The organism is Pseudomonas sp. Eth.TT006 (assembly GCF_054456575.1).
Genome location: NZ_JBTJEN010000014.1, coordinates 113,414 through 167,067 on the forward strand (window position 1 = coordinate 113,414; position 53,654 = coordinate 167,067).

Genomic DNA, 53,654 nt, shown 5'->3' on the forward strand with positions numbered 1-53,654 from the left:
ACGAAATCGTTTTCAACTGAGTCCAGGCGCCAATGAAAACTGGAAGGCCCTACATCGTAGGGCCTTTTTTTTCGTTAGGCTGTTGAACTCAAAGGAAAAGGCTTGTAAAGTGCGCCCCGCAGTCAGTCACCGGCAGCGTTTCAACCCACCGGGTTGAAAACTGAAATAAGTTGCAAATCATTAACTTGAAAGCAATTTAGGGGGTTGACAGAGGTGTTCTAGGTTGTAGAATAGCGCGCCTCAGACACACGAACGCAGCGATGCGAAAGGGTGTCGAGAAGCTGCAAGTTTCACCGTTGTAAATTGAAATATGTAGTTCCGTGATAGCTCAGTCGGTAGAGCAAATGACTGTTAATCATTGGGTCCCAGGTTCGAGTCCTGGTCACGGAGCCAATTTCAAACCGGGGTATAGCGCAGTCCGGTAGCGCGCCTGCTTTGGGAGCAGGATGTCAGGAGTTCGAATCCCCTTACCCCGACCATTTTTGGGTCGTTAGCTCAGTTGGTAGAGCAGTTGGCTTTTAACCAATTGGTCGTAGGTTCGAATCCCACACGACCCACCATTTTTGAAACCAGGTAACACTGGGATCGAATCTTAAGATCAGAGGCCAAAAGCGCTGATCGAAGAAGGCGATCTTTTAAAGGTCGCCTTTTTTTTACCGGGGTATAGCGCAGTCCGGTAGCGCGCCTGCTTTGGGAGCAGGATGTCAGGAGTTCGAATCCCCTTACCCCGACCATATTGAAAATCCTCGTATCGAAAGATACGGGGATTTTTTTTGTCCTCGCGAAAGACAATTCCTTCAAGTCGTCGTACAACATGCCGATAGCCCGCTAACAAAGAGGGGGCTGCCGCTGTTCGCCCTCAATCCGGCCAATATAAGAATAAGGGCGTTCGTCATGGTGCTTCGTCAGTTGAATATTGCTCCACGAGCCGCACTGGGCTTTGCCCTGATCGCGGTATTGGTGGCGTTGCTTGGCGTATTTGCCTTGGGGCAGATGTCGAGCATCCGTGACAGTGAGGTGGCTGTAGAGAACCAGTGGCTGCCGAGCATTCGCGGTGGCGACGAGATTCGCGAGCTGATGCTGCGGATTCGCACGATCTCCCTGCGCATGGCCCTCGACCCGGATCCGAAGAACGTCGCGACCTATCGCAGCCAGATGGACACTCGCGATAAAGAGCTGAGCGAGAAAATCGCCACCTACGACAAACTGGTCATCACCGCCGAAGGGCAGCAGATCTATGACCAGTTCAAGAAAACCTTCGCTGCTTACCGAAGCGGTATCGCCCAATCCTTCGTGCTTGCCGAGCAAGGCAAGCGCGACGAGCTGACCAAACTGTTGCTGGTGGATATGAAAACCGTGGTCGACGGCTCCGGCAAGCAGCTTACCGATCTGGCGGACCTGTTCACCAAACTGGTGGCTGCCGAAAGCCAGAACTCTGCCGAGCATTACGCCACCTCGCGCACCATCGTCAGTCTGTTTATCGCGCTGGCGGCGCTGGCCACGGTGGCGCTGGCGATGTTGCTCACCCGCAGCATCGTCCGCCCGCTGAGTACCGCCGTCAGCGCTGCTGAAAGCGTCGCCAGCGGCGATCTGACCCGGCCCATCGAAACCCAGGGCAACGATGAAGTCAGCCGGCTGCTCAAGGCGCTGGCGGCGATGCAGCAGAACCTGCGGGAAACCCTGCAAGGCATCAGCGGCTCGGCCACGCAATTGGCGACTGCGGCCGATCAGCTCAACGCGGTGACACTCGACAGTACTCAAGGCCTGCAGCAGCAGAATAATGAAATCGAACAGGCCGCCACGGCGGTCAACGAGATGACCACGGCGGTTGAGGAAGTCGCGCGCAATGCCGTGTCGACCTCCGACGCCACCCGGCAATCCAGCGAGTCGGCGCAACTGGGGCAGGCACGGGTCAGTGACACCGCCTCGGCCATCAATGCGCTGGCCAGCGACGTGCAGCACACCGGTGAACTGGTGCAGTCACTGGCGAACCAGTCGCAGGACATTGGCAAGGTGCTCGACGTGATCCGCGCGATTGCCGAGCAGACCAACCTGCTGGCGCTCAATGCCGCCATTGAAGCGGCGCGCGCAGGGGAGAGCGGACGAGGTTTTGCGGTGGTCGCCGATGAAGTGCGGGCACTGGCCTATCGCACCCAGCAATCGACTCAGGAGATCGAGCAGATGGTGCAGGGCATGCGCAGTGGTTCAAGTCTGGCGCTGGAGTCGATGCAGGCGAGCGCTGCGCGGGCCACGACCACCCTGGCACTGGCCGAACGTGCCGGGGAGGCGCTGGAAACCATCACCGCTTCGGTGCATGAGATTCATGAGCGCAATCTGGTGATCGCCAGCGCCGCCGAAGAACAGGCGCAAGTGGCGCGGGAGGTGGATCGCAATCTGGTGAACATTCGCGACCTGTCGGTGCGTTCGGCAGCGGGGGCCGATCAGACCAGCGCCTCGAGCCACGAACTGTCGCAACTGGCCAACGCGCTGCAAGGCATGGTGCGACGCTTCCAGCTCTGAAACAGCAACCTGTTGTAGGAGTGAGCCTGCTCGCGATGGCGGTCCGTCCTTCACCTAATTAATGACTGAACCATCGCTATCGCGAGCAGGCTCACTCCTACATTGATTGCGTTCATCTGCACAAAACAATGTGGGAGCAAATCTGCTCCCACAGGTTTTGGTTTCAGTGCAGCTTCAGGCGTGGCTCGGTGCCGCGCCCGATCTTGCTGCCCAGCATCAGCATCGCCGTGCGAAACGGCCCGTACAGCGCCATCTGGTGCATGCGGTACAGCGACACATAGAACATCCGCGCCAGCCAGCCTTCCAGCATCACGCTGCCGGTCAGGTTGCCCATCAAGTTACCCACAGCCGAGAAACGCGACAGCGAAATCAGCGAGCCGTAATCGGTGTATTTGTATTCCGGCAGGGTCTTGCCTTCGATGCGCAGTTTCAGCGACTTGGCCAGCAGCGACGCCTGTTGATGCGCGGCCTGCGCGCGCGGCGGCACGTTACGATCCGAACCCGGTTGCGGGCATGCGGCGCAGTCGCCGAAGGCGAAGATGTTTTCGTCGCGGGTGGTTTGCAGCGTCGGTAGCACTTGCAGCTGGTTGATGCGGTTGGTTTCCAGGCCGTCGATGTCCTTGAGGAAGCCCGGCGCACGAATACCCGCCGCCCAGACCTTCAGGCTGGCCTTGATCACATTGCCATCGGCGGTGATCAGGCTGTCGGCCGTGACTTCGCTGACCGCCGCGTTGGTCATCACATTGACCCCGAGTTTTTCCAGAGTCTTGTGCACCGGGCCGCTGATGCGCTCGGGCAGGGCCGGCAGCACCCGTGGCCCGGCTTCGATCAGGGTGATGTGCATGTTTTCCGGTTTGATCCGGTCCAGGCCATACGCCGCCAGTTCATGCGCGGCATTGTGCAGTTCTGCCGCCAGTTCGACGCCGGTGGCGCCGGCACCGACGATGGCCACGCTGATCTGCTCGATCGCGTCAGTCTGCCCTGCATGGGCGCGCAGGTAGTGGTTGAGGAGTTGCTGATGGAAGCGCTCGGCCTGTTTACGGGTGTCGAGGAACAGGCAGTGCTGCGCTGCGCCCTGGGTGCCAAAGTCATTGGTGGTGCTGCCGACGCTGATCACCAGCGTGTCGTACGCCACCTCGCGGGCCGGGAGCAGTTCGACGCCGTTCTCGTCGTAGGTGGCCGCCAACTGGATTTTCTTCTGTGCGCGATCGAGCCCGCTCATGCGCCCCAGCTGGAACTCGAAGTGGTTCCATTTGGCCTGGGCAACATAGTTGAGTTCGTCTTCGGAAGAGTTCAGCGATCCGGCGGCCACTTCGTGCAGCAGCGGTTTCCAGATGTGCGTCAGGTTCGCGTCGACCAGCATCACACTGGCCGTGCCGCGCTTGCCCAGAGTCTTACCCAGACGGGTAGCCAGCTCCAGACCGCCGGCGCCGCCGCCGACAATAACAATACGATGGGACATAGGGATAACTCGCAAGGTTTTTAAAGGAAATCGGTGTGGTTACCCGAGCGAGCGCAAGGCAGCTCATAGCGTCAGGTAACTGATAAGTCGGCTCAGCAGGCCCAGACCAACGGTCACTGCAACCACCAGCACCAGGAGCATCCACGGCCGGAAAGGCCGGCGCTCGACTCGGTGTTGGGACAACTGCAGGTACTCTTCGACATGCTTCTGGTCTTCGGGTTTCAGGCGGCTGGTCATAAAGGCCTCGTCAGGTAGACGTTGCTGAAGGTGGAGACGCTACAGCGGTTTTTATCCCGGGTTGAATGCAGCATAGCCAGTGGCCGGAACCGGCTCGACCGAAACCCCGTCGTCGAGGCGGATGATCCCGCTTTGTAACACCCGCGCGGTGATTCCGCCATGCCCGCGCACCGCTTGAAAGGTGCCGAGGCCGAGGTTGTTCTGCAGGCGCGCACAGGGCTGACACCAGCCGGTGGTTTCGAATATCGCCTGACCAATGCGAAAGCGCCGCCCTTTGAGACTGAACAGGTTGATGCCGCTGATCACCAGATTGCGCCGCAGATCTTCGGGTCGTACCGGTTGATCGGCAGGCCGCCCCATCAATACACTGATGACCGCCAGATGTTCGAACTGAATCAGCGTGACCTGCCGCGCATTCCGCACGCCGGGGCGGGCATGATCGCCGGTCAGCCCGGCCTCAAGCCGTGCCTCGACCGCATCGAGTTCGAGCATCGGCCCACGGGACTCCGGGCGCACGCCGATCCAGCGCACCCGACCGGTTTGCGGGACGTCGGCGATCAACTGCTGCAGCGGCGTCACAAGCTGATCCCGACGTCGAAGACGATGCTGCGGCCCAGATTGCTGCGCAGAAAATCTGGCGCATCGGGGTGGGCGAACAGCACCCGGGCGAACGTCGGGCCGACCAGCGACAGCGAACGCCAACCCTGGCGCAGATATTCTGTGGGTGGCGGAAAGTGGCTGTTGAGGTCCAGTACTTCGCGCTTGAGGCTGGCGAAGGCGATGATGTCCAGTTCGCCCAGATCCATGCCGCGTTCCTTGTAGTTGTGCGCCTTCTTGCGCAGGGTCGGCGCCAGGCGCAGCAGGAATTCGTTGGCCGGAATCCGCCGTGGTTTGGCTTCACGGCGCACCAATTGGCTGAGAGAAAATGCGCTGCGCCGCCGCTGCAATTCATCGCGCCATTCGTCGTTGAGCCGGCGCCCTTCGTCGAGGACGAAGAACACTTCAAAATTGGCATCGCGAAACAACACGTCCGGCGGCTCACCGGCGGGGGCGAACTCGTCGGCGCGGTAGGGGATGTTCAAGCCTTGCAGCAGGCGCTGGCAGACCCAACGCTCACGCTCCCATTTGCGGGCATTGGACAGGAACGCGTTGGCTTGCTCGGCCGCAATGGTCAGCAGGCGTAAGTAATCTGAGTCATCCATAAGCCCAAGCTTAGCGTTCAAATGCGACAAGCTGAAAGCATTGAATCGGCGCAAGCTGCAATGCTCTTGTAGGAGCTGCCGAAGGCTGCGATCTTTTGATCTTGAAGATCGCAGCCTGCGGCAGCTCCTACAGGGGATGTGGGAGTTTTCTCGGAAAAGGTAAGGGACTGATGATCGGTGCAGAACTGCTGTCCTCGATGAGCCTGACACTCGGCTGGCTGATTTATCTGCCGGTGCTGGTTTGGGCGATCTGCCGTGCGTCGTGGGTCGAACTGTTCACTGACAGTCGCCGTCAGCATCTGCTGTTCGGCACCGTGTTCGCCCTGTTTCTGTTGTGGATGGTGCGCCGGGATTTCGATACCGGGGTCTCTTACCACTTTATCGGCATGACCGCCGTGACGCTGTTGCTCGATTGGCCGCTGGCGATTGTCGGCGGACTGTTGGCGCAGCTCGGTCTGGTGCTGCTCGGGCGGCAGGACCTGGCGGCGGTCGGGGTCAACGGTACGCTGCTGATCCTGTTGCCGGTGTTGATCACCGAGGGCGTGGCCATTGTTGTCGAGCGCGCCCAGCCGCGTAATCCGTTTGTGTATATCTTCTGTTCCGGATTCTTCGCCGCGGCGTTGTCGGCGTTGTTGTGTCTGCTGATGAGCCTTGCCCTGCTCTGGTACGACGGCCTCTTCGCCATGCCCGAATGGCTGGAGGACTTCATCGGCTACCTGTGGCTGCTGATCTTCCCCGAAGCGTTCATCAACGGCATGGTGATCAGCGCGCTGGTGGTGTTCAGCCCGGAGTGGCTGGAGACGTTCAACCGCACTCGCTACCTTTCGGCGCCGTGGAAGGACGACGATCCCAAGTCTTGATCCATATCAAATCCGTCCCGCACGGGGCATTTCATGCTCGGCCAAATCCCTTCAGGAGCAGCGACATGAGTGTGTACGAGTGGGCGAGGCAGGAAACGCGGCAGAGTCTGGAGATGGCGCAGGAGGTCGGCTTCGATCCGGGCCTGAGCCTGCGCGCCTTGCTCAGCGCGGTGGTGCAACAGAGCAAGACGGTGCGTAATGCCGAAGACCTGGCCGACGAGTTGCGCTTTCTGGCGGAAAACCTCGACGACAATCAGGACTACGGCTTCATGCGGCCCTGATAACGATCAGTGACGCGGGTCGAAATCGCCGGAGAACAGTTCGTCTTCGGCATCCGGCGCGACCGGAATCTTGTGCTCTTCCGACGCCCAGGCGCCGAGGTCGATCAGCTTGCAGCGATCGGAGCAGAACGGACGGAATTTATTCTCGGGCGTGAATTCGACGGGGGCGCCGCAAGTCGGGCAATCTACGGTTGGGGTCTGGCTCATGACTGGCCTCCGGATAAAGTCAGGTAAAAGTGGTGCAGGCGCTCGACTTCGCTGTGCAGACAGGCGAGGTCGCGGTCGTTGACGATTACATCGTCGGCGCGGCTCACGCGGTCTTCGCGGCTCGACTGAGCCTTGAGGATCGCCTGAACCTGCTGTTCGCTGATCTGGTCACGCTGCAAGGTGCGTTCGATCTGCAGTGGTTGCGGGACGTCGATCACCAGAATGCGCTGGGTCATGGTGTATTGCCCGGATTCGATCAGCAGCGGCGACACCAGAATCGCATAAGGCGATGTTGCCTGCGCCAGATGCTCGGCGATTTCTTCGGCGATCAGCGGATGCAACAGGGCTTCGAGCCAGCGGCGTTGCTCCGGCACTTCAAAGATCAGTTGGCGCAGGGCGGCGCGGTTCAGCGTACCGTCGGCCTGCAATACCTGCGGGCCGAAGTGTTCGGCAATCTTTGCCAGCGCCGGACGGCCAGGCTCGACCACCCAGCGCGCGGCGTGATCGGCGTCGACCACATGGATCCCGAGGTCGATGAAGTGCTGGGCTGCGGCGCTTTTGCCGCTGCCGATGCCGCCGGTCAGGCCGAGAATCCAGGGTTTTTCCACAGGGGTATTCATTTCAAACCGACAAACTGCCAATAGAAGTCGGTTATTTGACCACCCCAGAGCAAGGCAATCCAGCCGGCAATTGCCAGATACGGGCCAAAGGGGATCGGCGTCGAGGTTTTCTGCTCTCGCAGGCGCAGCAGAATGACTCCGAGCACTGCGCCGACCAGCGATGACAACAGGATCGTCAGCGGCAAAATCTGCCAGCCACCCCAGGCGCCGAGCAGCGCCAATAATTTGAAATCGCCATGGCCGATGCCGTCCTTGCCGGTCAGCAACTTGAACAGCCAGAACACCGACCACAACGCCATGTAACCGGCCACCGCGCCCCATAACGCCGCGTGCAGCGGGACGAACACTCCGAAGCTGTTGACGATCAACCCCAGCCATAACAACGGCAGCACCAGCACATCGGGCAGCAGTTGATGTTCGGTGTCGATAAGACTCATCGCCAGCAGTCCCCAGGTGAGGACGATCAACAGCGCAGCCGGCCAGCCAAACCCCAGATGCCAGGCGACGAATGCCGAGAGCAGGCCGCAGGCCAGTTCAGTCAGGGGATAGCGTTTGCTGATCGGCGCGGCACACGCAGAACAGCGCCCGCGCAGGAACAGATAGCTGAGCAGCGGAATGTTTTCCCACGCGCGAATCCGGTGGCCGCAGTGCGGACACTCGGAGTGCGGCAGCATCAGGTTGTAGGTCGGCAGTGGGGTGTCGCTCGGCAGGCCGAGAACATCCTGCGCCTGCTGGCGCCAATCGCGTTCGAGCATTTTCGGCAGACGCCAGACCAGCACGTTGAGAAAACTGCCGACCACCAGCCCCAGCAGCAGTGCGGTGCCCACAAAAGCCAGCGGATACAGCCTGAAAAGTTCGTCGATAGGCATGTCAGATCGCTGAGCCGAGTTGGAAGATCGGCAGGTACATGGCCACGACCAGGCCGCCGACGATGACCCCCAGCACCACCATGATGAACGGCTCCATCAGGCTGGTGAGGTTGTCGACCATGTTATCCACTTCGCCCTCATAAAAACCGGCGACCTTGTCGAGCATGTCATCCAGCGCACCGGACTCCTCGCCGATGGCCGTCATCTGCACCGCCATGTTGGGGAACACCCCGGTGCTGCGCATGGAAAAATTCAGCTGCATGCCGGTGGAAACGTCCTGACGAATGCGCAATACCGCACGCTTGAACACCACGTTACCGGTGGCCCCCGCCACTGAATCGAGGGCTTCGACCAGCGGCACGCCCGCGGCGAAAGTGGTCGACAGGGTACGAGCGAATCGCGCCACCGCCGACTTGTACATCAGGGTGCCCACCAGCGGCAGTTTCAGCAGCCAGGCGTCTTTGCGATCACGCAATGCCTGGGATGTCTTGAGTGCGTGACGGGTACCAAAAAACACCGCGATCAGTGCGCCGAGCACCGCCCACCACCATTGCTGAAGGAATTCGGAGAGGCTGATCACCATCAGCGTGAACGCCGGCAGCTCCGCGCCGAAGCCGGAAAACACCGCCTGAAACTGTGGCACCACCTTCACCAGCAAAATCCCGGTGACGACCATTGCCACCATTACCACCGCCGTCGGATAGGTCATGGCTTTCTTGATCTTGGCCTTGAGCGCTTCGCTTTTTTCCTTGTACGTCGCGACGCGCTCCAGCAACGTGTCGAGGGCGCCGGATTGCTCGCCGGCATCCACCAGATTGCAATACAACTCGTCGAAATACTGCGGCTTCTTGCGCAGGGCGGTGGCGAAACTGTTACCGGCGGCCACTTCCTGCTTCACCTCGTCAATCAGTTTGCGCATCGCCGGGTTGTCGAAGCCTTCGCCAATGATGTCGAACGACTGCAGCAGCGGTACGCCGGCTTTCATCATGGTCGCCATCTGCCGCGTGAACAGGGCGATATCCTGCGCCTTGATGCGTTTGCCGAAACTCAACAGCGAGGCGGATTTCTTGCGCACCTTGCCGGGATTGATTCCTTGCTTGCGCAGTTGGGCCTTGATCAGCGCGGGGTTCTGCCCGCTCAGTTCGCCAGTAACCTTGCTGCCTTTGCGGTCCGTGCCTTCCCAGGCGTAGATGCTGATTTTCGCTGCCTTGACCGCCATGTTCAGTCCTTGGTGACCCGGTTGATTTCTTCCAGGCTGGTGATGCCTTGCATAGCCTTGTGCAGGCCCGAGGTGCGCAGATCGTCGAAACCGTCGCGACGCATCTGGCTGTCGATTTCCAGCGAGTTGCCTTCGGCCATGATCAGCCGTTGCAGCTCGGCAGTGTTTTTCACCACTTCATAAATCCCCACGCGCCCCTTGTAGCCGCCGTTGCAGTGATCGCAACCGACCGGCTCATAGATCGTGAAACTGCCGATCTGTTCCGGGGGGAAACCTTCCTTGATCAAGGTTTCGCGAGGAATCTCGATTGCTCTCTTGCAGTGGCTGCATAGCTTGCGCGCCAGGCGCTGGGCGATGATCAGGCTGACGGACGTGGCGATGTTGAAACCGGGGATGCCCATGTTGTGCAGACGGGTCAGGGTTTCCGCGGCGCTGTTGGTGTGCAGCGTGGACAATACGAGGTGGCCGGTCTGCGCCGCCTTGATCGCGATCTCGGCAGTTTCCAGGTCGCGTATCTCGCCGACCATGATCACGTCCGGGTCCTGACGCAGAAACGAGCGCAGCGCCTGGGCAAAATCCAGCCCCTGGCGCGGATTGACGTTGACCTGATTGATGCCTTCCATGTTGATTTCCACCGGGTCTTCGGCGGTGGAAATGTTGATGTCGACGGTGTTGAGAATATTCAGCCCGGTGTACAGCGATACGGTTTTCCCCGAGCCGGTCGGGCCGGTCACCAGAATCATCCCTTGCGGTTGCTTGAGCGCGGCCATGTACAGCTCTTTCTGCGCCGGTTCGTAGCCCAGTGCATCAATGCCGATCTGCGCGCTGGACGGATCGAGGATCCGGATCACCACTTTTTCGCCCCACAGGGTCGGCAGGGTGTTGACCCGGAAGTCGATGGACTTGCTTTTCGACAGGCGCATCTTGATCCGCCCGTCCTGGGGTTTACGCCGTTCCGAGATGTCGAGGCTGGCCATGACCTTCAGTCGTGCAGCGATCCGTCCGGCCAACTGGATCGGCGGTTTGGCGACCTCACGCAGGATGCCGTCGGTGCGCACCCGCACCCGAAAGTTTTTTTCGTAGGGTTCGAAGTGCAGGTCGGATGAGCCACTCTTGATCGCATCCAGCAGCATCTTGTGGACGAAACGCACCACCGGCGCGTCATCGGCATCGAGTCCGCCGATGGCGTCCTGGCGGCTGTCGTCGACAGACTCGACATCCACACCGTCGAGGTCGACGTCGGCCATGTCTTCCAGACCGCTGGTGTGGGTGTCGAAGAACTTCTCGATGGCATCAGTGAGCTTGTCGTCTTCGACCAGGATGGCTTCGGTGTTCAAGCCGGTACTGAACTGAATGTCGTTGATTGCTTGATGATTGCTCGGGTCGGAAACCCCGACGAACAGCTTGTTGCCACGCCGCCACAAGGGCAGGGCGTGATGCTGGCGCACCAGTTTTTCGCTGACCAGGCCCTTGGGCTGGGTTTCCTTGTCGAGGCAGTTGAGGTCCATGAAGGCCATGCCGAAATGCTCGGAAGCGATCTCGGCGACCTGTGAACTCTTCACCAGTTTGTTCTGCACCAGGTAGGTCACCAGCGACAGTCGATTGCGCTGCGCCTGTTGCCAGGCCTGCTGGGCAGCTTTTTCCGTGAGCAGTTCGGCCTGGACCAGTTGCTTGGCCAGACCGCTCAGAGCGATGTCATTCATGGGGATTCCGCACGCTTGCTGTTCATGACTTATAGCCTAGTCAAGTGACAGCGCCAAACACGTCAGGTGCAGGTGACAAAAAGTGTCAGATAGTGCGGTTGTCGGTTGTAGGAAAGACCGTTGCATCGCGCACATCCCGAGTATTCGGGGCATGACACGGTTGGCATGGGCTATGCTGAGCCCATCTCAGATCATGAGATTCCGACTCATGCATGGAGCGTGTCTATGAAAAAACAACAAGGTTTCACTCTGATCGAGCTGCTGATCGTGGTGGCGATCATCGGGATCCTGGCGACCATTGCCTTGCCGCAATACACCAAGTACCAGGCAAGGGCGAAAGTGACTGCCGGGCTGGCGGAGATTACCGCCCTTAAACTGCCGTTCGAAGACACCATCAATCAAGGTACTGATCCGACGTTGCTGTTGGTGGCAGGCAGTGCCACGTATACCACCACCAACTGCGGCACCGTAGCAGCGTCCGGTACGGCGTCGACTGGCGCAGGAACCATCGTGTGCACCTTGGCCAACGCCCCGGCTCCGGTGCTGGGTAAAACCATCACTCTGACTCGTTCGTCCGGCACCGGCTCGGCTGCTGGTGTCTGGAGCTGCGCTTCAACGGTGAATGCCGATTACGCACCTAAGGGTTGCCCTGGCAGCGGTACCTGATTGAGCCTTTAAGCGTTACGAGATGCCCCGCCATGCGGGGCATTTTTTTTGCTTTCGACGCGCAAAAAAAGCTTCAATAATTTCAGCGTGTTAGGAACTTTGCAAAAAACTGCAACTTGCATGTCGTTTATGCGTGGGTCATGCAAATTGCATGATTTCGAAAATATGTAAAATTTACAACTTATTGATTTATAAAGATTTATTGTCTTTTAAAAAGTTGGCACAGCGTTCGCAATATCTCCAGTAACCCTGCTGAGAAGATAACCAGCAGATTTTCCCGAAAAACAGGAGTTACTCGTATGAAGAAGTTCGCTATCACTGCCGCTGCTGCTACCGCGCTGACCCTGACCATGGCTTCCGGTGCGTTTGCACAAACCACCCAGACCTCCCAGGCTCCAATGACTCTGGCTGCCGGTGAAGTCACCAAGGCTAAAGAAGCTACTTCCGATACCTGGATCACTACCAAAGTCAAAAGCGACCTGGTAACCGAAAAAGGCATTCCAGGTACCGATATCAAAGTTGAAACCAACAAAGGTGTTGTGTCCCTGTCTTCTGACGTTGCGATCACCGAAGCTCAGAAAACCACCGCTGTGAACATCACCAAGAAAATCAAAGGCGTCAAAGCGGTATCCGCTGACGGCCTGAAAGCCGAGTAAGGCATGACTTCTCGCCTGGACCGGGAGAAGACGCGACAGACGGGCCGAGTCATACGTCTGCCGCAACTTTAGAGTTCATGCGAACGGTCACACGGAAGTGACCATTACAGGCCCCGGCAGTTGTGTCGGGGCCTGTTCTATTTCAGGGACGAAAGAATCAACGCGCACCCCAAAACAATTGTGGGAGCGGGCTTGCTCGCGAAAGCGTCAGGTCAGTCAAATCCGTTGTGACTAGCCTACCGCTTTCGCGAGCAAGCCCGCTCCCACATGGGTAAGTGATTTGAGTCAGTTACCGCGTTTGCTGTTGATCTGCCGCAGGCGATTGCCTTCGAAACGCAGGTACTGGTACATGCCGTTGCTTGGGCCGTAGGTCCATTCCTCGACCTGAAACTCTTCGCGGCGGTTGGCGCTGCGCTTGTAGCCGAGGACATCGCGGCCAACCGGTTCGCCACACTTCTGCAGCACTTCGCTGGCGCGGTCGCCGAGGCTGACCAGTTGGCTGCCACAGCGCAGCGTGTCAGAGGCGAGGGCAGGGCTGGTAGCGAGTACCAGCGTCATTGCAAGCAGCCACGTGCTTCTCATCATTCGGCGTCCAGGTGCATTTGCGTCACGACCCGGCCATCGCTTTCGGCTTCACCAAGATTGGCATCGATGAAGTACACCCGGTCATCGGCCAGTTGGCCCTTGTCGACCAGATAGTCCTTGATGCTGCTGGCGCGCTCCTGACCCAACTGGCGCAGCAGCACATCGCTGGCACTCCAGAACTTGATGATCCCTTCACGCATTTTTGCCGTGCGCTCTTCCTTGCCCAGATCCTTCCATTCGGCTGGAGGCTGGGTTTTCAGGCGGGTACGGTAGATGCCTTCGAGCAGCGGAGCTTTCTCGCTTTCCGGCACCTGCAGCAGCGAGGCTTGCGCCGGCACCTTGTCGCCGCGGCGCTGCAGCATCTTGTAGTAGTTGTATTGGTATTCGCGCTCCAGACGTTGCTGGGCCAGCAACGGTCCGTCGCTGCTTTGCGCGGCAGTGCCTTCGATTTCCAGACGCAGGGCCGGACGCTCTTTCAGGGCTTTGGACAGTTTGTCGAGAGCTGACTCGGCCTCCTTGCTGAGGTCACTGGAGCCTGCTGCAAAAGACACGGTGCCGAGGTCTTCGGAGCCGCCACCACTGATCAATCCGCCAATCATCTTGAACGGTGCGGCGGCGGCTTTGACGATCAGGTTGCGCAGGGTCTGCCAGACAATCGGCATCACGCTGAACTGTGGATTGTTGAGGTCGCCGGTGACCGGCAGTTCGATGGAAATCTTGCCATCGACGTCTTTAAGCAGAGCAATCGCCAGTTTCAGCGGCAGGCTCACGGCGTCCGGGCTGTCGACTTTCTCACCGAGTTGCAGCTGTTCGACCACCACCTTGTTTTCAGCCTTCAACTGGCCTTTGGTGATCAGATAATGCAGGTCGAGATTGAGACGGCCCTTGCGGATGCGGTAACCGGCGAACTTGCCGGAGTACGGGGTCAGGGTGGTCAGTTCGACGCGTTTGAAACTGGTGGCGATGTCGAGGCTGGCCATCGGGTCGAACGGGTTGACCGCACCTTTGATGGTCACTGGTGCATAGCGATCGACCTTGCCTTTGATATCGACGCTGGCCGGTTTCGCCTGACGACTGTCGATGGTACCGATTTCGCCGTTGAGCTGTTGAATCGCCGTGGCGAAGTTTGGGGTCAGGCTGAAGTCGGCGAAGTTGGCCGAGCCATCGTTAATCGCAATCGCGCCGATGTGAATGCCCAGCGGCTTGTCCTTGCTCGCCGGTTTCGCTGCGGCCGGTTTCGCACTGTTGTCGGCGGGCTGCGGGATCAGCAGGTCGTCGATGTTGGTGGTGCGGTCATCGTTGATCATGAACCGCGCGTACGGCTGGAACAGGTTGACCTTGTCGATCGACAGACTGTCGCCGTGTTGATAATTCAAGCCTTCCACCACCACCTGCTGCCACTTGAGGAAGTCGCGGGTTTTCAGGGTGTCGAGGGTGTGCAACTGATCGACCTGCGCGCGCCCGGTGACGCTGAGCGCCAGTGGCTCGGTGCTCTTCAGATTGACCTTGAGGTCGCTGCCGAGCATGCCACTGCGCAGTTCCAGGCGAATGAACGGATTGATGTAGGACTGCGCGACACGCAGGTCGATGTCCTGAGTCTTCACGTTGAGCTGGGCGGTGACCGGGGCGAGGTTGACCACGCCGTCGGCGTTGATCTTGCCTTGTTTGCCCAGACCACCGTCGAGTTTGACCTTGAAGGGTGAACCGTTGAGGCTGTCGAAATCCTGCAGATCGATGTTCAGCGGCGTGACATCCAGGGCCACCGGCGGCTTCGCCGAGCGGTCAGCCAGATGCACCGTATAATTGCGTAACTGCACGTCTTTGAGCAGCACTTGCCATGGCTTGCTCGGCGCTGGCGGAGTTTTCGGCGAGTCGGCGGCGGCCGGCGTACTGGCAGGTTCTGCGGCTGCCTTGGCCGCTGGTTTGGAAGGTTGGCTGGCGAACAATTTCTGCCAGTCCAGTTGACCATCGGCTTCGAGCGCGGCCCAGGTTTCCAGTTTGTTGCTGCGGATCTTGCCGACCACTACTTGCTGTTTGGCCAGATCCAGCGTGGTTTCGCTGACGTCAAGGCGTTCAAGTTTTGCCAGCGGACGTCCGTCCGGCGCCTTGATCGCGAACGGCGCAACGCTCACCGCGACGTTGTTCAGCAACAGTTCGGTTTCTTTCGACAGATTGAGTTTGTATTCGGTGCTGAGGTTGACCACACCGTCTTCGAGCACCAGCGGCACGGCGTCACGCACGTAGGGCCAGAACGACTTCATCTTGCCGTCGGTGATTTTCAACGTGCCTTCGGAAATGAACGGAATCAGGCTGAAATTGCCTTTCCAGTCGATCTGCCCACCGGCCGGGCCGGCAGCCACCAGGGTCATATCGGCATTGTCTTCGGGCAGTGTGCTGAGGTTTTTCAGTTCGAAGTCGAGCTTGTCGTAAAGGAACTCGATCGGCTCGCTTGGCCGGGCATCCTCGAAATGCACATTGCCGCCGGCCAGCTGGATGCGGTCGATGCGCAGCGGGAACGGTTTGGCATTCGGGTCGGCCGGGGTCGGTTCGCTGGCGGGGAGTTTGAACAGACCGAGCAAATTGAGCTGACCGTCCTTGGCGAAGAGTATTTCGCTCTTCGGCTTGTCCAGTTCGACATCGGCCAGGTGCAGCGCCTTGGTCCACAGGCTGTCGATTTGCAGATTGGCGTATAGCCGCTCGAAGCCGACCTGTTCTTTGCCGGGCTCGCCGATGACCAACCCCCACAGGGTGACTTCAAGGCTGAACGGATTGAGTTCGATACGCTGGAGATGCGCAGGCACCGTGGCGTAGTTGGCCAGTTGCTGGTTGGCAATGCGCAGGGCAATCCCGGGCAAAATCAGAAACCCCAGCAGGCTGTACAGAGCCAGAGCAGTCAACAGGGCGCCAATCGCGCGAATCAATCCTTTGGGCATGTGCGGCTTCATCTGTCTGAATCGGAGTGCCTTGGAGTATGGCACGCCATTCTGGTTCCGAAGTACAACGTGGGCTGCAGGATTGTTCAGATTATTTTGCAGGATCGCAAAACTCTGTGGGAGCGGGCTTGCTCGCGAATGCGGCTTGTCAGTCAACCTCTTTGTTAACTGATGCACCGCATTCGCGAGCAAGCCCGCTCCCACATTGGACAGTTGTCAGCCGCAGAGCAGGGTTACAGCTGCAGAATTAAGGTTTTCAGCGGTGGCTGTTGATCTTGCGACGGGAAGTCGGCACCTGGGGTCATCACGCTCCACTCGCGCACCGGGCGCCCGGCTTTCTCGGCGCAGCGCAGGACCTGGCCGCGCCAGTCGTCCATGCTGACTTTCGCCAGGTTGTTGCAGCAGATCAGCACGCCATTTTCGGCGGTGGTCAGCAGGGCCGGTTTGAGCAGGCTCTGATAGTCGCGCAGCAGGTCGACAGTACCGAACGCGCTCTTGGCCCAGGCGGGCGGATCGAGCAGCACCAGATCGTATTGACGCTGTTCGAGGCGCTGATAGCTCGGCAGTTTCTGCCCGCGCCGTTGGCTGATCGGCAGGCCGGCCAGTTGGCGGATCGCCGGGAAATAATCCGACTGGATGAATTGCATCTCGGGCAGCTGCGGATTGAGCAAACCGTTTTCGCGGCCCACCGCCAGATTGCCTTCAGCGAAGTCGAGGTTGCACACCTCACGCGCACCACCAGCCGCCGCGCTGAGGCCAACGCCGCAGGTGTAGGCGAACAGGTTGAGCACGCTCTTGCCCTTGGCGTGATCCTTGACCCAGCCGCGGGTGTTGCGCAGGTCGAGGAACAACAACGGATCCTGCCCGGCATGCCGCCCGCGCACCCGGTAATTCAGCCCCCATTCATGGCCAACCAGATCGGCCAGCGCCGCGTCGTCGGCCTTGTACACGCTGTCCTCGCGATCGATCCGCGAGTTGCCTCGTGAGCGGTCGTTGTAAACCAGCAGCGTTTCAAAGCCCAGCGTCTGATTGACCATGGCGTGCAGTTGCAGCAGGTCGTCACGTTCCAGTGTCTTGTGAAAACTCTGCACCAGCAGTTGCGGACCGTAGCGGTCGATGGTCAGCCCGCCGGCGCCTTCCTGGCTGCCGTGGAACAGCCGGTAGCAGTCGGTGCCTTGGCTGTGCAGTACCGCGAGCAGGTCCTGGCGTTGATCGAGGGCGGCGCGCAGCGCCTGATTCAAGGAAGACATGCGGGCGCCTTGCTGGTGAGAATGGGGGCGCGGGAGTTTAGCAGTTACTGAGCTCCAAGCTTCAAGCTTCAAGCTTCAAGCTAAAATCTTGCAGCTTGCAGCTTGCAGCTTGCAGCTTGCAGCTCTGAGCGTCAGCGAAGCAAGCCCATGCGTCTTTGGGCGCGCTGCACCGAGCCATTACGCATCGCCCAGCGCAGCATCGGCGCACTGCGCTTGACGCTGGCACGAATCAGTTGGCGTTGCAGCGGATTCTGCCGCGCATCGAACATGTCACTGGCCCAGTCCGGCAACAGGTCGATACCGGCCTTCATCATCAAGTCGCCAAACGGTCGCGCCAGCACGCTGGGGGCGGGGGCGTCGAGCAGCAGGCGCAGGACTTCACGGCTGCGCTCGTCACACAGCAATTGCCCACGCATGCGTTGCAGATAATCGGCCACGGCCTCGCGGGATTTCGGCACGTCTCGCGCACCAAGGCGTTCGGCGACCACGGCGATTTCCGCGTAGTAACGATCCTGATCCGCCAGCGACAGCTGCGGATTGCGGTACCGCAAATGCGCGGCGAGGAAGTTGCTGACTTCGGCCACATGGACCCAGGTCAGCAAATCCGGATCGCTGGCCGCGTAGGGTCGTCCGTCCGGTGCGGTGCCGACCACTTGCAGGTGAATGGTGCGCACTTTGTCGATCAGCCAGTCCGCGTCGCGGCGCGAACCGAAGGTGGTGCCCGAGACAAACTGACTGGTACGGCGCAAGCGTCCGAGCATGTCCTGGCGGAAATTCGAATGATCCCAGACCCCGGCCAACGCCAGCGGATGCAAAGCTTGCAGCAACAGTGCACTGATCCCGCCGATCAGCATGCTGCTGAAGTCGCCATGCACTTGCCAACTGATCGAGTCAGGGCCGAACAGCCCGGGATCGCCCTTGGGGGTTTCCAGGTCGAGTTGACCCAGCGACAGGCCGGTCAGGCTCATCAGTTGGTTTTCGATACGGCTGCGGATGAATTCCATGACCACTCATTGCGGGGGGACGGCGCGGCCGGTTGACCGCGCCGCCGACGTTACTGATTGAGGCGCTTGTCGATCAGGCCCTGCACCACGCTCGGGTCGGCCAGGGTCGAGGTGTCGCCGAGGCTGTCGAGTTCGTTGCAGGCGATCTTGCGCAAGATGCGCCGCATGATCTTGCCTGAACGGGTTTTCGGCAAGGCCGGCGCCCACTGGATCAGGTCCGGTTTGGCGAAGCTGCCGATTTCCTTGCTGACGTGCGCCAGTAATTCCTTTTTCAGCGCATCGCTCGGTTCGACGCCGTTCATCGGCGTGACGAAGGCATAGATGCCCTGGCCTTTTACGTCGTGCGGGTAACCGACCACGGCGGCTTCGGCGATGCTGTCGTGCAGCACCAGCGCGCTTTCCACCTCGGCCGTACCGATGCGGTGGCCGGAGACGTTGATCACGTCATCGATGCGCCCGGTGATCCAGTAGTCACCGTCCTCATCGCGGCGGGCGCCGTCGCCGGTGAAGTAATAGCCGGGGTAGGGTTTGAAATAGGTGTCGACCATTCGTTGCGGGTCGCCGTAGACGCTGCGGATCTGCGCCGGCCAGCTCGACTTGATCGCCAGCACGCCGCTGCCGGCACCCTTGATTTCCTTGCCCTGCTCGTCGAGCAGCACCGGTTGCACGCCGAACATCGGACGCGTGGCGCAGCCCGGTTTGATCCGCTGGGCGCTGACCAACGGGCTGAGCATGATGCCGCCGGTTTCGGTCTGCCACCAGGTGTCGACGATGGGGCAGCGCTGTTCTCCTACAACATTGAAATACCATTCCCACGCTTCCGGGTTGATCGGCTCCCCGACGCTGCCGAGCAGTCTGAGGCTGGCGCGCGAAGTTTCCTGCAACGGCCCGGCGCCTTCGCGCATCAACGCGCGCAGGGCGGTCGGCGCGGTGTAGAAGATGTTGACGCGGTGCTTGTCGATCACCTGCCAGAAGCGCGAAGTGCTCGGGTAACTCGGCACGCCTTCGAAGATCAGTGTGGTCGCGCCGTTGGCCAGCGGACCGTAGACGATGTAACTGTGCCCGGTGACCCAGCCGACGTCGGCGGTGCACCAGAACACTTCGCCGTCGCGGTAGTCGAGCACGTATTTGAAGGTCATCGCCGCCTGCAGCAAATAGCCGCCGGTGGTGTGCAGCACGCCTTTGGGTTTGCCGGTGCTGCCGGAGGTGTAGAGGATGAACAGCGGATCTTCGGCGTCCATCGGTTCCGGCGGGCAATCGTCGCTGACATCCCGCACCGCCTGGTGGTACCAGAGATCACGGCCCTCGACCCAGTCGACTTGACCCTGGGTGCGTTCGACTACGACGACGGTGCTGACAGCCGGGCAACTTTGCAGCGCCTTGTCGACGTTCTGTTTGAGCGGCACGAATTTGCCGCCGCGCACGCCTTCATCGGCGGTGATCACCGTACGGCAATCGGCATCGAGAATCCGGTCGCGCAAGGAGTCCGGGGAGAAACCGCCGAACACCACCGAATGAATCGCGCCGATCCGCGCGCAGGCGAGCATGGCGTACGCCGCCTCGGGAATCATCGGCATGTAGATGCACACCCGGTCGCCTTTTTTCACGCCACGGCTTTTCAGCACATTGGCCAGGCGGCAGACATGGTGGTGAAGTTTTTTGTAGGTGATCTGCGCCGATTCGGCAGGGTCGTCGCCTTCCCAGAGGATGGCGGTCTGCTCGCCGCGTTGCGCGAGATGGCGGTCGATGCAGTTGTAGCTGACGTTCAGTTGCCCGCCGGCAAACCACGAGGCTTCACCGGTTTTCAGGTCGTAACGCTGCACGGTTTGCCACGGCGTGCTCCAGTCGAGGAAGCGTGTGGCCTGTTCGGCCCAGAAGGTGCTGGGGTGTTCAATCGATTCGCGGTACAGGCGCTGGTAGTCGTCCTGACTCAACTGCGCAGCCCGGCGCACGGCATCGGCTTTGGGGAACGTGCTGATATCGAACATGACGGTTCCTTATTCTTGTTGTGCAACAAGAGGGGAGCTTCACGACCCTTGTAGGAGCTGCCGAAGGCTGCGATCTTTTGACCTTGATCTTAAAAACAGGATCAAAAGATCGCAGCCTTCGGCAGCTCCTGCAGGGGACCGTGTACGCCACCGATTCTGCGATTGCCCGGTGCCGTGGAACTGTCGATGTTGCAAGCTGTAGGGGCAGGCAAACCGCCCCTTCAGCCTATCACCCGCGGTGACGACCGCGGAAGTAGTTGATCAGGCCTTGGGTGGACGCATCGTCAGCGGTGGTTTCATCGCTGCCGACCAGACGGTTGTAAACGCCTTTGCCCAGTTCCTTGCCCAGCTCCACGCCCCATTGGTCGAAGGCGTTGATGCCCCAGACCACGCTCTGCACGAACACTTTGTGTTCATACATGGCGACCAGCGCGCCGAGGCGACGCGGGCTGATGCGTTCGACCACCAGGGTGTTGCTCGGACGGTTGCCCGGGATCACCTTGTGCGGTGCGAGTTTGTGCACCTGCTCTTCGCTCATGCCTTTGTCGCGCAGTTCGGCTTCGGCTTCCGGCAGGGTCTTGCCGAGCATCAGCGCCTGGCTCTGCGACAGGCAGTTGGCGTACAGCCACTGGTGGTGGTCGGACACCGGGTTGAAGCTGACGATCGGCACGATGAAATCGGCCGGAATCAGCTGGGTGCCCTGGTGCAGCAACTGGTGGTAGGCGTGTTGACCGTTGCAGCCGACACCGCCCCAGATTACCGGACCGGTATCGGTCGACACCGAGGTGCCGTCCTGGCGCACGCTCTTGCCGTTGGATTCCATGTCCAGCTGTTGCAAGTGCTTGGTGATGTTGCGCAGGTAGTGGTCGTACGGCAGGATCGCGTGGCTTTGCGCGCCCCAGAAGTTGCCGTACCACACGCCGAGCAAGGCCAGCAGCACCGGCATGTTCTGTTCGAACGGCGCGCTCTGGAAATGCTGGTCCATGGTGTAGGCACCGGACAGCAGTTCCTTGAAGTTGGACATGCCGATGGCCAAGGCAATCGGCAGACCGATGGCTGACCACAGCGAGTAACGGCCGCCAACCCAGTCCCACATCGGGAAGATGTTTTCTTCACGGATACCGAACGCCACTGCTGCGGCGTTGTTGCTCGAAACCGCGATGAAGTGACGATACAGCTCGGCTTCCGAACCACCCTGCGCCAGGTACCAGGCGCGTGCGGCCTGCGCATTCTTCAAGGTTTCGAGGGTGTTGAAGGATTTCGAAGAGACGATGAACAGCGTGGTTTCGGCGCGCAGTTTTTGCGTCAGTTCGTGGAACTCGCTGCCGTCGATGTTCGCCAGGTAATGGCAGCGCACGCCTTTTTGCGCGTAGGACAGCAGCGCTTCGGAGACCAGCTCCGGGCCGAGGAACGAGCCACCGATGCCGATATTCACCACATCGGTGATCGGCTTCTCGGTGTAACCCCGCCACAGGCCATCGTGGATGCGGCCGACCAGATCGGTGATCTGGTTCAAAACCTTGTGCACTTCCGGCATCACGTTGACGCCGTTTACCGACAGCTTGTCGCCCACCGGGCGGCGCAGCGCAGTATGCAGGGCCGGACGGCCTTCGGAGGCGTTGACGATTTCGCCGTCGAACAGCGCTTTGATCGCGCCCTTCAAATCGACTTCATTGGCCAGACCCACCAGCAGGTTGCGGGTCTCGGCGTTGATCAGGTTCTTCGAATAATCGAGAAACAGTCCGCAGCTGCTGAGGCTGAATTGGTTGAAGCGCTGCGGATCGGCGTTGAAGGCTTCGCGCATGCTGAAATCCTGCATGGCCTGGCGGTGATCTTTCAACGCTTGCCAGGCAGGCAGAGCGGTAACGTCGTGAGGAGTGCGGTAGTACGCCATCGCTGCGGTTTTCCTTTTTACTTGAACGGCCTTTTGAACACAGAACAGACCGAAACGCCCGGTTGGGGCGAAGGCCAAATGCGTCGACACGATTTTTCGATGCAGGGCGAATACAGTAAACCTCGCGCTGCGATCTGTCTTGACTTCTTCTGACCTGTTCCCTGTACTTTTTTAACATTGATACCGGGAACAAGCCGACCAACGGAAGGGCAGCGTTGCGTCAAACGGCTCAGGCTACCTGAACCGGAATCGCATTTGTGGTGTGGCTCAGCTCATTGCCCGGCGCCATGTACAGCATGCGTGGCTGGAAATTCAGCAGTTCCGCCTCGCTGTAATGGGCATAGGCGCAGATGATTACCCGGTCGCCGACACTGGCCTTGTGCGCGGCGGCGCCGTTCACCGAAATCATCCGTGAACCTTCCTCACCGCGGATCGCGTAGGTGGTGAAGCGCTCGCCGTTGTCGACGTTGTAGATCTGGATCTGCTCGTACTCACGGATGCCGGACAAGTCCAGCCACTCGCCGTCGATGGCGCAGGAACCTTCGTAATCGAGTACCGCGTGGGTGACTTCGGCGCGATGCAGCTTGGCCTTGAGCATGATGGCGTGCATGAGGGATTTCCCGGGTTGGAAGCGAACGGCTGGCAGTGTGCCCGAAGGCTTTTGAGGCAGCAATAAGGTCGATGTGGACACCAGAAACCAATGTGGGAGCGGGTTTGCTCGCGAAGGCGATCTGTCAGTCGACAACTTGGTCAACTGACAGATCGCCTTCGCGAGCAAGCTCGCTCCCACAGGTTGTCGTTGGTGTCTTAAGCCGGGGTATCGAGATTCAGGTGCAGGTTGTCGATCAACCGGGTGGTACCGAGGAATGCCGCCACCAGAATCACCAGATCGCGGTCTTCGGCCGTGGCCGGACGCAGGGTCAGGGCGTGGCGGATTTCCAGGTAATCCGGACGCAGGCCTGCGGCTTCCAACTGTTGCAACTGGGCGGCGATCAGCGCCGGGTAGTCACGCTCACCTTGTTTGATCGACTCGGCGATCGTGCTCAGGGTGCGGTAGACGATCGGGGCCACGGCACGTTGTTGCTCACTGAGAAAGCCGTTGCGCGACGACAGCGCCAGACCGTCGGCGGCGCGGACGGTCGGCTCGCCGATGATCTGGATCGGCATGTTCAGGTCATGCACCAGCGCGCGGATCACCGCCAGTTGCTGGAAGTCTTTCTGACCGAAGATCGCCAGGTCCGGCTGGACCATGTTGAACAGTTTGCTGACCACCGTCGCCACACCTTCGAAATGCCCCGGACGACTGGCGCCGCACAGGCCTTCGGACAGTTGTGGAACGCTGACCCGGGTCTGTCCGGCCATGCCGTCGGGGTACATTTCTTCGACGGTCGGAGCGAACAGCAAATGGCAGCCGGCCTGCAGCAGCTTTTCCTGATCCGCCGCCAGGGTCCGTGGGTATTTGTCGAGGTCTTCGCCGGCGCCGAACTGCAGCGGATTGACGAAGATGCTCGCGACCACGAAATCCACGCGCTGGCTGGCTTTGGTGATCAGCGCGACGTGACCGCTGTGCAGGTTGCCCATGGTCGGCACGAAGCCGATGCGCTTGCCTTCATTACGGGCGCGGGCCACGGCGGCGCGCAGTTCGCGTACGGTTTTGACGGTGTTCATGCAGAGAATCCGTGTTCGATGCCCGGGAAAGTAACGCCTTTGACTTCATTCACGTAAGCCTTCAGTGCGGCCTGGACGCTGTTCTGGCCCTGCATGAAGTTCTTGACGAATTTCGGCACGCGGCCAGTGATCGACAGACCAAGCATGTCGTGCAGCACCAGCACCTGACCGTCGGTGGCGCTGCCGGCGCCGATGCCGATGACCGGGATCTTCACCGCCTGGCTGATTTCCGCTGCCAGCTCGCTCGGGACGCATTCGAGCAGCAGCATCGCCGCGCCCGCCTGTTCCAGCGAGATCGCGTCGGCACGCATCTGCCGCGCCTGGTTCTCGTTGCGGCCCTGTACTTTATAGCCGCCAAGAATGTTCACCGCCTGCGGAGTCAGGCCCATGTGCGCGCAAACCGGCACACCGCGCTCGGCCAGCAGACGGATCGACTCCGCCAGCCACAGCTGACCTTCAACCTTGACCATGTGCGCACCGGCCTGCATCAGGATGGCGCTGTTGGTCAGGGTTTGCTCGATGGTGGCGTTGGCCATGAAGGGCAGGTCGGCCAGGATCAGCGCATCGCTGTTGCCGCGTTTGACGCAGGCGGTGTGGTAGGCCATTTCTGCGATGGTGACCGGCAGGGTGCTGTCGTGACCTTGCAGAACCATGCCGAGGGAGTCGCCCACCAGCAGCACTTCGACACCAGCCTCGTTGCAGGCGTGGGCGAAGGTCGCGTCATAGCAGGTCAGCATGGTGATCTTTTCACCTTTCTGCTTGAGGCTCTGGAGCGTGGTCAGGGTGATGGCTGGCATGTAAAAAATCCTCGTTCAGGCGCTCTGGAAACTACTGCGAGTAACGCGCGTGATTCTTCGTCTACTCAGGCGCACGGTCTTTTGTCGTGCTTATAAGGCCTGGATTGCGCCCGTATGTGCCGGGTTGGCGGCAGCGGGACGCCTATAGTCGTGATGAGCCAACAGGAAGTCAATTGCGTGTGTTACCGCATTGTTACGAGGGGAGTGTTACCGGCGTTACTGATGCGATTCAGCGGCGCGGCGGGGCTGAATTGCGGGATTTTGTCCGACAATATTCCTGTAGGAGCTGCGGAACGCTGCGATCTTTTGATTTTGCTCTTGTTGCTAAAAAGACAAGATCAAAAGATCGCAGCCTTCGGCAGCTCCTACAGGGGATTTGTGTCAGGTGTGGGCGAGGCGTTCGAGGCCGACAAACGGGCACGCGGCTAGCAGATCGGCCAAGGCGCGGCCATCGGCCAGGCGCAGATCCTCGGGGGCCAGTTCGGCCAGGGGATAGAGCACGAACGCGCGCTCCTGAATCTGGTAGTGCGGGACTTTCAGGCGTGGTTCGTCGATCAGGCGCTCGCCGAACAGCAGGATGTCCAGATCCAGTGTGCGCGGGCCCCAGCGTTCCAGGCGTTCGCGGCCCTGATCATTCTCGATGGCTTGCAGCGCATCGAGCAGTTCCAGCGGCGCGAGATCGCTGTCGAGGGCCGCGACCGCGTTGGTGTAACGCGGTTGGCCCGGCAGCAGGGAGTCGCTCTGATAGAACGCCGAAACTCCGGCGAGGCGGGTCTGCGGCAATTGTCCCAGCGCATCAAGCGCGTTGCGCAATTGTTCGGCCGGGTCAGCGAGGTTGCTGCCCAGACCGATATAGATGCGTTCCATGCCTTATTCGCCCGATGTGCTCGGAGCCCCGGCGCGCTTGCGCTTGGAACCGCTGCTGCGGCGACGCTTGCGTGGTGCGCCACTGGCGTCATCGCCCTTGCCGCTGAGGTCGCGGATCATGTCGCGACGTTCGCTGTCGTTGGCGTCCTGATAGTCGGTCCACCATTCGCCCAGGCCGTCGGTCTGCTCGCCGGCGCTTTCACGCAACAGCAGGAAGTCGTAGCCGGCGCGGAAACGTGGGTTGTCCAGCAGCAAGTCGGCGCGTTTGCCGCTGCGGCGCGGCAGACGCTCCTGCATGTCCCAGATCTCGCGGATCGGCATGGTGAAGCGTTTTGGAATGGCGATGCGCTGGCACTGTTCGGCAATCAGCTCGTGCGCGGCTTCCTGCATGGCCGGAATCGGCGGCATGCCACGTTCTTGCAGACGCAACACGCGGGCCGGCAGTGCAGGCCACAGTAGTGCGGCAAACAGGAACGCCGGGGTGACCGGTTTGTTCTGTTTGATGCGCAGATCGGTGTTAGTCAGCGCTTCGCTGATCAGCGTGTGGGTGTATTCCGGGTTGTGCTCGAGTGCATCAGCACTGGCCGGGAACAACGGGGCGAACAGGTGCAGATCGACCAGCATCTCGAAGGTGATCGCGCCGTGCCCGGAGAGGAACAGCTTGAGCACTTCTTCGAACAGACGGGCCGACGGGATCTCGCGCAGCATCGGCGCCAGTTCGCGGATCGGTTGCACGGTGTGCTTCTCGATGCCGAAATTCAGTTTGGCGGCGAAACGCACGGCCCGCAGCATGCGCACCGGGTCTTCCTGGTAGCGTTGCTTCGGATCGCCGATCAGGCGGATCAGGTGATTGCGGATGTCGTGCACGCCGTTGGCGTAATCGAGAATGCGCTCGCTGACCGGATCGTAATACAGGGCGTTGATGGTGAAGTCGCGGCGTTGCGCGTCTTCTTCCAGGGTGCCGTAGACGTTGTCGCGTAGAATCCGCCCGCTCTCGTTACGCGAAGACTGGTTGCTGTCTTCGTCGTCCTCGTTTACCGGGTGATTGGCGCGGAAGGTCGCGACTTCGATGATTTCGCGACCGAAATGGATGTGTACCAGTTTGAAGCGGCGACCGATGATCCGCGCATTGCGGAATTCGGCACGTACTTGCTCGGGGGTGGCACTGGTGGCGACGTCGAAATCCTTGGGCGTGATGCCCAGAAGCATGTCACGCACGCAACCGCCGACCAGATAAGCCTGGTAACCGGCGCCTTGCAAGCGTTCGACGATGTTCACCGCGTAGCGGCTGAATTGCCCCTTTTGCAGCGAATGCTGGCCGCTGTTGAGCACTTCAGGGGTGCTGCGGATGTGTTGCGTACGACGCAGGGGAGTTCGGAATGACTGGAACAGCTTCTTCAGCATGGGATGCACTGTTTGAAGGAATGTTCGGCCATACCAAAGAATGACCGCATGATGGGCGCAGATTCTAGCATTTAGTCAGGGGATGGTGTAGGACACGGCAGATTTGAGCTGTAAGCCGCAAGCTGCAAGGGTCGAGCGAGGGAAATTCGGAGGGTTTTGCCGGACGGGAGAAACCACAAGGGGAGCCGAAGCTCCCCAAGAAGTAGTTGCGTGCTCTTTTTATTATTGATTCGGGCTTCTTGTTTTTGTTGAGTGCCCTCGCCATGAAGCTTTTCCTTCATGGCCCTCCCAATCGGGAGCCAAGAGCAAACGGATTGCTTTGGTCGCTGAGTTGCAGTGATCTTGCGATCCAACCAGTACAGGCTCTGTCTTAGGACAGTTTTTGTTGTTCTCGGCCTGGTCGTGGGGCGAGCCCCAAATACAACGCCTCTCCAAAAGAATCAGTTAGCTGCGCCTCTCGCCGTCTTGTTTTTATTGTGCGTGAGTCGATTCGTCTTATTTTTATTGTCTTGTGCATTGCTTGTTATTGTTCTTGTACCAAACATATAGCAGGTGCCGTGCCAACTTTTGCCAGGCCCAATAAAACAAGGGGTTAGCTGGCAATGGCACCTTTCTCGGGGCGAAAAAAAGCCGGGGTTTCGTTACCGATAACCCCGGCTTCTGTTACGTGAAACGACTGAGGTAACAGTTTTTTCACATCCTCAAGCGTTACTCGCACGCTCGACAGGTAACGTTCAGCTCTCGCTGGTGACCCCGGTCTTGCGCCGTGGAATGCCCAGGCGCTGCCGGCGTTCCCACAGGCATTTGCGGCTGACGCCCAGTTTGCGCGCCAGTTCGGTCTCGGTCATGTGGTCCTGATGCTCGAGGACGAAGTGCTGGAAGTAATCTTCCAGCGACAGGTCTTCGGTCGGCTCGTGACTGCTGTTGCTGGCGTTACCCGGCGTTTGTGGTGGCAGACCGATGAACTCGTCGTCTTCCAGATCACTCAGCTCGATGTCGATGCCCAGCAGGTCGGCGGAGATTTCCGGGCTTTCGCTCAGAATCACCGCGCGCTCGACCGCGTTCTCCAGCTCACGCACGTTACCCGGCCAGGAATAATGCCGGATGGCCTGTTCGGCATCGGCGGCAAATTTCAGATCGGTACGGTTGATGCGCGCACTTTGCCGAGCGAGGAACGCGTTGGCGATTTCGTTGACGTCGGCGCCACGTTCGCGCAGCGCCGGCAGTTTCAGGGCAATCACGTGCAGACGGTAATAAAGGTCTTCGCGGAACTGGCCGATTTTCGCCAGGCTCTTGAGGTCACGGTGGGTCGCGGCGATCAGGCGCACATCGACTTTTTGCGACTGCACCGAACCCACGCGGCGAATTTCGCCTTCCTGCAGCACCCGCAGCAGACGGGCCTGGGCTTCCAGCGGCAGTTCACCGATCTCGTCGAGGAACAGCGTGCCGCCGTCCGCCGCTTCCACCAGACCGGCACGACCGGCGCTGGCGCCAGTGAACGCGCCTTTTTCGTGGCCGAACAGTTCGGACTCGATCAGGCTTTCCGGGATGGCGGCGCAGTTCACCGAAATCATCGGTGCCTTGGCGCGTTTCGACAGGTTGTGCAGGGCGCGGGCCACCAGTTCTTTACCGGTGCCGGACTCGCCCTGAATCAATACATTGGAATCGGTCGGCGCGACCTTGCGGATCTTGCTGTACAGATCCTGCATCGGCGGGCACGAGCCAATGATGCCGATCTCACCGTTGCTGTTATCCACAGACGACTTGCCGCTGCCATTGGCGACTTTACCGGCAGGCACTTCGCCGGCAGATGGCGCCGACTGGTGATCACGCAGGATCCGCGCGACGGCCTGGAGCATTTCATCGTGGTCGAAAGGCTTGGCGATGTAGTCCACCGCGCCCATCTTCATCGAGTCGACCGCCGAGCGCAGGCTGGCGTAGCTGGTCATGATCAGCACCGGCTTGCCCTGACCCAGCTTGATCAGTTCAGTGCCCGGAGCGCCAGGCAGGCGCAGGTCGCTGACGATCAGGTCGAATGTGGGAATACTGAAGCGTTCTTGTGCTTCCTGCACTGAACCGGCTTCGCTGACCTGGTACTGGTTGCGTTCCAGCAGGCGGCGCAAGGCGGAGCGGATAATGGTTTCGTCTTCGACGATCAAAATGTGCGGCATTGATTCGATACTCTCGACGGTCTCAGTTCACAGCGGACGTCGCTTCGACATGACGCGGTAAGGTCACCCGGATACGGGTGCCGCGCTGGCTTTGTACATCAGCCGGGCTGTCGATGGTGATTTGTCCATAATGCTCTTCAACGATGGAATAGACCAGTGCAAGGCCCAGACCGGTACCTTCACCCGGATCCTTGGTGGTGAAGAAAGGTTCGAACAATCGATCCATGATGTTCTGCGGAATACCACTGCCTTCGTCCTCGACGATCAGATCGACCGTGTGTTCGCCGGCTTCACTCTTGACCCGTACCGCACTGTGCGGCGGCGAGGCGTCACGGGCGTTGGAAAGCAGATTGATCAGCACCTGGGCGAGTCGCTGCGGATCGCCTTCGACCCAGTGATCCGGATCGCACAGGTTGTAGAACTGCACTTCGAAGTTGCGGCGGTTCAGCGCCAGCAGGCCAATCGCATCCTGCGCGACTTCAGCCAGACAGACCGGCTCGTCGCTGTGCTGATGGCTGCCGGCGTGGGCGAAGCTCATCAGCGACTGCACGATGCGCGACACGCGCTTGGTCTGTTCGAGGATCTGTCCGCTGATTTCGGTGAGTTCGCCGTCTTCTTCACGCTCTTCGCGCAGGTTCTGCGCCAAACAGGCGATGCCGGTGATCGGGTTGCCGATTTCATGGGCCACACCCGCCGCCAGTCGACCGATGCTCGCCAGACGTTCGGAGTGCACCAGTTTGTCTTCGAGCATCTGGGTTTCGGTCAGGTCTTCCACCAGTAGCACCAGGCCGCTGTTGCCCGGCGCCAACGGTTCGTCGATCGCCGCTTTGTGCAGGTTCAGCCAGCGGGTCTGGCCATCGAGGGCCAAGTGTTGCTTGTGCAAATGTTCGTCGGGCAGGTTGATGAAGCCTTGCAACAACGGCTTCCACGGATCGGCAATGGTGCTCAGGCGTGAACCGACCACGCGTTGTGCGGCGATCCCGGTGAGTTCTTCCATGGCCTTGTTCCACATCAGGATCTCTTGATCCTTGGCCAGCGAACAGACGCCCATCGGCAGTTCCTGCAGGGTCTGGCGGTGGTAGCGGCGCAGGGCGTCGAGTTCCGCGGCGAGCCCGGTGAGGCGTGAGTGGTAGTCCTCGAGGCGGCTTTCGATGAAGTGGATGTCTTCAGTGACATAATTTTCGCCGCCGGCCTTGTACGGCAGGAAGGTTTCAACCATGTCCTGCGCCACGCTCGGGCCCATCAGGCCGGAGAGATTGGCTTCAATCCGGTCACGCAGGCGGCGCAGCGCATAAGGGCGGCGTTCGTCGAACGGCAGATACAGGTCGCGCAGCGCTTGCTCGACTTCTTTCTGCGCGGCTTTGGCGCCCAGCGGTTTGGCCAGTTGTGTGGCGAATTCCTGCGGCGAGGCGGCGTGCAGCTCGCGCCGTTGCGGGCGGCGCACGTTATCCACCGCACAGGCTTCGGCGGCGCTGGCTTCTTCCGGACTGGCGTTGGTAAACAGCGAGATCAGGGTGAACATCAGCACGTTGGCCGCCAGCGAGGCGATCGCCGCCATGTGCCAACTGGTGTCGTCCAGTACGTAAATCATGTTCAGCAACGGGATATAGAAACCCTGCAGATTGCCGACCAGCGGCAGCAGCATGGTCACCACCCACACCAGAATCCCCGCCAGCAGACCGGCGATAAAACCACGGCGGTTGGCGGTCGGCCAGTACAGCACCGAAAGCACACCGGGCAAGAATTGCAGGGTCGCGACAAACGCGACGATGCCGAGGTTGGCGAGGTCCTGTCCGGCACCGAGCATCAGATAGAAGCAGAAGCCGGCCATGATGATCGCGACGATCAGCGCCCGCCGCGTCCATTTCAGCCAGCGATAAATGTTGCCTTCGGCCGGCGGCTGATAGAGCGGCAGTACCAGGTGGTTCAGGGCCATGCCCGACAGCGCCAGGGTGGTGACGATGATCAGACCGCTGGCAGCGGACAGCCCGCCGACGTAAGCCAGCAATGCCAGTGGTTTGCTGTTGGCGGCGATGCCAATGCCCAGGGTGAAGTATTCCGGGTCGGTGGTGGCGCCGAGCTTCAGGCCGGCCCAGAGAATCAGCGGCACCGCCAGGCTCATCAACAGCAGGAACAGCGGCAGACCCCAACTGGCGCTGACCAGCGAGCGCGGATTGAGGTTTTCGGTGAAGGTCATGTGATACATGTGCGGCATCACGATCGCCGAGGCGAAGAACACCAGCAACAGCGTGCGCCACGGCCCTTCCTGCAGCGGCGTGTGCAGAGCGGCGAGGGCGGTCTGGTTCTGCAGCAGCCACAGCTCCAGCTGTTGCGGGCCGTCGAACACGCCGTACAGCGCATACAGGCCGACGCCGCCGAGGGCGATCAGTTTGATCACCGACTCGAAGGCAATCGCGAACACCAGCCCCTCGTGTTTTTCGCGGGTGGCGATATGTCGGGAGCCGAAGAAAATCGTGAACAGAATGATCAGCGCACAGAACGCCAGCGCAACGCGGCTCTGGATCGGTTCGCCAGTGAGAATGCCGATGGAGTCGGCGACCGCCTGAATCTGCAAGGCCAGCAGCGGCAGTACGCCGATCAGCATGAAGATCGTGGTCAGCGCGCCAGCCCAAGTGCTGCGAAAGCGGAAGGCGAACAGGTCTGCCAGCGACGACAGTTGATAGGTGCGGGTGATTTTCAGAATCGGATACAGCAGCACCGGCGCCAGCAGAAACGCACCGGAAACCCCGAGATAACTGGAGAGAAAACCATAGCCGTACTGATAGGCCAGGCCCACCGTGCCATAGAACGCCCAGGCACTGGCATAGACCCCCAGCGACAGGGTGTAGGTCAACGGGTGGCGAATGATCGCCCGCGGGATCATGCCCCGTTCGCTGATCCAGGCCACGCCGAACAGCGCCGCCAGGTACGCGGCGCTGACCAGGATCATCTGGGTCAGGCTAAAGCTCATCGGCATCTTTTTGGCTCTGCAGGATGAAGGTCACGACAATCAGGATCAACCAGAGCAGATACGGCCGATACCAGGCGCCCGTGGCGTCGATCCACCAATCCATGATGGCTGGCGAAAACAGATAGATTCCCACGACCAGAAGCAGGACCAAGCGATAGATGTACATCCCGGCCTCTCTTTTTTATGTGCGTGCCCGAAAACGTGCGGCGATGGTAACGGATGGGCGCGCCACTGCAAGTGTCGTCATTGCAGTTGCGCTTCGGGCAAGGTCAGTGTGCGCGGGATTCGGGTCGCGTCCCAGTGGCTGGCGCCCCATCGCAGCAGCTCTTGCGGGGAGGCATGCGCCAGCTCGGCGCCGGGGTTTTGCCCCAGTGCACGCAGGGCGCGCAGCAGCAACGGCGTGGCTTGATCAGCCTCCAGCGGCGGCGAGCGGTAGGACTTGCCGAGCTTGTTGCCGTCCGGTTGCGTGATCAGCGGCAGGTGCAGGTAACGCGGTTGGCGCAAGCCGAGCAGTTCTTGCAGGTACAGCTGGCGTGGGGTGGAGTCGAGCAGATCGGCACCGCGCACGATGTCCGTGATGCCTTGCCAGGCGTCATCCAGCACCACCGCCAGCTGATAGGCATACAGGCCATCGCGGCGGCGAATCACGAAATCGCCGACATCGCGCCCCAGGTGCTGACGAAACTCGCCCTGCACCCGGTCGATGAAGTGATATTCCAGCTCCGGCACGCGTAAACGGATCGCCGCATCTTGCTGCTCGTGCCCGGCATTGCGGCACAGCCCCGGGTAAATCCCGTTATAGGGCTCGAGCTGTTTACGTGAGCAGGTGCAAGCGTAAGCCAGGCCATGGTTGAACAGGCTATTGAGGACTTCGGCGTAAGCGTCGTGGCGATCGCTCTGGCGCACCATCTCGCCGTCCCATTCGAAGCCATAGCTTTCCAGCGCCTTGAGAATCGCCGCCTGCGCCCCGGGTTCTTCACGGGGAGGATCGAGATCTTCCATGCGCACCAGCCAGCGTCCGCCGACTGCGCGCGCATCGAGGTAAGAGGCGAGGGCCGCCACCAGAGAGCCGAAGTGCAGGTGGCCACTGGGGGTGGGGGCGAAGCGGCCGATGTAGGCGGGGGTGGTTTTGGCAGTCATGGAGGTGATACTACGTTTTCAACGCTTGCACACAACACCTGTGGGAGCGAGCTTGCTCGCGAAAGCGGTGTGTCATTGAGCATCAGGATGTCTGATCCGGCGCCTTCGCGAGCAAGCCCGCTCCCACAAATGCAAAGGCAAGGACGCAAAAGGCAGAAACAAAAACGGAGCGTTCGCACGCTCCGTTTTCCGTTCAGGTCGAGATTACTTGCCGACCTGTTTTTCCTTGATTTCCGCCAGGTTCTTGCAGTCGACACACATGTCGGCAGTCGGGCGGGCTTCAAGGCGTTTGACACCGATCTCGATGCCGCAAGAGTCGCACCAGCCGTACTCTTCGTCTTCGATCAGTTGCAGGGTCTTGTCGATCTTCTTGATCAGTTTGCGCTCGCGGTCGCGGGCGCGCAGCTCAAGGGCGAACTCTTCTTCCTGGCTGGCACGGTCGGCCGGGTCAGGGAAGTTGGCCGCTTCATCTTTCATGTGATCAACAGTGCGGTCGACTTCCTGCATCAAGTCCAGTTTCCACTTGGTCAGGATCTTGGTGAAGTGCGCGCGCATTGGAGCGCCCATGTACTCTTCGCCCGCTTCCGGAACGTAGGGTTCGAAACCGCTGAGTGTCTGATTAGCCTGTTGCTTTGCTTGGGTGGGCATGAAATGGACCGCCTCTACTCTTGTAATCCATTGCGCAGGATTGCTCCATCACCGACACCTGCCGGCCCTGCGACTGCAAGCGGGCGAACTTACCAGATCAATCCGGCCTGCGCTACTCCCGGATGTCGAGGTCCCGGCGGGTGGCGCTTGCAGAAGTTTGGCAAGTCATGTCCGAGAGTGATGGAGGCCTGTTCAATCACTGATTTTAGTCAATCCTGGAGCGTACGCGCATATCGTTACAGTCCAGCGTTCTTGAGGCTGTGACCGCAGCGGGTTCTCGCTCGTTCCGGCAGACGGGTAGAATCGTCTCTTTTTCCCCGTCGAAGGAAAACCGATGCCTCAGGCCTACAGTGCGCGCAGTCGTGCGATCGAACCGTTTCATGTGATGGCGCTGCTGGCGCGGGCCAACGAGTTGCAGGCCGAAGGGCACGACGTCATTCACCTGGAAATCGGCGAGCCGGACTTCACCACGGCAGAGCCGATTATCCGTGCCGGGCAAGCGGCGTTAACCGCCGGCAAAACCCGTTACACCGCGGCGCGGGGCATTCCCGAGCTGCGCGAGGCGATCTCCGGTTTCTATCAGACGCGTTATGGCCTGAACATCGATCCACGACGGATTCTGATCACGCCCGGCGGCTCCGGTGCGTTGTTGCTGGCCAGCGCCTTGCTGGTCGACCCCGGCAAACACTGGCTGCTGGCCGATCCGGGTTACCCGTGCAACCGGCATTTCCTGCGTCTGGTCGAAGGCGCCGCGCAACTGGTGCCGGTCGGTCCGGACGTGCGTTATCAACTGACTCCCGACCTGGTGGCGCGGCATTGGGATCACGCCAGCGTCGGTGCCTTGGTGGCCTCGCCCGCCAACCCGACCGGGACGATCCTGACCCGCGATGAACTCGCCGGGTTATCCACCGCGATCAAGGCGCGGCACGGGCATCTGGTGGTGGACGAGATCTATCACGGCCTGACCTACGGCACCGACGCGGCGAGCGTGCTCGAAGTCGATGACAGCGCGTTTGTCCTCAACAGTTTCTCCAAATATTTCGGCATGACCGGTTGGCGCCTCGGCTGGCTGGTAGCGCCGGATGCGGCTGTCAGTGAGCTGGAAAAACTGGCGCAGAACCTTTACATCAGCGCCCCGAGCATGGCTCAGCACGCCGCCTTGGCCTGTTTCGAGCCGGATACCATTGCCATCCTCGAAGAGCGTCGTGCCGAATTTGGCCGACGTCGCGACTTCCTCCTGCCAGCGTTGCGCGAGTTGGGTTTCAACATCGCCGTGGAGCCGGAAGGGGCTTTCTATTTGTATGCCGATATCACCCAGTTCGGCGGCGATGCCTTCGCGTTCTGCCGACACTTCCTTGAAACCGAACATGTCGCCTTTACCCCGGGGCTGGACTTCGGCCGTTATCAGGCCGGTCACCATGTGCGTTTTGCCTACACGCAAAACCTCCCGCGTCTACAGGAAGCGGTGGAGCGAATTGCCCGTGGCCTGAAGAGCTGGCAAGGCTGATGCGTTTTTATCCGGCTCTGGAAGAGGCGCGGCTGATCCGCCGCTACAAACGCTTTCTCGCTGACGTTGAAACTATCAACGGCGAATTGCTGACCCTGCACTGCCCGAACACCGGTTCCATGCTCAATTGCCAGGTCGAGGGCGGACAGGTCTGGTTCAGCCGCTCCAATGACCCCAAACGCAAGCTGCCCGGCACCTGGGAAATTGGCGAAACCCCGCAGGGCCGGCTGTTTTGCGTAAATACCGGGCGCGCCAATGCGCTGGTTGAGGAGGCGTTGCAGGCTGGGGTGATCAGCGAGTTGAACGGTTTCACGGCGCTTAAACGTGAAGTGGCGTACGGCCAGGAAAAAAGCCGCATCGACTTTCGCCTCGAGTACCCGAGTGGCCCGGCCTATGTGGAAGTGAAAAGCGTCACCCTGGGGTTCGACGGGAGCAACGTTGCGGCGTTTCCCGACGCGGTCACCCAGCGCGGTGCCAAGCATTTGCGGGAACTGGCGCACCTGGCTCGTGACGGCATTCGCGCGGTGCAGCTGTATTGCGTCAATCTCGGCGGGATCGAGGCGGTGCGGCCGGCCGAGGAAATTGATTCGGCCTATGCGGATGCCTTGCGCGAAGCCGTGGCGTGCGGGGTCGAGGTACTGGCCTACGGCGTACGGTTAAACCATGAGGAGATGCTGATCGACCGGCAACTGGACGTCTTGCTCAACGGTTAAACATCTATCCACAGCCCTTGGGTATCTTCGCGGCAAGGAATGGCGGTGAGAGACTGCCCGGCGCAGGGGCCGGCGACGCATTCGCCGTCCTCGATCAGAAACAGGGCGCCATGGGTGGCGCACTGAATCAGGCTGTTGCTCGGGTCGAGAAACTGGTCGGGCTGCCACTCCAGCCCGATGCCGCGGTGCGGGCAGCGGTTGAGGTAGACGTAAACCTGGCCCTCGCGGCGCACGGCAAACAGTTTATTACCGTCTATTTCGAATCCACGGCTGCCGGCCTCGGCCAGTTCGGCGCCCGTGCACAAAAACTTCATGGCTATCCTCAAATGTCGGCTCGTTAGCGGATATGTCCGAGCTTGACGTTTAAATGCAAACAATTATCAAATGGCCGCCTTCATTCGTCTCGCGGTGACCGATGCCTAGGATACTGGCTCGTTGCTCCGATGCGCGGAAAAACCTGCTCAAGGAAGCTGTGTATGCGCCTGAAAATCCGCGTGGCTGTGCTGTGTGCCGGACTGTTCATCAGCCATCTGGCGGCAGCGGCCGATCTGCCGCAGCGTTGGGTGAGCGCTGGCGGCGGATTGTCGGAGTGGGTCAGTGCGTTGGGCGGCGAGTCGAAACTGGTTGGCGTCGACACCACCAGTCAGCATCCGGAATCGTTGAAAGCACTGCCGAGCATCGGCTATCAGCGCAGTTTGTCGGCCGAGGGCATTCTCAGCCTGCGCCCGGATATTCTTGTCGGCACCGAAGAAATGGGACCGCCGCCGGTCATTGCTCTAGTGAAAGGCGCCAAGGTGCGGGTCGAACTGTTCTCGGCGCAAGCGGATCTGCCAACCCTGGAGAAGACCGTTACGCATCTGGGGCAGTTGTTGGGCGCACAAGCGCAGGCGTCTCAACTTCTGGAGAGTTATCAACAGCAACTGGCGGCGCAGAAAGCCCGGGTCGCCAAGTTGCAGGCTCACTATAAAGCCCCCGGCGTGCTGGTGCTGATCGGGCACGCCGGCGGCAAGCCGCTGATCGCTGGCCAGGACACCGCCGCCGACTGGCTGTTGCAACAGGCGGGCGGCCGTAATCTGGCGACGCATAGCGGTTACAAGCCATTCTCCGTGGAAGCGCTGGCCGGGCTTGATCCCGAGGTGCTGGTGTTCGCTGATCGCGCGCTGAGCGGTGAGGCGGCGAAAGCGGCGCTGTTCAAGGAAAACCCGATTCTCCAATCCAGCCGCGCGGCCATGGCCGGACGGGTGCTGGAGCTGGATCCGACGCTACTGGTCGGTGGGCTCGGGCCGCGCTTGCCGGCGGCGTTGAAAGGCTTGTCTGACGACTTTTACCCGACCAAGGGCAAGCCATGACCCGATTGGTCAAACCGCGCAGCCTGTTTATCGGCCTGACGTTGTTGTGTCTGCTGGCGATCTGGCTGTCGCTGGCGTTGGGGCCGGTCAGCTTGCCGCTGCTGGACACCTTGCGCGCGGCATTGCGCATGCTCGGCGTACCACTGGCGCCGGACGGTCTGGAGCAGGCTGAGTTGATCCTCGGGCAGATTCGCTTGCCGCGCACCTTGCTCGGTTTGGCTGTTGGCGGTGTGCTGGCGCTGTCCGGCGTGGCGATGCAGGGTTTGTTTCGTAATCCGTTGGCCGATCCCGGGTTGGTCGGGGTCTCCAGCGGCGCGGCGTTAGGGGCCGCAGTCGCGATTGTCGGTGGCTCTTTTTTTGGCGGCTTGCCAGAGTGGTTCGGGCCGTATCTGCTGTCGGCGTGTGCGTTTCTCGGTGGGCTTGGAGTGACCGCGCTGGTCTATCGCTTGGGACGGCGCAACGGTCAAACCAACGTCGCGACCATGCTGCTGGCGGGGATTGCCCTGACGGCGCTGGCCAGTTCGGCGGTGGGACTGTTCACCTATCTGGCGGATGACGCGACCCTGCGTACGCTGACCTTCTGGAACCTGGGCAGCCTCAATGGCGCCAGTTATGCGCGGCTCTGGCCGTTGCTGATCATTAGTACCGGCGTTGCGCTGTGGTTGCCGCGTCGCGCCAAGGCTCTGAATGCCTTGCTGCTCGGTGAATCCGAAGCCGGGCATCTGGGGATTGATGTCGAACGCCTGAAGCGCGAACTGGTGTTTTGCACCGCGCTGGGTGTTGGCGCAGCGGTTGCCGCTGCGGGGATGATTGGTTTCGTCGGGCTGGTGGTGCCGCACCTGGTGCGTTTATTGGCCGGGCCGGATCACCGCGTGCTGTTGCCAGCTTCGGTATTGGCCGGGGCCAGTCTGTTGTTGCTGGCAGATCTGGTGGCGCGGCTGGCGCTGGCGCCCGCCGAGTTGCCGATCGGCATTGTCACCGCGTTTATCGGCGCACCGTTCTTTCTTTATCTGCTGCTGCGAGGACGGGCGTGATGCTGCGTGCGCACAATCTGCACATCCGTCGCAGGCGCAAGACCGTCCTCAGCGACGTCAGCCTGCAACTTGAACCGGGTGAAGTGCTGGGTGTGCTCGGGCCGAACGGCGCGGGTAAGAGCACATTGCTCGGCGCCTTGTGCGGAGAACTGGTGGCCAGTGAAGGCGAGGTTTCGCTGGAGGGGCAGGCCTTGAGTCAGTGGACGGGCACGCAGCGTGCTCAGCGTCTGGCAGTGTTGCCGCAAGTGTCGACGCTGGACTTTGCCTTTCGCGTCGAAGAAGTGGTCGGCATGGGCCGTCTGCCTTATCAGAGCGGTCGAGTGCGCGATGACGAGATTGTCGCGGCAGCGCTGGCCGCAGCAGATGCCGGACATTTGAGTGGCCGCAGTTATCTGGCGTTGTCCGGTGGCGAGCGTCAGCGTGTGCATCTGGCGCGAGTGTTGGCGCAACTGTGGCCGGGGCAGACCGGGCAAAACCTGTTGCTGGACGAACCGACGTCAATGCTCGATCCGCTGCATCAGCACACGACGCTGCAAGCGGTGCGCGAATTCGCCGATCGTGGCGCGGCAGTGCTGGTGATCCTGCATGATCTGAATCTGGCAGCGCGCTATTGTGATCGGGTGTTGTTGCTCGAAGGCGGGCGCCCGGTAGCACTGGATACGCCGCAGCGGGTATTGCGAGCGGATACGCTGAAAGCCGTGTTCGGTCTTGAAGTGCTGGTGCAGGCGCATCCTGAGCGTGGGCATCCGCTGATCATTGCCCGCTGATTACTCATTGAGGTGACGGCATCGGCGGGATGCGCCTGTGACTTTTCCACAGGCAAAAAAAGACCCGGTAAAAACCGGGTCAAATAACCGTGATTAGCCTGATGAGGAGATAATCTGAGAGTCCGAACCAAGGGCTTTTCAGAATATCGACTGATCTCGCGACCAGTTGTGATAATCATAGCGATTCTCATTAACGAGTCAACCCTTGTTTTTCGCTTTCCTGGATTTGCTCGCTTGAATGGCTGAAATGCCCCGGAAACACAGGACTTAACGCGCGCTCATTCGGGTGATCTGCTGATTGAGCTGAGCAATGCGCCGCGCCATGCTCTCGATCAGACTGTGGGCGATTTTCGGATTGTTGCGGGTCATGCTCAAAAACTGATCACCGGGAATCAACATTACCGTACTCGGTTCACGAGCGATGACCGTGGCATTGCGCGGCTCACCGGTGAACACCGCCATGGCGCCGAAAATCTCGTCCTTGGGCACGTCGCCGACCTTGTGCCCGTCAACAAATGCTTCGGCATGGCCATCGATGATCACGAAGACGTGATCGGCGACATCGCCCTGCCGGATCAACACTTCACCGCTCTCGACCCGCTTGAAGCCATTGGTGCTGCGGAACTCCCGGGGTTTCAATTCGGCCACCGCGTGGGCCAGCATCGCCATCTGCCCCAGCAAGTACTCCAACAGTTGCCCGGCCCGTTCGGGATCGGCAAACACGTGTTGCAGCAGTTCAGCCCGCCGATAGGGCAGCAAGCGCAGTGGCCCGTCACTGCACAGACGGCAGTCGGCCCAGCCTTGGCCCTGTTGCAGACCGATCAAGTCGCCTTCCTGCCAATAAACAATTGCGCGACCGCCGATGCGGCCGTTGATCACGCCTTCTGTAAGCAAATACAGCTGATCGCCAGGTAACTGCCGCAGCAGATCGTCAGAGGTTTCCGCTTCCAGCGTCGGCCCGCATGGTGCAAGCCCTTCGAGCCAGCGCGCCGGCAAGCTCTGCAAACGATTGATCAGCGCATCAACCGGTGCCGATTGTTCTCCGAGCAGATACATGGCCGTCAGCACCTGTTCAGTTTTTGTGACGCGCGGAAATGGCTTCGAGCTGCTTGTTCAAGGCCTCTTTGCGTTCGGCCGGAATGTCGTTCCAGTGCACATCCATCAGCGCTCCTTCGATCGCATACAGCAACACCTTTGATGCGCGAAACCCGCGGGTACGCACCGCCCGATAAGCGTCCACCGCCCCCAGGCGACGCAAGTCCGAGGCGCTGTGGATGCCCACGGCATGCAGCCACTGCGCCGACGTCTTGCCAAGATTCTTCAGGTGTTGCAGTTCATCATTCATCAAGCCTCCTTGCGACGGCCGAATGGTGCGTGGGCGAGCTTCTCAGGAGTGTAGCCATCAGTAGGAAAAGCGTGGTTGTTTGGTCGGATTCGACGCAAACGCTTCTAAGAAAGGTGGTCTTGAAGCGTCAGGAGGGATTGCTAACGCAGGTAGGAGAGGGGAGAACTGCAAGAAAATGTGGGAGCGAGCTTGCTCGCGAAGACGTCAAGTCAGCACCGAAAGTGTCGACTGATCCTCCGCCTTCGCGAGCAAGCTCGCTCGCTCCCACAGGGGGGAAGGCGTCGTATCAGATGGGCAACAGGATTATCCGCGAGTGCGATAGCGCAAGCGTGTACCGAAATTCATCGACATCAGGATTTCGTCAGCGCTCAGTTCCGGCGGGAAGTAGGCTCCGGAGATCTGTGCATGCGCCAGGCTTGCGCCTTCAAGCGATGACTGACGGAAATCAATGCCGCGCAAATCGGCGGAGCGGAAATACGCGTCCCGGAAATCCACGCCGTCGGCATTCAGTTCCCGCAGATCGAGACCACGGAAGTCGCCGCCGACCATGTCGATCGGACCGTCTTTCGGTCGTTCCTTGTTGAAGCCTGCGATGTCGTCTTTGTGCAGCAAGGCATACAGCGGGGTGTCGAGAAGTTTCGGCTGGCTCATGTCATTTCACCTGTTGGTTTTATGACGCCAGTATAGTGCCACTATTTGACGGCCGTGAAGCCAACGAGGGCTTCACGGCCGAAATAGTTTTTTACAGGCCCGGCAGACGCTGGCGGATTTGCGCCACCACGGTGTCCAGAGTCCCGCTTTCATTGGTTTGCACACGTTTGCTGCGCAGGATTTCTTCCGGCGTCAGGGCTTCGCGGCTGGCCTGTTGCGCCTCGATCACGGCCAGCGTGGCGTCGGACGGATCTTTTTTGTCTGCCTGACGAATCGCCAGCCAGCTTTCGATCACCGCTTGCGGCGCGTTGCAGTCGAGGATCAGGAACGGCGTGCCCGTGGCTTCGGCGATTTTCGCCGCGTTGTCGCGTTGCTCGCGCTTGAGGTAAGTCGCGTCGATTACCACCGGGAAACCGGCGTGCAGGATCACTTCGGCGATTTCATGCAGACGGGCGTAGGTCGCAGCGCTGGCATCGGCACTGTAAATCCCGGCCTGCACGTCGTTGGCCACGGTTTGCTCGCCGAACAGGCGCTTGCGCTCGACATCGGAACGCAGACGAATCGCGCCCAGCGCCTCGACCAGACGCATGGCCACATGGCTCTTGCCGACTGCCGATACGCCGTGGGTGATGGCCATGAAGCGTGAAGGAATGGTGCTGTAGCTTTCTGCGAGGTTGGCGTAGTTGCGGTACTGGCGCAGGGTGGTGGCGCGCTGCACCGGGGTGGCGTCCGCCGGCATGCTGAACAGCGCGACCTTGGCCCGAACCAGCGCGCGGTAGGCTTTGTAGAAGTTCAGCACTTCCAGGCCTTGATAGTCGCCGGTCAGCTCCAGGTACTGGCTGATGAAGCGGCGCGCCAGGGATTTCAGGCCACGGTCTTCCAGGTCCATCGCCAGGAAACCGGTGTCGGCCCAAACGTCGGTGAAACGGAACGGTTCGTTGAATTCGATGCAGTCGAAGATCACCACTTTGCCGTCGATAACGGTGGCGTTGCCCAAATGGATGTCGCCATGACATTCGCGGGTGAAACCGTCGGCCTTGCGCTGGACGAACAGTGGCTTGAGGCGTTCGAAGCTGGTTTCGGCCCAGGCTTTCAGCGCTTCCAGTTGCAGCAGATCGTTCTTGTCGCTGAGGAACGGCAGGATCTGCTCGAAGTTTTGCGCGACGGGCGCCATCACCGCATCCGGGGTGCCGGCTTCATGCTCGGCGGGAACTTGCGGTGCGCTTAGGTGGAACCGGGCGATCTGCAAGGCCATTTCGTCGATGTGCTGGGTAGTCAGCTCACCGTTGGCTTGCAAGGTGCTGAGCAGGCCGGTCTGCGGGAACTGACGCATTTTCAGCACGTACTCGATCACCGGGCCGTCACCACCGAGTTGCGGCGCCTCGACGCTGCCGGTGATCGGCAACACGTCCAGATACAAATCATCGGTCAGGCGCTGGTTCAGGCGCAGTTCTTCAGCGCAGAAATGTGCGCGCGATTCGAGGCCGGTGAAGTCGAGGAAGCCGAAATTGACCGGCTTCTTCACTTTATAGGCGAAGGGACCGGTGAGGATCACCCACGAGATATGGGTTTCGATGACCTGGAACCCTTCGACGGGGTGCGGGTAGAGGGCCGGGTTTTGCAGGGCAGCGATCAGGGACTGGCTCACGGGCGATCCTTCAGAGACTGGGAAATTCGAGGCCGCCATTATGGCCGCTCCCCCGCCCGACGCAAACCTCGGAGCGCTCCTGTTGAGTATGAATAAAGTGCGTATAATCCGCCGCCATGACTCGATCCCGATCCCCTCGTACCAAGAAAAAACCAGCTGCCAAGGGCCTGCGCCCGTGGTTGGGCTGGGCCATTAAACTCAGCCTGGTCGGCCTTGTAGTGCTGGCCGGCTTCGCCGTTTACCTCGATGCCGTGGTGCAGGAGAAGTTCTCCGGCAAGCGCTGGACCATCCCGGCCAAGGTATACGCGCGTCCGCTCGAGCTGTTCGTCGGACAAAAGCTCAGCAAGGACGATTTCCTCACTGAACTCGATGCCCTCGGCTATCGCCGCGAAGCTGTGAGCAATGGCCCCGGTGCTGCGGCGGTCAACGGCAATACCGTCGACCTGAACACCCGCGGCTTCCAGTTCTATGAAGGCCTGGAGAAACCGCAGCCGGTGCGCGTGCGTTTCTCTGGCGATTATGTGGCCGAGCTTTCCGGGCTCAACGGTTCGAAGTTGTCGGTGGTGCGTCTCGAACCGCTGATGATCGGCGGCATTTATCCGAAAAACCTTGAAGACCGCATTCTGATCAAGCTTGATCAGGTGCCGCCGTACCTGCTGGAAACCCTGGTCGCCGTTGAAGACCGCGACTATTACAGCCACTGGGGCGTGTCGCCGAAGTCGATCGCCCGGGCGATCTGGGTCAACACCTCTGGCGGCAAGATGACCCAGGGCGGCAGTACGCTGACCCAGCAATTGGTCAAGAACTTCTACCTTACCAACGAACGCAGCCTGAGCCGCAAGCTCACCGAAGCCATGATGGCGATGCTGCTGGAGCTGCATTACGACAAGAAGGAAATTCTCGAGGCTTACCTCAACGAAGTGTTCGTCGGGCAGGACGGTCAGCGTGCGGTGCACGGTTTCGGTCTGGCCAGTCAGTTCTTCTTCGGCCAGCCATTGTCCGAGCTGAAGCTGCATCAGGTCGCGCTGCTGGTCGGCATGGTCAAAGGCCCGTCCTACTACAACCCGCGGCGCAACCCGGAGCGCGCGCTGGAACGGCGTAACCTGGTGCTCGATGTGCTTGAGCAGCAGGGCGTGGCGACTGCCGAGCAAGTTGAAGCGGCGAAGAAAATGCCGTTGGGCGTGACCAGTCGCGGCAAGCTCGCCGACAGCTCGTTCCCCGGCTTTATCGATCTGGTCAAACGCCAGTTGCGTGAAGACTATCGCGACGAAGACTTGACCGAAGAAGGCCTGCGGATCTTCACCAGTTTCGACCCGATTTTGCAGATGAAGGCCGAAGCCTCGGTGAATGACACCTTTAAGCGTCTGGCGGGACGCAAGGGTTCCGACGATGTGGAAGCTGCGATGGTCGTGACCAACCCGGAAACCGGCGAAGTGCAGGCGATGATTGGCAGCCGTCAGGCCAGTTACGCCGGATTCAACCGCGCGCTGGATGCCGTGCGGCCGATCGGCTCGCTGGTAAAGCCAGCGGTGTATCTGACCGCGTTGGAGAAGCCGAGCCATTACACGCTGACCAGTTGGCTGTCGGATGATCCGTTGTCGATCAAGGGCGCGGACGGCCAGGTGTGGAAGCCGCAGAACTATGACCGCCGCTCTCACGGCACGGTGTTCCTCTATCAAGGTCTGGCGCATTCCTACAACCTGTCAACCTCGCGTCTGGGTCTGGAAGTCGGTGTGCCGAATGTGCTCAAGACCCTGGCGCGCTTGGGTGTGACTCGTGAATTTCCGGCGTTCCCGTCGATGTTGCTGGGTGCTGGCGGCATGACCCCGATCGAAGTGGCGACCATGTACCAGACCCTCGCCAACGGTGGTTTCAATACGCCGATGCGCGGGATCCGCAGCGTGCTGACTGCCGAAGGCGAGCCGCTCAAGCGTTATCCGTTCCAGATCGAGCAGCGTTTCGATCCGGCGTCGATCTACCTGATCCAGAACGCCATGCAGCGCGTGATGCGTGAAGGTACCGGCAGCTCGGTCTATAACGTGCTGCCAAAGACCCTGACGCTGGCCGGCAAGACCGGTACCAGTAACGATTCGCGCGACAGCTGGTTCGCCGGGTTCAGTCAGGACCTGCTGGCAGTGGTCTGGCTCGGTCGTGACGACAACGGCAAGACCCCGTTCACTGGGGCCACCGGTGCACTGCAGGTCTGGACCAGTTTCATGCGCAAGGCCGATCCGCTGCCGCTGGACATGCCGCAGCCGGACAACATCGTCCAGGCGTGGGTCGATTCGCGTACCGGACAGGGCTCTGATGCCAACTGTCCGGGGGCGGTGCAGATGCCGTATATTCGCGGCAGCGAACCGCCACCCGGCGCCGCGTGTGCAAGCGCAACGCCTGCCTCGCCGGAGTCGGTGATGGATTGGGTCAAGGGCTGGATGAATTAAGCAAAGAGGGTTTCAAGTGAACAAGTGGTTGATTCCAGCGGTGACCGCCGTGGCTTTGCTCAGCGGCTGCTCTACCGTACAACGTGGTTCGATCCCGGTGGTGGACGCCGGCACAACCGTGTCCAACAGCGAACGGCTGTCGGCCAACGGCGGTTTCCGCAAAACAACGGTAAAGCGTCCGGTACAAAGCCAGGCACAATCCCAGGCGATTCCGCAAGGCGACACCGGCGTGGTGGTGATGGTGCCGGGTGGCGGCGCCACGACATCGGCGCCGATCAGCACCTCGCCAATCGTCCCGGGCCCTGCTTCCGGTGGTATCACCGCTGGGCCGTACAACCCGTCACCCGTCGAGTCGGCGCCGATCAACAGCGGCAGCTACAGCATGCCATCGACGCCAAGCGGCATTCCTTCGGCCAGCAGCGGCGGCGGTCTGTCGCCCGACGAGCAACTGGACGGTCCGGTGCTCGCCTTGCTGACCACTGCGCAGCAGCAACAGGCTGGTGGCGACCTCAATGGTGCGTCCTCCAGTCTTGAGCGTGCCCAACGCGTCGCTCCGCGTGAGCCGCAAGTGCTTTATCGTCTGGCGCAAGTGCGCATGGCTCAGGGTGATGCGCCGCAGGCCGAGCAGTTTGCCCGTCGTGCGCTGACCATGGCCAACGGTCGTCCGGACCTGCAAGCCAACCTGTGGGAAATCATCGCGCAGTCCCGTGAGAAACAGGGCGATTCCGCCGGCGCGGCGCTGGCTCGTCAGAAGGCCAAGGTTGCTCTGTGATGGATGCTCGGTTTCCGAAAATCGCCGATCAACTATTGCTGATCGAGCGTGAGCTGCGCACGCAGGGATGGTGGGACGAGGTTCAGCCATCGGCCGAAGCCCTGAGCAGTGTCGAACCGTTCTCGGTCGACACGCTGGATTTCGAGCAATGGCTGCAATGGATTTTCCTGCCGCGGATGAAGATGATCCTCGAACAGGATCTGCCGCTGCCCAATGCCTCGGGCATCCAGGAAATGGCGGAAATGGTCTTTGCCCAGCGCAATCTGCAGGGCAAGGATCGCCAGCTGCAGGTGCTGCTCAAAGAGTTTGACCTGCTGATCACTGCTTCCCGCTAGCACCGATCCCGTGTAGGAGCTGCCGCAGGCTGCGATCTTTTGATCTTTGTTTTTAAAGAATCAAAGTCAAAAGATCGCAGCCTGCGGCAGCTCCTACAGGTATCTAATTGCAGTTCTCGGCGATCTGCTTTTGCGCTTCAACAATCCGCTCCTGCCGTTGCGCATCGTCGAGACGGCGCATTTTGCCCTCCACCTCCTCCCTCAAGCGCGGATTGTTCTGCAATTGCGCCAGATTGGTCCGTGCCTGCTCGCAAAACGCCTTGAGCTGCGTCTGCTGCTCGGCCACCTGTTTCTTCACCTTGTCGTCGATGGCTTTCTGATCGCCCAGCGCACCACTACCCGGCATCGCAGCAGGTTTCGGTGGGGGCGAGGAGGGTGTTTGCACGGTGCTGGAAGGTTGACCCTGCGGTGGCTGCGCATCGAAGTGCGTGACCCCTTGGGCATCGACCCATTTGTAGATCTGAGCGGCCGAGCACCAGGGGCTGAGGCCGATCAGCAGAGTTAACAGAAGCGTTCGCATGCTGATTCCTTGGCAAAATTGCGCAATTGACGCTAACAGAGTAGCGGTTTTCAGGTTTTTTCTTGCGTTCTCATGTGCTTACCCACAATTAAACACATAGACGGCTTGACTTGGAGAGGGCGAAACAGAAGAATCCAAAGTCCGCTGTAGAGGGACTGCCAGAAGCAGACCCACTCGGTAGATCATGAGGCGCATATCCGCGTCGACCTGTTACACCCGCAACGCGTTACCTCGCGCTGGGTGGGAAAGGCCCGCAACACTTGGGACGATCCCAATACTTGCTCAGTCAGTGCTGACGTAGTCGGCGACCACCGTCGCTCATGCTCTGCCGAGAAGTAAACCTATTAAGACCCGCCCCTTTTGTGTGGACGGTATTCTGGCGTTTTAGAGGTGAACAACGTGGAGCTTTTATCTGGCGGTGAGATGCTCGTCCGCTTCTTGCGTGACGAAGGCGTCAAATATATCTACGGGTACCCGGGTGGTGCTCTCCTTCATGTTTACGATGCCCTGTTCAAAGAACCGGAAGTGACCCACATCCTGGTTCGTCACGAACAAGCGGCGACCCATATGGCTGACGGCTACGCCCGTGCCACCGGTAAAGCCGGCGTGGTATTGGTGACTTCCGGTCCAGGCGCCACAAACGCCATCACCGGTATCGCCACTGCCTATATGGATTCGATTCCAATGGTGATCATTTCCGGTCAGGTGCCAAGCACCATGGTCGGCACCGACGCGTTCCAGGAAACCGACATGATCGGTATCTCCCGGCCGATCGTGAAGCACAGCTTCATGATCAAGCACGCCTCGGAAATCCCGGAAGTCATGAAGAAGGCGTTCTACCTGGCGCAATCCGGTCGTCCGGGCCCGGTCGTGGTCGATATCCCGAAAGACATGACCAACCCGGCCGAGAAGTTCGAATACGTTTTCCCGAAAAAAGCCAAGCTGCGTTCCTACAGCCCGGCCGTTCGCGGTCACTCCGGGCAAATCCGCAAGGCAGCAGAAATGCTCCTGGCGGCCAAGCGCCCTGTGCTCTATTCCGGTGGCGGGGTAATTCTGGGCAACGGTTCCGCACCGCTGACCGAACTGGCGAAAATGCTCAACCTGCCAGTGACCAACACCCTGATGGGCCTGGGCGGTTTCCCTGGCACCGACCGCCAGTTCATCGGCATGCTCGGCATGCACGGCAGCTACACCGCGAACCTGGCGATGCATCATGCCGATGTGATTCTGGCTGTCGGCGCGCGTTTCGATGACCGGGTGATCAACGGCGCGGCGAAGTTCTGCCCGAACGCCAAGATCATCCATATCGACATCGACCCGGCTTCGATCTCCAAAACCATCAAGGCCGACGTGCCAATCGTTGGTCCGGTGGAGAGCGTCCTGACCGAAATGGTCGCGATCCTCAAGGAAATCGGCGAAACCCCGAACAAGGAGTCCGTGGCCAGCTGGTGGAAGCAGGTTGATGAATGGCGCGGTGATCGCGGCCTGTTCCCTTATGAAAAGGGCGACGGCAGCCTGATCAAGCCGCAGACCGTGATCGAGACCCTGTGCGAAGTGACCAAGGGCGACGCCTTTATCACTTCCGACGTAGGTCAGCACCAGATGTTCGCTGCGCAGTACTACAAGTTCAACAAGCCGAACCGCTGGATCAACTCCGGTGGTCTGGGCACCATGGGCTTCGGGTTCCCGGCGGCCATGGGCATCAAGTTGAGCTTCCCGGATGACGACGTTGCCTGCGTCACCGGCGAAGGCAGCATCCAGATGAACATCCAGGAACTGTCGACCTGCCTGCAATACGGTTTGCCAGTAAAAATCGTCATCCTGAACAACGGTGTTCTGGGGATGGTTCGCCAGTGGCAGGACATGAGCTACGGCAGCCGTCACTCGCACTCTTATATGGAGTCGCTGCCTGACTTCGTCAAACTGGCTGAAGCCTACGGTCACGTCGGCGTGCGCATCACTGATTCGAAAGATTTGAAGTCGAAGATGGAAGAAGCGTTCGCCATGAAAGATCGTCTGGTGGTGATCGATATTTCGGTCGATACCAGCGAGCACGTCTATCCGATGCAGATCAAGGATGGCTCGATGCGCGATATGTGGCTGAGCAAGACGGAGCGTACTTAATCATGCGGCACATTATTTCCCTGCTTCTGGAAAACGAACCTGGCGCTTTGTCTCGCGTAGTCGGCCTGTTCTCGCAGCGCAACTACAACATCGAAAGCCTGACCGTGGCGCCAACCGAAGACCCGACCCTGTCGCGTCTGACGCTGACCACCGTTGGCCACGATGAAATCATCGAGCAGATCACCAAAAACCTGAACAAGCTGATCGAAGTGGTCAAGCTGGTGGACCTGTCGGAAAGCGCGCACATCGAGCGCGAGCTGATGCTGGTCAAGGTCAAGGCCACTGGCGCCCAGCGCGCCGAGATCAAACGCACCACCGATATTTACCGTGGACAGATCGTCGACGTCAGCGCCAGCGTGTATACCGTTCAATTGACCGGTACCAGCGACAAGCTCGACAGCTTCATTCAGTCCATCGGCACCGCATCGATTCTGGAAACCGTCCGTAGCGGCGTGACCGGCATTGCCCGCGGCGATAAAGTACTCAGCATCTAAACCAAATTAGCGAATGGCCTGAACGGCCTGGATATATAGGGGAAATTCATGAAAGTTTTCTACGATAAAGACTGCGACCTGTCGATCATCCAGGGCAAGAAAGTTGCCATCATCGGTTACGGTTCCCAGGGCCACGCCCAAGCGTGCAACCTGAAAGACTCCGGTGTCGACGTTACCGTTGGTCTGCGTAAAGGTTCGGCCACTGTTGCCAAAGCCGAAGCCCACGGCCTGAAAGTGACCGACGTGGCTGCCGCTGTTGCCGGTGCCGACCTGGTCATGATCCTGACCCCGGACGAGTTCCAGTCCCAGCTGTACAAGAACGAAATCGAGCCGAACATCAAGAAAGGCGCCACCCTGGCCTTCTCCCACGGCTTCGCGATTCACTACAACCAGGTTGTTCCGCGCGCCGACCTCGACGTGATCATGATCGCGCCGAAAGCCCCGGGCCACACCGTACGTTCCGAGTTCGTGAAGGGCGGCGGTATCCCTGACCTGATCGCGATCTACCAGGACGCGTCGGGCAATGCCAAAAACGTAGCCCTGTCCTACGCTGCTGGCGTGGGTGGCGGTCGTACCGGCATCATCGAAACCACCTTCAAGGACGAGACCGAAACCGACCTGTTCGGCGAACAGGCCGTACTGTGCGGCGGTACCGTTGAACTGGTCAAGGCCGGTTTCGAAACCCTGGTTGAAGCTGGCTACGCGCCGGAAATGGCCTACTTCGAGTGCCTGCACGAACTGAAGCTGATCGTTGACCTCATGTACGAAGGCGGTATCGCCAACATGAACTACTCGATCTCCAACAACGCCGAGTACGGCGAGTACGTGACCGGTCCGGAAGTGATCAACGCCGAGTCCCGTCAGGCCATGCGCAATGCCCTGAAACGTATTCAGGACGGCGAATACGCCAAAATGTTCATCAGCGAAGGCGCAACCGGCTACCCTTCGATGACCGCCAAGCGTCGTAACAACGCCGCTCACGGTATCGAAATCATCGGCGAGCAACTGCGCTCCATGATGCCGTGGATCGGTGCCAACAAGATCGTCGACAAAGCCAAAAACTAAGTCGTCGTCCCTTGTATGAAAAAACGCGGCCTCGGCCGCGTTTTTTCGTTTGAACGGCGGTTCTGGTATAAAGCTGCAGCGTTTGTGGCCGAACCGTCGTCCCAGACACCTGTCGAAACTTTCCAAACACGTTGCAAGGTAATGTCCATGAGCGAACGTCCCGAAGAGCCGAACCAGGCTTCTGACGCCGAAAGCCTGCTGCCCATCGATGAACATGTCGAGGAAGGGCACGACGCAGAAGGTCGTAAAGTCCGGCATCGTGGTATCTATCTGCTGCCGAATCTGTTCACCACTGCGAATCTGTTTGCAGGGTTTTATTCCATCATCAACTCGATGAGTGCCCAGGCTGCCTTGAGCGCCGGCGATGCTGCGAACGCGAGCAAGTATTTCGCCTTCGCCGCGATCGCGATCTTCGTCGCCATGGTGCTCGATGGTCTTGATGGCCGTGTGGCGCGTATGACCAATACGCAAAGTGCATTCGGCGCCGAGTATGACTCGCTCTCCGACATGGTCGCCTTTGGTGTGGCACCGGCGCTGCTGGCTTTCGGCTGGGCACTGGGGGATATGGGCAAGGTCGGCTGGATGGTCGCCTTCATCTATGTGGCCGGTGCCGCGTTGCGTCTGGCGCGCTTTAACACTCAGGTCGGTACGGCCGACAAGCGCTACTTCATCGGTCTGGCCAGCCCGGCGGCTGCCGGCGTAGTGGCGGGGATTGTCTGGGCGTTCAGCGACTACGGAATCCAGGGTTCGAAGATGTCGTTCCTGGTGGCCTTGATGGTTGCCGCTGCCGGCATGCTGATGGTCAGCAACATCAAGTACAACAGCTTCAAGGAGCTGGATCTGAAGGGGCGGGTACCGTTCGTGGCGATTCTTGCTGTGGTGCTGGTGTTCGCCGTTGTGTTCAGCGATCCACCGCGCATTCTGCTGCTGGTGTTCCTCGCTTACGCGGCGTCTGGTCCGGTGCAATACCTGTTGCGTCTTCGTCGCCACAAAAACGCCGAGTGATGTAATTTCCCGCATACTCCGCAGTCTATGGGTGCATCTGTCCTCCAAAGCTGCGGAGTTGCCATGTTGATCAAAATCCCCAAAGCGTCCGACTGCCATGAGTCGGATGTCACGCCTGAATCCATTTATCTCTCTCGTCGACAGTTGCTCGGAGCCACCGCGGCCGGCATTGCCGTGAGCAGCTTGCCGAGTTGGGCTGTCGCAGATGAAGCGGCGCGTTATGCCGATGTTGAACCGGGTAAGGCGCCAGCCTGGTTTGCCGACAAGCTTTCTTCTACCAAGTGGGGCGCCGTTAGCGTCAAGGATGAGGCGATCACGCCTTATAAAGACGCGACCCACTACAACAACTTCTATGAGTTCGGTACTGACAAAGGGGATCCGGCAGCCAATGCCGGTTCGCTGAAAACCGAACCGTGGAGCGTGGTGGTGGATGGCGAGGTGGGTAAGCCTGGTCGCTACGCGCTGGAAGATTTCATGAAACCCTATCAGTTGGAGGAGCGCATCTATCGCCTTCGCTGTGTTGAAGCGTGGTCGATGGTGATTCCGTGGATCGGCTTTCCGATCTCTGCGTTGCTCAAGCAGGTCGAGCCGACTTCGAAGGCCAAGTACATTCGCTTTGAAACCTTGCAGGATCCCAAGAGCATGCCCGGGCAGCGCTCTGGTTTTGCACTGATCGACTGGCCATATGTAGAAGGCTTGCGCCTGGATGAGGCGATGAATCCTTTGGCGATTCTCGCAGTTGGTATGTATGGCCGTGAACTGCCGAATCAGAACGGCGCGCCACTGCGCCTGGTGGTGCCATGGAAGTATGGGTTCAAAAGCGTCAAATCCATTGTGCGTATCAGTCTGGTCAGCGAGCAGCCAAAGACAACCTGGCAGAGCATCGCGACGGATGAGTACGGCTTCTATGCCAACGTCAACCCGACGGTGGATCACCCACGCTGGACTCAGGCGCGGGAGCGTCGGCTGCCGAATAGTCTGTTTAAACCCAATGTGCGTGATACGCAGATGTTCAACGGCTACGCCGATGAAGTCGCTTCTTTATATACCGGGCTCGATCTGCGGAAGAACTACTGATGCGATATCCGTACTGGCGTGCAGGTGTTTTCATCGCTGCGGCGATCTGGCCATTGCTTTGGTTCTATCAGGCGTTCGCCGATTTTCTGGGGCCGGATCCTGGCAAGGTGCTGGTTGATCGCTTGGGGCTGGGGACGTTGGTGCTGCTGTTGATCACGTTGAGTATGACTCCGTTGCAGAGGCTGACCGGTTGGGCGGGGTGGATTGCCGTTCGCCGGCAGTTGGGATTGTGGTGTTTTGCCTATGTGGTTTTGCATTTGTGCAGCTATATGGCGTTCATTCTGGGGTTTGATTGGTCTCAGCTGGGCGTGGAGCTGCGTAAACGGCCGTACATTATTGTCGGCACCCTGGGTTTTCTCGGATTGTTGGCCTTGGCGGTCACTTCCAATCGCTACAGTCAACGTCGTTTAGGTGTGCGCTGGAAGAAACTGCATCGCTTGGTGTACGTGATTCTGGGGCTGGGATTGCTGCATATGCTGTGGATCGTGCGGGCCGATCTCAAGGAGTGGGCGATCTATGCCTTTATAGGTGCGCTGCTCTTATTGCTGCGCGTACCTGCGGTTGCGCGTCGAATCCCGCGTTTAATCGCTAAAAAGCAGGTTTTGCAATAAAACCGAAATTAACGGTTGACGGCAGATTCTAGAGGTCTATAATTCGCCCCACTTCCGGCGCAGTCGAAACGGAAAACTCCTTGAGATTCAACGAGTTACGCAGTTTTCGACAGCGGCTTGCTTCAGTTCATCGGAGCCTGGAGGGAGTTGAAAGAGCGGTGATGGTTGGCTCTTTTGACGGTTCGATCTTCTCGGTCGAAAGCGGAGAAAAAGAGGTGTTGACAGCAGCGTGTGACGCTGTAGAATTCGCCTCCCGCTAACGAGAGATCGGAAGCGCAAGTGGTTGAAGTTGTTGAAGAAGTCTTCGAAAACTTCTGAAAATAATCTCTTGACAGCAAATGAGGCTGCTGTAGAATGCGCGCCTCGGTTGAGAC

At 59.9% G+C, this 53,654-nt stretch carries 51 protein-coding genes, 4 tRNA genes and 1 pseudogene (1 of these 56 cut by a window edge); 25 read left to right on the top strand and 31 right to left on the bottom strand.

Annotation, left to right across the window (positions count from 1 at the left end; translation table 11 throughout):
- From clpB to ACXR0M_RS21260, 7 genes and pseudogenes are all read left to right on the top strand, one after another.
- A protein-coding gene (clpB, locus tag ACXR0M_RS21230) for an ATP-dependent chaperone ClpB (protein ID WP_458833713.1) crosses the window boundary here: on the top strand, window positions 1-20 show its 3' portion. It extends 2,545 nt beyond the left edge of the window; 20 of the gene's 2,565 nt are visible here — the last part of the coding sequence; its start codon lies beyond the left edge, outside the window; its stop codon occupies window positions 18-20.
- A 297-nt stretch (window positions 21-317) separates the two neighbouring features.
- A tRNA-Asn gene (locus tag ACXR0M_RS21235) sits at window positions 318-393 on the top strand.
- A gap of 9 nt (window positions 394-402) precedes the next feature.
- Window positions 403-479 (top strand) — tRNA-Pro (locus ACXR0M_RS21240).
- 5 nt (window positions 480-484) lie between these two features.
- Window positions 485-560, top strand: a tRNA-Lys gene (locus tag ACXR0M_RS21245).
- Window positions 561-657: 97 nt separating this feature from the next.
- A tRNA-Pro gene (locus ACXR0M_RS21250) sits at window positions 658-734 on the top strand.
- A gap of 160 nt (window positions 735-894) precedes the next feature.
- A pseudogene (locus tag ACXR0M_RS21255) lies at window positions 895-1,665 on the top strand (MCP four helix bundle domain-containing protein); the annotation flags it as partial.
- On the top strand, window positions 1,657-2,520 hold the full coding sequence (locus ACXR0M_RS21260; protein ID WP_458833755.1) for a methyl-accepting chemotaxis protein: 864 nt from the start codon (window positions 1,657-1,659) through the stop codon (window positions 2,518-2,520). The pseudogene ACXR0M_RS21255 and the gene ACXR0M_RS21260, both read left to right, overlap by 9 nt.
- Before the next feature lie 163 nt (window positions 2,521-2,683).
- Here the strand turns inward: ACXR0M_RS21260 and ACXR0M_RS21265 are convergent, their stop codons facing one another.
- From ACXR0M_RS21265 to ACXR0M_RS21280, 4 genes are all read right to left on the bottom strand, one after another.
- The gene (locus ACXR0M_RS21265) at window positions 2,684-3,982 is read right to left on the bottom strand and encodes an NAD(P)/FAD-dependent oxidoreductase (RefSeq protein WP_458833714.1); all 1,299 of its coding nucleotides are present in this window, start codon (window positions 3,980-3,982) and stop codon (window positions 2,684-2,686) included.
- A gap of 63 nt (window positions 3,983-4,045) precedes the next feature.
- Complete coding sequence (locus tag ACXR0M_RS21270) at window positions 4,046-4,219, bottom strand: DUF3094 family protein (protein ID WP_458833715.1); 174 nt, start codon at window positions 4,217-4,219, stop codon at window positions 4,046-4,048.
- Between the two features lie 51 nt (window positions 4,220-4,270).
- Window positions 4,271-4,798 (bottom strand): MOSC domain-containing protein, encoded by a 528-nt coding sequence (locus tag ACXR0M_RS21275; protein ID WP_458833716.1) that lies wholly within the window; start codon window positions 4,796-4,798, stop codon window positions 4,271-4,273.
- A complete protein-coding gene (locus ACXR0M_RS21280) occupies window positions 4,795-5,421 on the bottom strand; it encodes a DUF1780 domain-containing protein (RefSeq protein WP_003228301.1) in 627 nt (208 codons plus the stop codon). The genes ACXR0M_RS21275 and ACXR0M_RS21280 overlap by 4 nt, the downstream gene beginning before the upstream one ends.
- A 170-nt stretch (window positions 5,422-5,591) precedes the next feature.
- Between ACXR0M_RS21280 and ACXR0M_RS21285 the strand changes: the two genes are divergently transcribed.
- Both ACXR0M_RS21285 and ACXR0M_RS21290 read left to right on the top strand, forming a co-directional pair.
- On the top strand, window positions 5,592-6,281 hold the full coding sequence (locus tag ACXR0M_RS21285) for an energy-coupling factor ABC transporter permease (RefSeq protein ID WP_458833717.1): 690 nt from the start codon (window positions 5,592-5,594) through the stop codon (window positions 6,279-6,281).
- Between the two features lie 65 nt (window positions 6,282-6,346).
- The gene (locus ACXR0M_RS21290) at window positions 6,347-6,562 is read left to right on the top strand and encodes a hypothetical protein (protein ID WP_458833718.1); all 216 of its coding nucleotides are present in this window, start codon (window positions 6,347-6,349) and stop codon (window positions 6,560-6,562) included.
- Window positions 6,563-6,568: 6 nt separating this feature from the next.
- On the opposite strand, the gene yacG is transcribed toward ACXR0M_RS21290, so the two are convergent.
- From yacG to pilB, 5 genes are read right to left on the bottom strand one after another with little or no spacing between them, the layout of a single operon-like run.
- On the bottom strand, window positions 6,569-6,769 hold the full coding sequence (gene yacG, locus ACXR0M_RS21295; protein WP_340134723.1) for a DNA gyrase inhibitor YacG: 201 nt from the start codon (window positions 6,767-6,769) through the stop codon (window positions 6,569-6,571).
- Window positions 6,766-7,389, bottom strand: coding sequence for a dephospho-CoA kinase (coaE, locus tag ACXR0M_RS21300; protein ID WP_458833719.1), 624 nt, complete (start codon window positions 7,387-7,389; stop codon window positions 6,766-6,768). Before coaE ends, yacG begins: the two co-directional genes overlap by 4 nt.
- A complete protein-coding gene (locus tag ACXR0M_RS21305) occupies window positions 7,386-8,258 on the bottom strand; it encodes a prepilin peptidase (protein WP_458833720.1) in 873 nt (290 codons plus the stop codon). The genes coaE and ACXR0M_RS21305 overlap by 4 nt, the downstream gene beginning before the upstream one ends.
- A gap of 1 nt (window position 8,259) precedes the next feature.
- On the bottom strand, window positions 8,260-9,477 hold the full coding sequence (locus ACXR0M_RS21310) for a type II secretion system F family protein (protein ID WP_458833721.1): 1,218 nt from the start codon (window positions 9,475-9,477) through the stop codon (window positions 8,260-8,262).
- Window positions 9,478-9,479: 2 nt separating this feature from the next.
- The gene (gene pilB / locus ACXR0M_RS21315; RefSeq protein WP_458833722.1) at window positions 9,480-11,180 is read right to left on the bottom strand and encodes a type IV-A pilus assembly ATPase PilB; all 1,701 of its coding nucleotides are present in this window, start codon (window positions 11,178-11,180) and stop codon (window positions 9,480-9,482) included.
- Window positions 11,181-11,405: 225 nt separating this feature from the next.
- On the opposite strand from pilB, the gene ACXR0M_RS21320 reads away from it, so the two are divergent.
- Together ACXR0M_RS21320 and ACXR0M_RS21325 are read left to right on the top strand one after the other, a co-directional pair.
- A complete protein-coding gene (locus ACXR0M_RS21320) occupies window positions 11,406-11,846 on the top strand; it encodes a pilin (RefSeq protein WP_458833723.1) in 441 nt (146 codons plus the stop codon).
- A 299-nt stretch (window positions 11,847-12,145) separates the two neighbouring features.
- Window positions 12,146-12,502 (top strand): BON domain-containing protein, encoded by a 357-nt coding sequence (locus ACXR0M_RS21325; protein ID WP_458833724.1) that lies wholly within the window; start codon window positions 12,146-12,148, stop codon window positions 12,500-12,502.
- A gap of 285 nt (window positions 12,503-12,787) precedes the next feature.
- Here the strand turns inward: ACXR0M_RS21325 and ACXR0M_RS21330 are convergent, their stop codons facing one another.
- From ACXR0M_RS21330 to dksA, 16 genes are all read right to left on the bottom strand, one after another.
- Window positions 12,788-13,084, bottom strand: a complete 297-nt coding sequence (locus tag ACXR0M_RS21330) for a DUF2845 domain-containing protein (protein WP_458833756.1) — start codon at window positions 13,082-13,084, stop codon at window positions 12,788-12,790.
- A complete protein-coding gene (locus ACXR0M_RS21335) occupies window positions 13,084-16,032 on the bottom strand; it encodes a DUF748 domain-containing protein (protein WP_458833725.1) in 2,949 nt (982 codons plus the stop codon). Before ACXR0M_RS21335 ends, ACXR0M_RS21330 begins: the two co-directional genes overlap by 1 nt.
- 221 nt (window positions 16,033-16,253) lie before the next feature.
- A complete protein-coding gene (locus ACXR0M_RS21340) occupies window positions 16,254-17,270 on the bottom strand; it encodes a class I SAM-dependent rRNA methyltransferase (protein ID WP_458833726.1) in 1,017 nt (338 codons plus the stop codon).
- Window positions 17,271-17,401: 131 nt separating this feature from the next.
- The gene (locus ACXR0M_RS21345) at window positions 17,402-18,274 is read right to left on the bottom strand and encodes an oxygenase MpaB family protein (RefSeq protein ID WP_458833727.1); all 873 of its coding nucleotides are present in this window, start codon (window positions 18,272-18,274) and stop codon (window positions 17,402-17,404) included.
- Between the two features lie 50 nt (window positions 18,275-18,324).
- Window positions 18,325-20,262 (bottom strand): acetate--CoA ligase, encoded by a 1,938-nt coding sequence (acs, locus tag ACXR0M_RS21350; protein ID WP_458833728.1) that lies wholly within the window; start codon window positions 20,260-20,262, stop codon window positions 18,325-18,327.
- 229 nt (window positions 20,263-20,491) lie between these two features.
- Window positions 20,492-22,156, bottom strand: a complete 1,665-nt coding sequence (gene pgi, locus ACXR0M_RS21355; RefSeq protein WP_458833729.1) for a glucose-6-phosphate isomerase — start codon at window positions 22,154-22,156, stop codon at window positions 20,492-20,494.
- 229 nt (window positions 22,157-22,385) lie between these two features.
- Window positions 22,386-22,766 (bottom strand): aspartate 1-decarboxylase, encoded by a 381-nt coding sequence (panD, locus tag ACXR0M_RS21360; RefSeq protein ID WP_458833730.1) that lies wholly within the window; start codon window positions 22,764-22,766, stop codon window positions 22,386-22,388.
- Window positions 22,767-22,963: 197 nt separating this feature from the next.
- Window positions 22,964-23,824 carry a pantoate--beta-alanine ligase gene (panC, locus tag ACXR0M_RS21365; RefSeq protein ID WP_458833731.1) on the bottom strand — a complete coding sequence of 287 codons (861 nt, stop codon included), beginning with the start codon at window positions 23,822-23,824 and terminating at the stop codon, window positions 22,964-22,966.
- Window positions 23,821-24,621, bottom strand: coding sequence for a 3-methyl-2-oxobutanoate hydroxymethyltransferase (gene panB, locus ACXR0M_RS21370; RefSeq protein ID WP_458833732.1), 801 nt, complete (start codon window positions 24,619-24,621; stop codon window positions 23,821-23,823). Before panB ends, panC begins: the two co-directional genes overlap by 4 nt.
- Window positions 24,622-25,002: 381 nt before the next feature.
- Window positions 25,003-25,488, bottom strand: a complete 486-nt coding sequence (gene folK / locus ACXR0M_RS21375) for a 2-amino-4-hydroxy-6-hydroxymethyldihydropteridine diphosphokinase (protein WP_458833733.1) — start codon at window positions 25,486-25,488, stop codon at window positions 25,003-25,005.
- A 3-nt stretch (window positions 25,489-25,491) separates the two neighbouring features.
- The gene (locus ACXR0M_RS21380) at window positions 25,492-26,892 is read right to left on the bottom strand and encodes a polynucleotide adenylyltransferase PcnB (protein WP_458833734.1); all 1,401 of its coding nucleotides are present in this window, start codon (window positions 26,890-26,892) and stop codon (window positions 25,492-25,494) included.
- A 734-nt stretch (window positions 26,893-27,626) separates the two neighbouring features.
- The gene (locus ACXR0M_RS21385; RefSeq protein WP_458833735.1) at window positions 27,627-29,063 is read right to left on the bottom strand and encodes a sigma-54-dependent transcriptional regulator; all 1,437 of its coding nucleotides are present in this window, start codon (window positions 29,061-29,063) and stop codon (window positions 27,627-27,629) included.
- A gap of 22 nt (window positions 29,064-29,085) precedes the next feature.
- Window positions 29,086-32,040 (bottom strand): sensor histidine kinase, encoded by a 2,955-nt coding sequence (locus ACXR0M_RS21390; RefSeq protein WP_458833736.1) that lies wholly within the window; start codon window positions 32,038-32,040, stop codon window positions 29,086-29,088.
- Window positions 32,024-32,200 (bottom strand): hypothetical protein, encoded by a 177-nt coding sequence (locus ACXR0M_RS21395; protein WP_003176118.1) that lies wholly within the window; start codon window positions 32,198-32,200, stop codon window positions 32,024-32,026. Before ACXR0M_RS21395 ends, ACXR0M_RS21390 begins: the two co-directional genes overlap by 17 nt.
- Before the next feature lie 77 nt (window positions 32,201-32,277).
- On the bottom strand, window positions 32,278-33,174 hold the full coding sequence (gluQRS, locus tag ACXR0M_RS21400) for a tRNA glutamyl-Q(34) synthetase GluQRS (protein WP_458833737.1): 897 nt from the start codon (window positions 33,172-33,174) through the stop codon (window positions 32,278-32,280).
- Between the two features lie 204 nt (window positions 33,175-33,378).
- Window positions 33,379-33,822: an RNA polymerase-binding protein DksA gene (gene dksA, locus ACXR0M_RS21405; protein WP_458833738.1), complete on the bottom strand. Its 444-nt coding sequence runs from the start codon at window positions 33,820-33,822 to the stop codon at window positions 33,379-33,381.
- Between the two features lie 334 nt (window positions 33,823-34,156).
- Here dksA and ACXR0M_RS21410 point away from each other — a divergent pair, with 334 nt between their 5' ends.
- Entirely contained in the window at window positions 34,157-35,329 is a 1,173-nt protein-coding gene (locus ACXR0M_RS21410; RefSeq protein ID WP_458833739.1) for a pyridoxal phosphate-dependent aminotransferase, read from the top strand.
- Window positions 35,329-36,042 (top strand): DNA/RNA nuclease SfsA, encoded by a 714-nt coding sequence (gene sfsA, locus ACXR0M_RS21415; RefSeq protein WP_458833740.1) that lies wholly within the window; start codon window positions 35,329-35,331, stop codon window positions 36,040-36,042. Before ACXR0M_RS21410 ends, sfsA begins: the two co-directional genes overlap by 1 nt.
- Here sfsA and ACXR0M_RS21420 read toward each other — a convergent pair.
- Window positions 36,039-36,356 carry a Rieske (2Fe-2S) protein gene (locus ACXR0M_RS21420; protein WP_458833741.1) on the bottom strand — a complete coding sequence of 106 codons (318 nt, stop codon included), beginning with the start codon at window positions 36,354-36,356 and terminating at the stop codon, window positions 36,039-36,041. The genes sfsA and ACXR0M_RS21420 overlap by 4 nt on opposite strands.
- Before the next feature lie 162 nt (window positions 36,357-36,518).
- Between ACXR0M_RS21420 and ACXR0M_RS21425 the strand changes: the two genes are divergently transcribed.
- The 3 genes from ACXR0M_RS21425 to ACXR0M_RS21435 are packed head-to-tail and all read left to right on the top strand — an operon-like array spanning window position 36,519 to window position 39,192.
- Window positions 36,519-37,391 (top strand): heme/hemin ABC transporter substrate-binding protein, encoded by an 873-nt coding sequence (locus ACXR0M_RS21425; RefSeq protein WP_458833742.1) that lies wholly within the window; start codon window positions 36,519-36,521, stop codon window positions 37,389-37,391.
- A gap of 50 nt (window positions 37,392-37,441) precedes the next feature.
- A complete protein-coding gene (locus ACXR0M_RS21430) occupies window positions 37,442-38,425 on the top strand; it encodes a FecCD family ABC transporter permease (protein WP_458833757.1) in 984 nt (327 codons plus the stop codon).
- Window positions 38,425-39,192, top strand: a complete 768-nt coding sequence (locus ACXR0M_RS21435) for a heme ABC transporter ATP-binding protein (RefSeq protein WP_458833743.1) — start codon at window positions 38,425-38,427, stop codon at window positions 39,190-39,192. Before ACXR0M_RS21430 ends, ACXR0M_RS21435 begins: the two co-directional genes overlap by 1 nt.
- A 267-nt stretch (window positions 39,193-39,459) precedes the next feature.
- On the opposite strand, the gene ACXR0M_RS21440 is transcribed toward ACXR0M_RS21435, so the two are convergent.
- The 4 genes from ACXR0M_RS21440 to ACXR0M_RS21455 all read right to left on the bottom strand — a co-directional run bounded on the left by ACXR0M_RS21440 (window position 39,460) and on the right by ACXR0M_RS21455 (window position 42,836).
- Window positions 39,460-40,248 carry a Crp/Fnr family transcriptional regulator gene (locus tag ACXR0M_RS21440; protein WP_458833744.1) on the bottom strand — a complete coding sequence of 263 codons (789 nt, stop codon included), beginning with the start codon at window positions 40,246-40,248 and terminating at the stop codon, window positions 39,460-39,462.
- Window positions 40,249-40,264: 16 nt separating this feature from the next.
- Window positions 40,265-40,537 (bottom strand): TfoX/Sxy family protein, encoded by a 273-nt coding sequence (locus tag ACXR0M_RS21445; protein ID WP_150803350.1) that lies wholly within the window; start codon window positions 40,535-40,537, stop codon window positions 40,265-40,267.
- Between the two features lie 303 nt (window positions 40,538-40,840).
- The gene (locus tag ACXR0M_RS21450; RefSeq protein WP_458833745.1) at window positions 40,841-41,188 is read right to left on the bottom strand and encodes a pentapeptide repeat-containing protein; all 348 of its coding nucleotides are present in this window, start codon (window positions 41,186-41,188) and stop codon (window positions 40,841-40,843) included.
- 91 nt (window positions 41,189-41,279) lie between these two features.
- Window positions 41,280-42,836 carry a bifunctional aminoglycoside phosphotransferase/ATP-binding protein gene (locus tag ACXR0M_RS21455; protein WP_458833746.1) on the bottom strand — a complete coding sequence of 519 codons (1,557 nt, stop codon included), beginning with the start codon at window positions 42,834-42,836 and terminating at the stop codon, window positions 41,280-41,282.
- 116 nt (window positions 42,837-42,952) lie between these two features.
- On the opposite strand from ACXR0M_RS21455, the gene mrcB reads away from it, so the two are divergent.
- From mrcB to ACXR0M_RS21470, 3 genes are read left to right on the top strand one after another with little or no spacing between them, the layout of a single operon-like run.
- Complete coding sequence (gene mrcB, locus ACXR0M_RS21460; protein ID WP_458833747.1) at window positions 42,953-45,277, top strand: penicillin-binding protein 1B; 2,325 nt, start codon at window positions 42,953-42,955, stop codon at window positions 45,275-45,277.
- Window positions 45,278-45,293: 16 nt separating this feature from the next.
- Window positions 45,294-46,049, top strand: a complete 756-nt coding sequence (locus tag ACXR0M_RS21465) for a hypothetical protein (protein ID WP_458833748.1) — start codon at window positions 45,294-45,296, stop codon at window positions 46,047-46,049.
- On the top strand, window positions 46,049-46,384 hold the full coding sequence (locus ACXR0M_RS21470; RefSeq protein WP_077574549.1) for a YqcC family protein: 336 nt from the start codon (window positions 46,049-46,051) through the stop codon (window positions 46,382-46,384). Before ACXR0M_RS21465 ends, ACXR0M_RS21470 begins: the two co-directional genes overlap by 1 nt.
- 103 nt (window positions 46,385-46,487) lie before the next feature.
- Here the strand turns inward: ACXR0M_RS21470 and ACXR0M_RS21475 are convergent, their stop codons facing one another.
- Complete coding sequence (locus tag ACXR0M_RS21475; RefSeq protein ID WP_458833749.1) at window positions 46,488-46,904, bottom strand: DUF4124 domain-containing protein; 417 nt, start codon at window positions 46,902-46,904, stop codon at window positions 46,488-46,490.
- 399 nt (window positions 46,905-47,303) lie between these two features.
- On the opposite strand from ACXR0M_RS21475, the gene ACXR0M_RS21480 reads away from it, so the two are divergent.
- From ACXR0M_RS21480 to msrQ, 6 genes are all read left to right on the top strand, one after another.
- A complete protein-coding gene (locus tag ACXR0M_RS21480) occupies window positions 47,304-49,028 on the top strand; it encodes an acetolactate synthase 3 large subunit (RefSeq protein ID WP_041065497.1) in 1,725 nt (574 codons plus the stop codon).
- 2 nt (window positions 49,029-49,030) lie between these two features.
- Window positions 49,031-49,522, top strand: a complete 492-nt coding sequence (gene ilvN, locus ACXR0M_RS21485; protein ID WP_003205610.1) for an acetolactate synthase small subunit — start codon at window positions 49,031-49,033, stop codon at window positions 49,520-49,522.
- Between the two features lie 48 nt (window positions 49,523-49,570).
- Window positions 49,571-50,587, top strand: a complete 1,017-nt coding sequence (gene ilvC, locus ACXR0M_RS21490; protein ID WP_007959661.1) for a ketol-acid reductoisomerase — start codon at window positions 49,571-49,573, stop codon at window positions 50,585-50,587.
- Window positions 50,588-50,734: 147 nt separating this feature from the next.
- Window positions 50,735-51,592 (top strand): CDP-diacylglycerol--serine O-phosphatidyltransferase, encoded by an 858-nt coding sequence (gene pssA, locus ACXR0M_RS21495; protein WP_458833750.1) that lies wholly within the window; start codon window positions 50,735-50,737, stop codon window positions 51,590-51,592.
- Window positions 51,593-51,655: 63 nt separating this feature from the next.
- The gene (gene msrP / locus ACXR0M_RS21500) at window positions 51,656-52,669 is read left to right on the top strand and encodes a protein-methionine-sulfoxide reductase catalytic subunit MsrP (protein WP_458833751.1); all 1,014 of its coding nucleotides are present in this window, start codon (window positions 51,656-51,658) and stop codon (window positions 52,667-52,669) included.
- Window positions 52,669-53,280 carry a protein-methionine-sulfoxide reductase heme-binding subunit MsrQ gene (gene msrQ, locus ACXR0M_RS21505; protein ID WP_458833752.1) on the top strand — a complete coding sequence of 204 codons (612 nt, stop codon included), beginning with the start codon at window positions 52,669-52,671 and terminating at the stop codon, window positions 53,278-53,280. The genes msrP and msrQ overlap by 1 nt, the downstream gene beginning before the upstream one ends.
- The last annotated feature ends 374 nt before the right edge of the window (window positions 53,281-53,654 follow it).

Excerpts from the sequence above, each read along its gene's own strand:
- ACXR0M_RS21470 (WP_077574549.1), top strand. The coding sequence starts at position 46,049 with ATGGATGCTCGGTTTCCGAAAATCGCCGATCAACTATTGCTGATCGAG.
- ilvC (WP_007959661.1), top strand. The coding sequence starts at position 49,571 with ATGAAAGTTTTCTACGATAAAGACTGCGACCTGTCGATCATCCAGGGC.
- panD (WP_458833730.1), bottom strand. The coding sequence starts at position 22,766 with ATGCACGCCATCATGCTCAAGGCCAAGCTGCATCGCGCCGAAGTCACC.
- mrcB (WP_458833747.1), top strand. The coding sequence starts at position 42,953 with ATGACTCGATCCCGATCCCCTCGTACCAAGAAAAAACCAGCTGCCAAG.
- ACXR0M_RS21310 (WP_458833721.1), bottom strand. The coding sequence starts at position 9,477 with ATGGCGGTCAAGGCAGCGAAAATCAGCATCTACGCCTGGGAAGGCACG.
- ACXR0M_RS21440 (WP_458833744.1), bottom strand. The coding sequence starts at position 40,248 with ATGTATCTGCTCGGAGAACAATCGGCACCGGTTGATGCGCTGATCAAT.
- ACXR0M_RS21420 (WP_458833741.1), bottom strand. The coding sequence starts at position 36,356 with ATGAAGTTTTTGTGCACGGGCGCCGAACTGGCCGAGGCCGGCAGCCGT.
- msrP (WP_458833751.1), top strand. The coding sequence starts at position 51,656 with ATGTTGATCAAAATCCCCAAAGCGTCCGACTGCCATGAGTCGGATGTC.
- folK (WP_458833733.1), bottom strand. The coding sequence starts at position 25,488 with ATGGAACGCATCTATATCGGTCTGGGCAGCAACCTCGCTGACCCGGCC.
- ACXR0M_RS21395 (WP_003176118.1), bottom strand. The coding sequence starts at position 32,200 with ATGTACATCTATCGCTTGGTCCTGCTTCTGGTCGTGGGAATCTATCTG.
- ACXR0M_RS21265 (WP_458833714.1), bottom strand. The coding sequence starts at position 3,982 with ATGTCCCATCGTATTGTTATTGTCGGCGGCGGCGCCGGCGGTCTGGAG.
- ACXR0M_RS21435 (WP_458833743.1), top strand. The coding sequence starts at position 38,425 with ATGCTGCGTGCGCACAATCTGCACATCCGTCGCAGGCGCAAGACCGTC.
- ACXR0M_RS21450 (WP_458833745.1), bottom strand. The coding sequence starts at position 41,188 with ATGAGCCAGCCGAAACTTCTCGACACCCCGCTGTATGCCTTGCTGCAC.
- ilvN (WP_003205610.1), top strand. The coding sequence starts at position 49,031 with ATGCGGCACATTATTTCCCTGCTTCTGGAAAACGAACCTGGCGCTTTG.
- pssA (WP_458833750.1), top strand. The coding sequence starts at position 50,735 with ATGAGCGAACGTCCCGAAGAGCCGAACCAGGCTTCTGACGCCGAAAGC.
- coaE (WP_458833719.1), bottom strand. The coding sequence starts at position 7,389 with ATGAATACCCCTGTGGAAAAACCCTGGATTCTCGGCCTGACCGGCGGC.
- ACXR0M_RS21445 (WP_150803350.1), bottom strand. The coding sequence starts at position 40,537 with ATGAATGATGAACTGCAACACCTGAAGAATCTTGGCAAGACGTCGGCG.
- dksA (WP_458833738.1), bottom strand. The coding sequence starts at position 33,822 with ATGCCCACCCAAGCAAAGCAACAGGCTAATCAGACACTCAGCGGTTTC.
- ACXR0M_RS21320 (WP_458833723.1), top strand. The coding sequence starts at position 11,406 with ATGAAAAAACAACAAGGTTTCACTCTGATCGAGCTGCTGATCGTGGTG.
- acs (WP_458833728.1), bottom strand. The coding sequence starts at position 20,262 with ATGTTCGATATCAGCACGTTCCCCAAAGCCGATGCCGTGCGCCGGGCT.
- ACXR0M_RS21380 (WP_458833734.1), bottom strand. The coding sequence starts at position 26,892 with ATGCTGAAGAAGCTGTTCCAGTCATTCCGAACTCCCCTGCGTCGTACG.
- ACXR0M_RS21280 (WP_003228301.1), bottom strand. The coding sequence starts at position 5,421 with ATGGATGACTCAGATTACTTACGCCTGCTGACCATTGCGGCCGAGCAA.
- ACXR0M_RS21270 (WP_458833715.1), bottom strand. The coding sequence starts at position 4,219 with ATGACCAGCCGCCTGAAACCCGAAGACCAGAAGCATGTCGAAGAGTAC.
- ACXR0M_RS21390 (WP_458833736.1), bottom strand. The coding sequence starts at position 32,040 with ATGCCGATGAGCTTTAGCCTGACCCAGATGATCCTGGTCAGCGCCGCG.
- yacG (WP_340134723.1), bottom strand. The coding sequence starts at position 6,769 with ATGAGCCAGACCCCAACCGTAGATTGCCCGACTTGCGGCGCCCCCGTC.
- ACXR0M_RS21385 (WP_458833735.1), bottom strand. The coding sequence starts at position 29,063 with ATGCCGCACATTTTGATCGTCGAAGACGAAACCATTATCCGCTCCGCC.
- ACXR0M_RS21340 (WP_458833726.1), bottom strand. The coding sequence starts at position 17,270 with ATGTCTTCCTTGAATCAGGCGCTGCGCGCCGCCCTCGATCAACGCCAG.
- panB (WP_458833732.1), bottom strand. The coding sequence starts at position 24,621 with ATGCCAGCCATCACCCTGACCACGCTCCAGAGCCTCAAGCAGAAAGGT.
- ACXR0M_RS21290 (WP_458833718.1), top strand. The coding sequence starts at position 6,347 with ATGAGTGTGTACGAGTGGGCGAGGCAGGAAACGCGGCAGAGTCTGGAG.
- ACXR0M_RS21410 (WP_458833739.1), top strand. The coding sequence starts at position 34,157 with ATGCCTCAGGCCTACAGTGCGCGCAGTCGTGCGATCGAACCGTTTCAT.
- ACXR0M_RS21335 (WP_458833725.1), bottom strand. The coding sequence starts at position 16,032 with ATGAAGCCGCACATGCCCAAAGGATTGATTCGCGCGATTGGCGCCCTG.
- ACXR0M_RS21330 (WP_458833756.1), bottom strand. The coding sequence starts at position 13,084 with ATGAGAAGCACGTGGCTGCTTGCAATGACGCTGGTACTCGCTACCAGC.
- ACXR0M_RS21305 (WP_458833720.1), bottom strand. The coding sequence starts at position 8,258 with ATGCCTATCGACGAACTTTTCAGGCTGTATCCGCTGGCTTTTGTGGGC.
- ACXR0M_RS21425 (WP_458833742.1), top strand. The coding sequence starts at position 36,519 with ATGCGCCTGAAAATCCGCGTGGCTGTGCTGTGTGCCGGACTGTTCATC.
- panC (WP_458833731.1), bottom strand. The coding sequence starts at position 23,824 with ATGAACACCGTCAAAACCGTACGCGAACTGCGCGCCGCCGTGGCCCGC.
- ACXR0M_RS21325 (WP_458833724.1), top strand. The coding sequence starts at position 12,146 with ATGAAGAAGTTCGCTATCACTGCCGCTGCTGCTACCGCGCTGACCCTG.
- ACXR0M_RS21285 (WP_458833717.1), top strand. The coding sequence starts at position 5,592 with ATGATCGGTGCAGAACTGCTGTCCTCGATGAGCCTGACACTCGGCTGG.
- pilB (WP_458833722.1), bottom strand. The coding sequence starts at position 11,180 with ATGAATGACATCGCTCTGAGCGGTCTGGCCAAGCAACTGGTCCAGGCC.
- ACXR0M_RS21260 (WP_458833755.1), top strand. The coding sequence starts at position 1,657 with ATGCAGCAGAACCTGCGGGAAACCCTGCAAGGCATCAGCGGCTCGGCC.
- ACXR0M_RS21475 (WP_458833749.1), bottom strand. The coding sequence starts at position 46,904 with ATGCGAACGCTTCTGTTAACTCTGCTGATCGGCCTCAGCCCCTGGTGC.
- msrQ (WP_458833752.1), top strand. The coding sequence starts at position 52,669 with ATGCGATATCCGTACTGGCGTGCAGGTGTTTTCATCGCTGCGGCGATC.
- ACXR0M_RS21345 (WP_458833727.1), bottom strand. The coding sequence starts at position 18,274 with ATGGAATTCATCCGCAGCCGTATCGAAAACCAACTGATGAGCCTGACC.
- sfsA (WP_458833740.1), top strand. The coding sequence starts at position 35,329 with ATGCGTTTTTATCCGGCTCTGGAAGAGGCGCGGCTGATCCGCCGCTAC.
- gluQRS (WP_458833737.1), bottom strand. The coding sequence starts at position 33,174 with ATGACTGCCAAAACCACCCCCGCCTACATCGGCCGCTTCGCCCCCACC.
- pgi (WP_458833729.1), bottom strand. The coding sequence starts at position 22,156 with ATGGCGTACTACCGCACTCCTCACGACGTTACCGCTCTGCCTGCCTGG.